Consider the following 54,562-nt stretch of genomic DNA (forward strand, 5'->3'; position numbering starts at 1 on the left):
CGTCGCATCGTGCTCGCCGCGCGCCCGCACGGCGAGCCCACCCCCGCGCATTTCCGCCTGGAGGAGGCGCGGGTGCCGACCCCGCGCGCAGGCGAGATCCTGTTGCGGACCCGCTGGCTCTCGCTCGATCCCTACATGCGCGGCCGCATGAGCGCGGCGAAATCCTATGCCCAGCCCGTCGTCATCGGGGAGCCGATGGTCGGCGGCACGGTGAGCGAGGTGGTGCAGTCGAACAACCCGGACTTCGCCGTGGGCGAGTTGGTCTCGGCCTATGCGGGCTGGCAGGATTACGCGATCTCGGACGGGCGCGGCCTGCACCGGCTGCCACCCGGCCTGCCACCGACGACGGCGCTCGGCATCCTCGGGATGCCGGGCATGACCGCCTATACGGGGCTGCTCACCATCGGCCGGCCGAAGGCGGGCGAGACGGTGGTGGTCGCGGCGGCGGCGGGCCCGGTCGGCTCCCTCGTCGGCCAGATCGCCCGGCTGAAGGGTGCCCGGGCGGTCGGCATCGCGGGCGGCCCGGACAAGTGCCGCTACCTGACCGAAACGCTCGGCTTCGACGCCGCGCTCGACCACCGCGCCGAGGACTTCGCCGACGCGCTCGCCGCCGCCTGCCCGAAGGGTATCGACGTCTATTTCGAGAATGTCGGCGGCGCGGTCTTCGAGGCGGTGCTGCCGCTCCTCAACGATTTCGCCCGGGTGCCGGTCTGTGGGCTGGTCTCAGGCTACAACGCGACCGAGTTGCCCCCGGGGCCGGACCGGCTCCCGACGCTGATGCGCACCGTCCTGACCAAGCGTCTGCACCTGCAGGGCTTCATCGTCTGGGACTTCGCCGACCAGCAGGAGGCGTTCGTCCGCGACGTCGGCGGCTGGCTCGCCGAGGGCAAGGTCCGCCATCGCGAGGACATCGTCGAGGGACTGGAAGCGGCCCCCGAGGCCTTCATCGGCATGCTGCGGGGCAAGAACTTCGGCAAGCTCGTCGTCCACGTGGCTTAAGCGAGCCTATCGCCTTTCCCCAGGACGGCACGGCCGAGCGGCTTGCTGCCGACATCGAACAAAGATAGAACATCAGGGAGACCCGTGCCGGCATGTGTTTACCGGGAACAAGCTGCGGACGCGCGTTGCCGCGTCCCCTCTCGGCAGTCATCTAGGACCGGCCCGGGCTCGTGAGACGAACGCCCAGTGAGATCGGAACGGTAGGAGAGAGCGATGGCGGGCAGCGTGAACAAGGTGATCCTGGTGGGCAATCTCGGGCGCGACCCCGAGACCCGCCGTCTCGGATCGGGCGACCCGGTGGTGAACCTGCGGCTCGCCACCTCAGAGACCTGGAAGGACAAGGCCTCCGGCGAGCGCAAGGAGCGCACCGAGTGGCATTCGGTGGTGATCTACAACGAGAACCTCGCGCGCGTGGCCGAGCAGTACCTGCGCAAGGGCTCGAAGGTCTATATCGAGGGCTCGCTCCAGACCCGGAAGTGGACCGACAATTCCGGCGTGGAGAAGTACACGACCGAGGTGGTACTCCAGCGCTTCCGCGGTGAGATGACGATCCTCGACGGGCGCGGCGGTGGCGGCGGCGACTTCGCCTCCGACGACGAGGGCAGCAGCGGCGGCCAAGTGAGTCGCGGCGGCGATTACGGCGGCGGCCGCGCCCAGGGCGGCGAGCGCCGGCCGGCACCGGCGAGCGGCGGCGCTGGCGCAGGTGGCGGCGGGCGCGGCAACTACGACCTCGACGACGATATCCCATTCTAGGCCGATCCCGCGGCCAACAGGTAGGCGCCGGCCTGGATCGCGAGATCCGGGCCGATCGCGTTTCCATTTTTCGCGACCGTGCGCCTAGCCGCCGCCAATCCCGGTCGTGACCTTGCCGGTGCCCCTGCAATCCGGGCAGGCCTCGGCGTCGATCCGGCCGGTACCCCCGCAGTGCCGGCAGAGGTTCTCCCCTGTCCCCGGTACGCCAGCCGGCGCCTCGTCGCCCGGTTTCGAAGATTCCGGGGCAGATCCTGGAGTGGTCATCGCGATCTCCTGATCTCCGGAAGAAGCCCGGATGCGCGACCCGTGTTCCCCGCAACGGGACAGGCACCCACCGCGCGCGGAACCGCGCCACGCCGCCACCCGTTCCCGCCGCGGCAGGCCGGAGAGGAACGGGGAACCGCATGATCAATCTGAATGCAGCGACGGCCGAGGAACTGGACGACGTTCCGGCACTTGCGGGCCACGGCTTCGAGATCGTGCGTTACCGGGAAGAGCGTGGCCGCTTCACCAGTCTGCGACAGCTCGACGAGGTGCCTGGTCTCGCCGGCAAAGCCGACGGCGCGCACGGAGCGCTCACCATCGAGGGCGCGGACGAGAGCGCCTGACCGGCGCTCAGACGGGGACGAGGCCCGACGGCACCTCTGAACCGGCTGTGAACCCTATCGGCTTTCGCATCGTTCTCGTCCCGTCTGGATGTATCGAACAGGGGTAGGGAATGCGTCGTGACATGGCCGGGATCGGCGCTCTGGGGATCCTCCTCGTCCTGGGCGTGTCGCTCCCCGCATCCGCAGCGGAGACCGGGCAGCCCGCGCGGGCGGACGCTTCGGCAACGCGCTTCCTCGAAGGCCCGGCTCCCGGGACGATCCGCGCATCCGACATCATCGGCTTGCCGGTGATCGGTATGGATCACGTCCGCGTCGGCAAGATCGAGGATGTCCTGGTCGACGGGAGTGGGCGCGTGCACGCGGCCGTCATCGGCGTCGGCGGGTTTCTGGGCCTGGGCGAGAAATCCGTGGCCGTTCCGTTCGACCAACTCGCCTGGAACTTCCGCGACGTCTCGCTGACGAGCGGCCCGACCTCCGTCGTGACCCCGGAAACGGCGCCCGACGCGCGTGCGGCCGCTAAGGCCGGTCCGGCAACGATGCCGGGCTCGGACACGAACCGGGACGTGCTGGCCGCGGTCCAGAATCAGCACAGCGGCCGCGTCACGGAGGCGACCGGCTCGGTCGAGCCGCGGAAGCAGAGCGATGAGCCCGCGACGGTCCTCGCCGGTGACAAGCCCTGGCACGCCGAGATCCGACTGACCAAAGCGCAATTGCAGGCGGCTCCGGCCTTCCGCTTCGACGCTCCCCGTCCCTGATACGTCGCCCAGCGGATGCTCGGCGACCAACCATCATCGAGGAAACCCCATGCGGTACGCCGCCGTCGCCGGTCTGCTCTGGGCCACGAGCCTGGGGGCCGCTCTGGCTCAGCAGACCAATCCGGCCCCGCCGATCCCTGAGACGGGCCCGGCCGGGTCGAGTTCCGGCGCGGCCACCGCTGCCGCAACGGACTTCAACTGGGTCTGGCTGAGCCTCGTCGTGGCCGTGATCGTCATGGCTATCTGGTACGTTGCGCGGCGGCGTCAGTCCGGGCCGCCGCGCTGACGGATCAGCGCGTCCCGGGCGCGTGAGCGTTCGGGAAGAACAGCTGCTCGCCGCCGATCTTGTAGCTGGCGATCGCGTTCTGACCCTCGGGCGAGACCAGCCAGTCAACGAAGGCCTGCCCCTCCTTGACCTTCACGCTCGCGTGGCGCTCCGGGTTCACCAGCATCACGCCGTAGGGATTGAACAGGCGCGGATCGCCCTGAACCAGGATCGTCAGGTCGCCCCGGTTCTTGAAGGCGAGCCATGTCCCGCGGTCGGCGAGGATGTAGGCGCCGAGGGCGGAGGCGGTGTTGAGCGCCGGTCCCATGCCCTGACCGACATCGCGGTACCAGTCGCCACGCGCGGATGCCAGATCGACGCCGGCCTCCTTCCAGCTGCGGAGTTCCGCGCTGTGCGTGCCCGAGCGGTCTCCCCGCGAGACGAAGGGCGCCTTCGCGGCGGCGAGCTTCGCGAAGGCCTCGCGTACGCCGACGCCCCGAATCCTGGCAGGATCCGAGACCGGGCCGACCAGCACGAAGTCGTTGTACATCACGTCGCGCCGCGCCTTGGCGAAGCCCTGGGCGACGAACGCGTCCTCGGCGGGACGATCGTGGACCAGCACCACGTCGGCATCGCCCCGGCGCGCAGCGTCGAGCGCCTGGCCCGTGCCCAGCGCCACGACCTTCACGTCGATGCCCGTCTTCTCGTGGAAGATCGGCAGGAGATACTTGAAGAGGCCCGATTGCTCCGTCGAGGTGGTCGACGCGACGACGATCGCGGACGGCTCGGCCGAGGCCGGTGCGGTGGCGGCGCTAAGCCCTAGGACGAGGGTGAGGCCGACAGTCAGGAGGCTTCGGCGAAGACGGTCCAAGGCAGTTCTCCGGCAAGGTAGGCACGCGCTTCGGGCGTGCGGGGGGAGGACAGGATCCGGCGGGGCGGCCCCTGCTCGACGACGCGCCCGGCCGCCAGAACCAGGACCGTTCCGGCGAGGCGCGCCACCTGCCCGAGATTGTGCGAGACGAGCACCACGGTGGTGCCCGCCCGCGCCATCGCGCCGAGCAACTCCTCCACGATCTCGGTCGCGGCAGGGTCGAGGCTCGCGGTCGGCTCGTCGAGGAGGAGGAGATCGGGCCGCATCGCCCAGGCCCGCGCTAGGGCTAGCCGCTGCTGTTCGCCGCCCGAGAAGCGCGTCGCGGCATCGCGCGACCGGTGCGCCAGCCCGACGCGGGCAAGCGCCTCCGCGACGCGCGCCGCACGCTCGCGGCGGGGCAGGGCCTTCAGCGCCAGCGCGACGTTCGCGGCCGCGCTCGCGCGGATCAGGGCCGGGCGCTGGAAGACGAAGGCGCGGCGGCGGCTCGCCACCCGCACCACACCGGAATCGGGGCGCAGAAGGCCATCGATCACCCGGAGGGTCACGCTCTTGCCGGCGCCGTTCGGCCCGATCAGGGCCGTCACGCCGCCGGCCGCGATCTCCAGGCGAAGGCGATCGAGGATCCGCCTTCCGTCGAGGGACAGACCGATGTCGTCGAGGCGAATCAGGGGAGCGGCGCTCATCCGTAGGCCCGCGCGGCGTGGCCGCGCAGGAGCGCGGCGGCGGCGTTCACCACCACGACGAGACTCATCAGCACGAGGCCGAGGGCGAGGGCGAGGCTGAGATCGCCCTTCTGAGTCTCCAGGGAAATCGCGGTCGTCATCGTGCGCGTATGCCCGTCGATGTTGCCGCCCACGACCAGAACGGCGCCGATCTCGGAGATGGCCCGGCCGAAGGCCGCCAGAGCCGCCGTCACCAGGGAGAAGCGGACGTCGTAGATCAGGATACCGGCCTGCCGCGGCGCCGAGAGGCCGAGCGAGCGCAGCTGCTCGCCGAGATGGACCTGCGCGTCGGCCACCACCTGGCGGGTCAGCGCGGCGACGAGCGGTGTGGCGAGCGTCGCCTGCGCGGCGATCATCGCGGAGGGGGTGAACAGGAGGCCGAGCGAGCCGAGCGGACCGGAGCGGGACAGGACGAGGTAGAGGACGAGGCCGACGATGACCGGCGGCAACCCCATGAAGGCGTTGAGCAGGCCGGTGAGCGCGCCGCGCCCGGGAAAGCGCGCGACGGCGAACAAGGCCCCGAGCGGGATGCCGAGGAGGAGCCCGATCGATACCGCGGTAAGGCTGACGCGCAGCGACAGCCACGCGATCGCCAGCACGTCGCGGTCGAGGGTCCACAGGCGGGACAGAGTCTCGTGCAGGATCGGCATGGGAGACCCGTCGGCCCGCTCACCAGAGTAGCGCGTGCGGATAATAGGCGAGGCTCTCACCGGGCGCGATCGCCGTCGCCTCGTCGGGCAGCTCCACGAGGCCGTCGCTTCCGGTCAGCGAGGTCAGCACGCCGGCCCCGTCGCGGGGGTACTTGCGGGCCTCAAGGCCGCCATCGGCGGCGCGGTCGAGGCAGACGCGCACGAACTCGCGCCGGCCCGCCTTCTTGCGGTAGGCGAAGGCGGCGCGGACCGGACAGGGCACGGGAACCTCGGGGCTCGCGCCGCCGAGCCGGGCGAGAAGCGGGCGTACCACGAAGAGCAGCGTCACGTAGACGGCGACCGGGTTGCCCGGCAGCCCCACGAAGGGCGTGCCGTGAACGAGGCCGACCGCCACCGGCCGTCCCGGCTTGATCGCGAGGCGCCAGAGCATCAGCTCCCCGAGCGATTCGACGGCGCCCTTCACGTGGTCCTCCTCGCCGACCGAGACACCGCCCGAGGTCAGGATGACGTCGTGGTGGCGTGCGGCCTCGGCGAGGCGGGCGGCGAGGCTCTCGGGCTCGTCGCGCAGGATGCCGAGATCCGACACCGCGACGCCGAGGCGGGCCAGCAGGGCCGCGAGCAGGACCCGGTTCGAATCGTGGATGGCCCCGGGCCGCAGCTCCGCACCCGGTTCGGCGAGCTCGTCGCCGGTCGAGAACAGGGCGACGCGCAGGCGTCGGCGTACCGCGAGATCGGCGTGGCCGGTGGCGGCGGCGAGCGCGAGATCGCTGGGGCGTAGGCGCCGGCCGGCCGGGATGGCGAGCGCACCGCGGGCCAGATCCTCGCCCGCTGGTCGGGCGTTCGCTCCGGGCTTCAGCCCCGGCGGCAGGACGACCCGGCCCTCCTTGATGCGTACGTCCTCCTGCATGAAGACCGTGTCGGCGCCCGGCGGCATTGGCGCCCCGGTGAAGATGCGCACGGCCCCCGCGATCGCGGCTGCACCTGCCGCCGCGCCCGCGGCTAGCCGGCCGCTCACCGGCAGCACGGTCTCGCCCGCGTTCGCCAGATCGGCGTGGCGCACGGCGTAGCCGTCCACCGCGGAGTTAGCGAAGGGCGGCAGGTCGTGGCGGGCGCGGACATCCTCGGCCGCGATCCGCCCGTCCGCCGCGTGCAGCGGCACGGTCTCGATTCCGGCCAGCACCGGCATGCGCTCCGCGATGAGCGCCGCGGCCTCCTCGACCCGCATCGGCCTGTTCCCGAAGGCGAAGCAGTCGTCGGTGACCTGTGCCATGGCTCAAGGGTGCTCCAGCCGGGTCAGGACCACGTCGAGAGGCTCGGCGCGGGCGAGGACGAGATCGGCGATACCCGCGACGTCGTCGAGATGCACCACCGGCCGGCCGGCATCCGGAAAGGGCCGATCGCTCGCGATGCCGACGATGCGGGGATCTCCACCGTGCAGGGGCTCCCGGCCGTTCGCCGCCCGGTACACCTCGAGCTTCGGGTGCGCCTCGCGCTTGAAGCCTTCGACGATGGCGAGCCCCTCGGGCGCCAGGCGGCGCAGCAGGTCGGCGAGCACGGCTTCCTCGCCCTCCGCCACCTCGCGGATCTGGGCCCAGCGGCGGGAGGACGAGACGATGACCTCGCTGGCGCCCGCCTGCCGGTGGATGTGGGAATCCTTGCCTGGATGATCGAGATCGAAGGCGTGGTGGGCATGCTTCAGAGTCGCGACCCGCACGCCGCGCCCGACCAGCAGCGGGATGAGCTTGGCGAGCAAAGTGGTCTTGCCGGCGCCGCTCCAGCCGGCGAGCCCGATGACTCGCAAGCCGCTCATGTCGGGCTCCTCGGCGCGTGCTCGGCCGGGACGAAGCCGAGATCGCGCAGTGTGGCGTCAGCCTCCGGCGTGTGGAGAAGATCGAGGAAGGCGGCGAGCGCCGGGCTCCGCTGCGCGGATTCACGGCAGGCGAGGTCGTAATGCTCCTCGGTCAGGGCCAGGAAGCCGAGGCCGTAGGCCTCCGCGACGCTCGCGATCGCGACGCCCCAATCGGCCCGGCCCTGGGCCACGGCGGCCGCGACGGCGTTGTGTGAGCGCGGCTGGTTCCAGAACCCGGCCGGCCGGGTCCCGTTCAGGAGACCGTCGACGAGAAGACGGGTCCCCGATCCTGCGTTGCGGTTGACCATCACGGCCTTCGGATCGGCGAGCGCGGCGGCCACCGCCTCCGCGGCCTCTCGGCCCTCGAAGCGCGGATCCCCGGCGCGGAAGACCACACCCTGCAGGCGGCGCCAGCCGGGGATCAGCGCCATGCCGGGGTCAAGGAAGGGGGCGTTGTAGCGGCCGCTCGCGGGGTCGAAGAGGTGCATAGCGGCAAGATCGCACTCGTGCCGGCGCAGAGCCGCGAGGCCGCCTGCCGAGCCGACCCACATGGTCCGCGCACGGTAGCCGCGCTCGGCCAGGAGCCCGACCACGCGATCGAGTCCGACGCAGTGGCTGCCGACGATGGTGAGGTCCGGCGGGCGCACGCCGGCGCCCAAGCGCAACACCGGAACGGTCTCGCCCGCCTCCATCCCGGCGCGGGCGGCCGGCACCGCGAAGAAGCCGTCCGCCTGCGAGAAGGCGGTGACCGAGCCCGACCCCTTCGGCAGGGGGAGGGCTGCCAACCCTTGCGGTCCGCGCACGAGCGAGGCCATCACGAACTCGGTGCGGCCGAGTTCCGAGGACAGGCGCTGCGGCAGGATCGCCTCGACGGTTTCCTCCTCGCGCGGCGGCAGTCCGGCGAGCGCCCGCACGAGCGGCACCACGAAATCGTGGAAGGTGAACATCGCCGATGTCGGAAAGCCCGGCAGGACGACGATCGGCTTGCCCTGCGCGGCGGCGAGGCAGAGGGGCTTGCCGGGCTTGAGGGCGACGCCGTGCACGAGGATGCCGGGGGCGCCCAGCCGCGACAGGATGCGGTGCGAGACGTCTCCCGCGCCCTTGGAGGTGCCGCCCGAGAGCACGACCAGATCGTGATCGCGCAGGGCGCCTCGCAGCACTTCCTCCAGCGCCGCCTCGTCGTCGCGCACGATGCCGAGCCGCGCGGGCTCGCCGCCGTTCTCCGCCACGGACGCCGCCACGATCGCCCCGTTCGAATCGTAGATCGCGCCGGGCCGCAGGCGCTCGCCCGGTGCCACCAGTTCATCGCCTGTCGAGAGGACCGCGACCTTCGGGCGCCGCACCACCGCCACGGTGGAGAGGCCGCAGGCGGCCAGCATGCCGACCTCACGGGCCGTGATCACCGTGCCCCGGCGCAGCACCGTCTCGCCCGCCGCCATGTCGGCGCCGGCATAGCCGACGAACTGGCCGGGCCGCACCGCGGCGGCGACGTCGATGGCGAGCGCCGCGCCGTCGAACTCGGTCTGCTCGACCATCACCACGGCGTCGGACCCGCGCGGAATCATACCGCCGGTGGCGATCGGCGTGGCCGTGCCGGGATCAACCGGCAGGGACGGCGCAACCCCGCAGGCGAGAATCTCCCGATTGAGGGCGAGGCGGCGCGGGCTTGCGGGGCCTGCCCCCTCGACGTCGACGGCCCGCAGCGCGAAACCGTCGACGAGGGCGCGGTCGAAGGGCGGCACGTCGATCGGAGAGGCGACGTCGCTGGCGAGCACCCGTCCCGGCGCCTCGGCCAGCGGCACGGACTCGGCCGGCAGAGCCGCGTGCGGCACGGCGGCCCGGAAGGCGTCGAGCGCCGCCTCCCGACTCATCACGGTGAGGAACTGCTCCTGGCGCGATGCGGCGGCGAGCCGCTCGGCGAAGGCGGCCGGATCGTCGGACTTCATAGCGGTCGGACCTCGACCTGATCGCCGGCGGGATGGCCCTCGCGTTCGGGCGCCACCAGCACGAACCCGTCCGCCTGGAGGAGCCGGCGCAGGGGCAGCTCGAAACCGCCGAGCGGCTCGACGCCCTCTGGATGACGGCGGACGAAGACGATCTCGGCCAGACCGATGACGGAGGCGATCTTGCGCAGGAGCGTGGCCGGCATGCCCGGCGCCTCGCGCGTCCCTCCAAGGCGCGCGAGGAGCGGGGTTCCGAGCGCCAGGAACGCCGCGAACGCCGCCTCGGGTCGCCCCGGCAGGACCAGCACAGGCCGGCCCGCTGCCTCGCCGAGGGCGGCGGTCTCGCCGGGCCGCAGGGCGATGCCCTGGACGTGGAGCCATCCCGCGCGGGCAAGTCCCGCGGCGCTCCGGTCGGTGCGGCCGTACCCGCTCCCGCCGAGGACGAGTACCGCGTCGGCCTCGCCCGCGCGGATGGCGCAGGCGATTGCCTCCTCGTCGTCCGGGACGGCAACGCGCTCTGCCTCGCCGCCCCTGTCCTCGATCAGGGCGGTCAGGAGCGGCGACAGGCCGTCCGGCGTCGCGGAGCCCGTCACGACGAGGCGCAGGCGGGGCACGCGGACCGCGACGGAGTCTAAGCCGGCCATCGCCAGGGCCAAGATTTGGAGGGGCCCGATCCGCTCACCCGCCACGAGCAGGCGCTCGCCCGCCGCCAAATCGTCGCCAGGCCCACGGGTGCCTTCCCGGGGGGCGACATCCACCACGGCGCCGTACTCCTCCAGACCTTCCGGCGGCAGGATTGCATCGGCGCCGGGCGGCAGCGCATCGCCCGCCTCGATCCAGGCAGATCCGTGTGACAGCGGCACCGGCGCGTAGGGCGAGGCACCGCCGATCGCGACCGCATCCACCGTATAACCGTCACGCGCAGCCACGAGGCAGGCGGGCAGCGGGCGCAGGGCACCGACTGCACCGGCGGAGATTCTGCCGCGCGCGGCCCCGAGCGGGAGAAGCCGCTCCGCGACAGGCTTGGCGGCGGCGCCGAGCAGGCCGAGCGCGTCCCCGAGCGGCATCAGCGCCGCGGAGGCGGGCCGGCTCATCCGCGCCCGCACCCGAGGCGGGATGCGGTCGGCGGCGGGCTCGGCGGCAAGGGTGTTCCGGCGCGCGTCATCGCTGGAGCGATGCGTCATCCTCGGGCGCGGATCAAGGTCTTGCGTAGCGCGCGTCGGAGAACCGCAGGTCGCGTGATGGCGACATCTCGACCGCGGCTCGGCTATGGTCCGCCCGCTGGACCGAGGATCAGCCCCCATGACGTGTCTCCACCGGCTTCCCGGCCAGCTGCTGGCCGGGTTGCTTGCCGCCCTGCCCATCGTTCTGCTCCTAGCTCTGCCCATCCCGGCCTCGGCCCAGATGCGGGGGCACGGGGGACCGGTCCGCGCCCTCGCCCTGAGCCCGGACGGGCGACTGGCCATCTCCGGCAGTTTCGACCAGTCGGCGATCCTGTGGGGCCTCGACACCGGCGCGGCGCTGGGCGTGCTGCGCTTCCACGAGGGCGCCGTGAACGCCGTCGCGGCGCTGCCCGACGGGCGCTTCGCCAGCGCCTCGGAGGACGGGCGCATCGCCCTCTGGCGGCTCGGGCGCGCGGAGCCGGAACAGGTGCTCGACGGGCATTCCGGGCCGGTGGCGGGCCTCTCGGTGTCGGCGGACGGTACCGCGCTCGCGTCCGCCTCCTGGGACGGGACGGCGCGGGTCTGGCCGCTCGGCGGGGGAGACCCCCGTGTGCTGGAGGGGCATCGGGGCAACGTCAACGCGATCGCCTTCTTGGCCGACGGGCGGCCGGTGACGGCGGGCGCCGACGCGACCGTGCGGGTCTGGCCGCGCGACGGGACCTCCCTCACCATCGCCACGCTGCCCACGGCGCTCAGCGCGCTCGCGGTGACGGCGGACGGGGAGATCGCGGCGGCCGGCGCGGACGCGACCCTGCGCTTCCTGCGGACGGACGGGACGGTCCGTGCCACCGTCGAACTCGGGCCGCAGCCCGTGATCGCACTGGCGCCGTCGCCCGACGGAACGCGCGTCGCGGCGGCGACCGCCGGCGGGACCGTGGCGGTGGTCGAGCGCGAGACGGCCCGCGTGCTGCTGCGGCTCGTCGGGCCGGGCCTGCCGGTCTGGTCGGTCGCTTGGCGGCCGGACGGGCGCGAGCTCGTCACGGGCGGCGGCGACCGGCTCGTGCGGCGCTGGGACGCGCGGAGCGGCGAGCCGATCGGGGCGCTCGCCATGCCGCGCCCGGGCGATCCGCTGGCGGCCTATCACGGCGACCGGGGTGCGGAGGTGTTCGGGGCCTGCGTCGCCTGCCACACCCTGACGCCGGGCGAGGGCACCCGCGCGGGCCCGACGCTCTCCGGCCTGTTCGGCCGCCGCATCGCCAGCTTGCCGGACTACCGCTACTCCGAGCCGCTGAAGCGCCTGGACATCGTCTGGACGCCCGAGACCGTGGCGCGCCTCTTCGAGGTCGGCCCGGCCCGCTACACGCCGGGCACGAAGATGCCCGAGCAGACCATCGGCAGCGCCGCCGACCGGGAGGCGCTGGTCCGCTTCCTGGAGAAGGCGACGCGCCTGCCCTAGCTGTCGGCGCGCTCGCGGAAGTAGTCCTCGCTCGTGCGCGGCTTGGCGCGCTCGGGCGCCGCGTGCGGGTCGAAGCCCTGGTTGAGCGCCGCCTCGACGCGGCAATCGTCGCACATCGTCAGCGAGCGGACGCGCTCCGCCCCGGCCGGGCCGGTGAACATCCAGTGCTTCTCGGCCAGGCGCTCGATCACCCGCTCGATCGTCGCGCGCGTGCCGAAGGGCTTGGCGCAGACCGTGCAGCAGAAGGGCTCCTCCTCCTTCACGACGCGCCGGGGTGCCGACCAGGCCTCGAAATCCACCTGCGGGATCAGCGAGATCACGTCCTCCGGGCAGGTCGCGGCGCAGAGGCCGCACTGCACGCACAGGCTCTCCTCGAAACCGAGGAGCGGCTTGTCGGCGCTGTCGGTGAGTGCGTGGGTCGGGCAGGCACTCACGCAGGAGAGGCAGAGCGTGCAGTCCTGCGTGCGGAAATCGAGGCCGCCGAAGGGCGCGCCCGCCGCGAGCGGGACCCGGGCGACGGGAGCGGGGGCCGCGACATGCATCTCCCGGAAGGCCTGCCGCAGCACCGCGCGCTTGGCCCCCTCGGGCACGAGGCCGGCCGGGTTCGCGGTCGGGGTCCCGAGCGGCGCCGCACGGAGCGCCTCGCCCAGCGCGTCCGGATCGTCGGTCTCGAGCGTCGCGACGAGCGCCGCGCCGGTCTCCGGGCCGTAGCCCAGGGCCCGCGCCAGGGTGTCGGCGAGGTCGAGGGTGCGGTGGAGGGGCGCCAGATCATGCTTGGGGCGGGCCCGGGTCAGCACGCGGACGCCCGCCGCCCCGTAGGCGAACAGGGCCGCGATCGCCTCCGGACCGATCTGAGTGACCTCGTTGACCTGCATCGGCAGAACGTGGGCCGGCAGCCCGTCGCCGTAGCGGCCGAGCGCATCGATCAGCGGCTCGCCGTGATCGCCGTCGTGGAAGAGGACGAGCGCGCGTGCCCCGCCCGCGTCCCGATAGGCCTTCATCAGGCTGCGCAGGCGCCGCATCAGCGCGTCGGCCGGGGGCAGGGCGTAGGCGGCGGCGCCCGTGGGGCAGACCGCCGCACAGCTGCCGCAGCCCGCGCAGACATGCGGATCGATGGCCACCGTATCGCCCGCCGAGGTGATCGCGCCGGTCGGGCAGACCTCCAGGCAGCGCGTGCAGCCGGTGATGCGCGAGCGCGAATGGGCGCAGAGCGCGGCGTGGAAGTCGACGAAGCGCGGCTTGTCGAACTCGCCGACGAGGTGCGAGGCCTGCATCACCAGCCGCTCGACCGCGGCGGGGTCGCGCGGGTCGGCGCGCAGATAGCCGGCACGGACGTCGTGGGCCGGGAAGAGCGGCGTGCCCCCCGAGAGGTCGAGCACGAGGTCGCAGGTCGAGACGGCGCCGTTTCGCGCCTGTCCGAAGACGAGGTGCGTGCGCGAGGAGGGCGCGGGCACGGCGTAGTCGTCGATGCGCAGCTCGAACGCGCCGAGATGCCCCTTCGCGCCCCGGATCGTCCCCTGCAACACCGGGAAGGTGTTGCGAAGGAGCGGCGCGACCTCGCCCGGCCGGCTCAGCAGCACGGTGACGTCGAGATGCTCGGCGAGCCGCTGCCCGGCCTCGACCGCGACCGCGTCGCGCCCGTAGATCAGCGCAACGCCGCGGCTCTCCAGCGGCACGGTCCCAGCGGCCGGCACCGGCTCGGACGCGGCGGCGAGGAGCGCCGCCATCTTCGGTCCCGCGGCGGCGGCCTCCGACGACCAGCCGGCGCTCTCCCGGATCTTGGCGTAGGCGACGCGGTCCTCGGCCGCCATCTCCTCCGCCACCTCGTCGAAGAGCGGCGCCTGGAGCGTGCAGGAGACCGTTACCGGCCCGCCCGCTTCCAGGGCTTCGCGGAAGCGGTCGAGGTCGCGGCCGCAGAGCTGGTCGGCAGTGGCGACGCGACCGCCGCAGCCCCGGCCGATGGCGGCTGCGTCGAGGGGCATCGTCCGCTCGCAGGAGCAGGCGAGGATGAGACGGTCGGACACGGATGAACCTGGGACGAGACGTGACACACGGGCCCCTTCGCGCGAAAGGGGATGCCCCTTATACGCGAAGCATTCTAAACGACGAGCCGACATGCGGGCGCAGGCCCCCTCTCGTCCTCGCCGGTCCGGCCGGACCCACGCCATGCAGCAGACGATGCCACCGACGACGCCAGGAAGCGCATCCTCCACCGCGCCGCCCGATCCCATGCCGCGCGCCGGCCTGATCCTGCCCCCGGGCTTCAGCGGCCTGACCGTCGCGGGCGATGCCCACGCGGCGGCGTGCCGGCTTGCGGGCGCGGGCGAGGCGGAGGCCGCGACCCTGGTGCTCGGAAGCCGTGCGGACCTCCTCGACCTCGCGGTGGTGCTGGCCCCGGACGAGCCCCTGCGCACGGCGCGGCGCGCCTTCTTCGCCGGCATGGCAGCCCTCGCCGACGCCGTCGGGATCTTCGGACCGCCGGAGATTCCGGTGCGGATCGTCTGGCCCGGCACCCTGACGTTCAACGGCGCACGCCTCGGCGGCGGACGCCTGGGCTGGCCCGAGGGCTGCGCCGAGGAAGCGGTGCCGGACTGGCTCGTCTTCTCCGCCACGTTGATCGTCTCGAAGGCCGCCGCGGGCGATCCAGGACTGACGCCCGAATCGACCGCCCTGGACGAGGAGGGCTTCCCGCCCGACCTGCAGGGTCCCGTCGCGGAGAGCTTCGCGCGCCACCTCACCAAAGCGTTCGAGGTCTGGCGCGAGGACGGTTTCGACCGTCTCGCGGCTCGCTACCTCGGCCGCCTGGAGGACGAGCGCCGGAGCCTCGCGCTCGACGGCGACGGGGCCCGGCTGGTGCGCGCTGACGGCAGCGCGGAGCGCGTCCCCCTGATCGCGGCCCTCCTGGCACCGGCTTGGCGCGATGCGGGGACCGGAGGGGTCCGCCTGTGAGCCTGAAGCTTCCGAGGACACTGCGGCTCGATCCCTCCGACACCTTCGTGTTCGAGAACGCCGCCGAGCCGGGTGAATGGGCGGTGACGGGCTCGTTCCTGTTCTTCGACACCGACCTCGCGGCGCTCGGTCCGAAAGCGCGCGTGGCCTTCCGCTCCGGCTTCGTCGGGATCACGTCGCTGGGCTTCTCGACGCTGATCGTGGTGAGCGAGGCGAGCGAGGCGGAGCGCGACGCGGCGGTGGAGGCGTTGGCCGCTCATATCCTGACACGCTTCGGCGCGCCGGATGGGGAGACGGCCCGCGCCGCGGCGCGCGAGGAGATCGACGTGGCGGCCTCGCTGTGCAACCTGCCGGTCGGCAGCGTGGTGGCGATGCACCGTGCCGCGGAGGGCGGCGAGATCCGCGAGGAGTTCCGCACCCTGCACCAGCGCCCCGGCTCGGACCGGCTGCACGGGCGCGCCTTCCACTTCGTCGAGACCGATGCCGAAGAGCCCGAGGAGCGGGCCGATCTCGTCGGCCTCCTGCGCGGCAAACCGGCGGAGCGCCGAGGATCATGACCGAGTTCTGGGTCTCGAGCGGCCATCATCTCACGCAGCGGACCGCGGGGGGCGGCCTCGCGGTCACGGACGAGCTGATCCTCGCTTACCTGGCGCGGCCCGAGCTCGTGCCGCCGGACGAGGCCTGCGCGGCCGAGCGCACGCTCTACGCAGGCCTGAAGGCCGAGCCGCGCCGCCCGGTCGCGGCGCACGAGATCGCGGCGATCGCCGATGCGGACGCGCGCGAGAACTGGGAGGTGATCCTCGCCTTCCGGGATCGTCTGCTCAAGGCCCGCTCGGTCGAGGCCGCCTACCTGTCGCTGGCGCGCGGCAACCTGCAGGGCGTGCCCTCGCTGTTCCTGAACCAACTCGTGCACCTGATCCTGCGCAACGCCCTCGACGGCTGCGACGACCCCTTCGTGCTGCGGGCGGGCGAGCTGTTCTTCCGGCCTCAGCGGGTCAGCTTCCACGAGGGGCGTGTGCTGCTGGCCGACGCCGAGGTGATCGCCGCCCGGGAAGGATCCGCGCCGCTCTCGCCGCTCGTGGCGATGCTGGGCAAGGAGGCCGCCAACGAACTCGACGTCCTCGGCGAGGCCAATGCCTGGACCTACTGGAGCCGGTCGGACGCCTTCACGATGGCGCTCGACCTCGCCGGGTCGCAGGGCCGCGCGGGGCTCGCGCGGGTGATCGAGATCTTCGTGCGCCACCTGCTGAACGCCGAGGTGCGGGTCACGCCGCTCGACCGGTTGGAGGATCCCGACTGGCGCTGGTTCGTCGGGCTCGACGCCGAGGGCACCCGCATCGGCAACGCGCTCTGGCGCGGCGAGGCGCTCGATGCCGCGGCGCGGGCGCGGATGCTCGCCGCCTTCAGCCTCGTCTTCGAGGACCCTGCACAGGTCGAGCCCTCGGTGGGCACGCGACCAGTCTATCTTCTCCTCGCCTCGCCCCAGGACAAGACGCTGCAGCTGAAGCCGCACAACCTCGTGGTCGGCTTGCCTCTGGCCGGCGGCCGCGAGGCCGGCTGACGACCGGATCAGGCACCGCCGGCCCGCCCCCTTGGAGCGACGTGGAGGTGTCCGGGCCAGCGGGGGCAAGCGATCGCGTCCCGGTGATCCTACATCACCCACTCATAGCGGTTGAGGTCTGCGCAATGCCCGAGGATCGGTTCGAGGTCGGCATCATCGTGGCGCGGCGGCGCCTGAAGGGTCCGTGGGCCGACCATGCCTGGCTACCGGTCGAGGCCCTGCCGGCGGCGCCGGCCGCGGCTCCGGGCACGAAGCTCTCCGAAACCGAGGACGAGGCGACCTTCTACGCGGGCTCCTACGAGGTCACGCTGCACCCGGCCGAGACCGCGCATTACCGCGACAATCTCGTCTCCGGTCGGCCCTCCTTATGGGTGGCGCTGCGCGACACGGGCGAGGACGCCTACGCTGTCGCCAGCGTGACCGCCGATCCCTACGAGGGCGAGTCGATGGCCGAGGGCATCGGTGAGATCGTCGAGGCGGTCCCGATGCCGCCCGAGGTGCAGGCGAAGCTGCTCGCCTTCTTCGAGGCCTTCCACATCGAGCGCAAGTTCGAGAAGCGCAAGCGCGACCGCGCCGACCCCGAAGCGCTCGCCCACCGCGCGCCGACCCAGCGCGGGAGATCCGAATGAGCGACGGCTTCCTCTCCCGCTGGACCCGCCGCAAGCGCGCGGTTCGGGCAGCCGAGCGCGCCACCGATCGCGGCCTCGAACCGTCCGCGAACGCAGCGGTGGGCGAGGACACGGCCGCTGCCGCGGGCGCTGCCGAGCGCGACGACTCGGAGGGGATCGTGAACGCGGCGTCGGCTCCGCCCGAGGCCGCCGCTAAGCGTGTCGCGGGCGATCCGGCGGAGCCCGCCGATCCGGTGCCGGAGCTTCCCGACCTGAACGCGCTCACGCGGGAGAGCGATCTCACCCCGTTCCTCCGGGCAGGCGTCCCTGCGGCACTGCGCAACGCCGCGCTGCGGCGGATGTGGTCGATCGATCCGGCCATCCGCGACTTCGTCAGCGAGGCGCGGGAATACGCCTACGACTGGAACAGTCCCGGCGGCGTGCCGGGGCTCGGTCCCCTCCTGCCGAGCGACGACGTGCAGGCGATGCTGCGCAAGATCGTGGGCGGACTGCCGGCGGAGGCCGCAGAGCCCGCGGCCGACGAGAGCCCGTCACCGCCGGAGGCCGTGGACCCGGATGCGGCCATCGTTCCCGATGCGGAGCCGCCGACGGAGGAGCCCGGGCGCCCCACGCTGGTGGTGCAGGCGTCGGTGCAGGCGTCGCCCCTTCCGGACGCTCCTCCGTCCCCCGCATCAGCGGAGATTGAGCCCATTACCCCGGCCCCGCAGCGCGCCTCGGATTCCGCCGCGGCACCCGGACCGCGGCTGCGACGACACGGCGGTGCGAAGCCGGCTTGAGAAGGCCAAATTTCAGTTGCGGGCGATACAAATGCTTTTTAAGACCACTCTAAAGTACCGCTCCTGAGGCGGGGTCGGGGAGGCCGATGAGTTCGGTGGCGTCTGCGTTGGAAGGTCCGTTGGCTGGAGCGTCCGGTGGTGGCGCGCCCGTCGATGAGATCGACGTGGTGCGTGCCGAGCACTACGACCTGCTCGCGCTGCTGCTGGGCCGCGCGCCGGCGCAGGCCCTGCTCGACGGGCTCGCGGCGCTCGGTCCGGGGGAGGGGGCACTCGGCGCCGCGACCGCGGAGCTGCGTCGCGCGGCGGCGGCCACGGATGCCGGAGCTGTCGAGCGCGAGTTCTTCGAACTCTTCATCGGGGTCGGGCGGGGCGAGCTTCTGCCTTACGCCTCCTACTACCTCACCGGTTTTCTCAACGAGCGTCCCCTCGCGCGGGTGCGCGAGGATCTCGCCGCGCTCGGGCTGACCCGGGTCGAGGGGATGAGCGAGCCGGAGGACCACCTCGCATTCCTGCTGGAGATCATGGCGGGGCTCGCGGCCGGACGGTTCGGGGCGGAGAATGGTGCCGCGAGGCGCTTCTTCGACCGGCACGTCGCGCCCTGGGCACCCCGCCTCTTCGCAGACCTCGAACGGGCGAAGTCTGCCCGCTTCTACCGCGCGGTCGGCGGGCTCGGCCGCGTCTTCCTTGAGGTGGAGGCGGAAGCCTTCCGGATGGATGCGTGACGGCGGCTCGGGGCGCTCGCCCCGGGCTTGATACGAATGGGATCGCGGCGCGTTGTCCTCGCGGGCACGCGCCACTCTAGGAGATGGATCGATGCGACAGGATCCGAAGACACTCGGTCGTCGCCAGTTCTTCCGGGCGCTGGGCGGCAGCACCGTGGCGGCGGCGGCCGCGGTCGCCTCCCCGATGAGCGCGACGGAGGCGCAGGCCTACGATCCCGGCAATGCCGAGACCAAGGCCCGCTACCGGGAGAGCGACCACGTGAAGGCGTTCTACCGGACCAACGGCTACGAGACGCTCCTGAAGAACCCCGATCCCGCTCCGGGCACGAAGTGAGTCTGCCATGCTGACGAAGCGTAAGAGCGGCGAGGCGAGCCGCAGCAAGCACCAGGCGGTCGCCGCGGGCCTGGCCTCGGGCGTGCTCGACCGGCGCGCCTTCCTGCGCCGGTCCGGCCTGACGGCCGGGGCGCTGGCCGCCGCCGGCACGATTCAGCTCGGCGCCGTGCGCCGGGCGGAGGCCGCCGGCTCGTCCGCGGTCGGCCCCGACACGGTGATCAAGAAGAACGTCTGCACCCACTGCTCGGTGGGCTGCACGGTCACGGCCGAAGTCGTGAACGGCGTCTGGGTCGGCCAGGAGCCGTCCTGGGCGAGCCCGATCAACCGCGGCACGCACTGCGCCAAGGGCGCGGCGATCCGCGAGCTGGTCTCGTCGGACCGCCGCCTCAAGTACCCGATGAAGCTCGAGGGCGGTCAGTGGAAGCGGGTCTCCTGGGAGCAGGCGATCGACGAGATCGGCGATAAGCTCCAGGCGATCCGTGAGAAGAACGGCGCCGATTCCGTCTACTGGCTGGGTTCGGCGAAGTTCACCAACGAAGCCGCCTACCTGATGCGCAAGTTCGGTGCTCTCTGGGGCACGAACTCGGTCGACCATCAGGCCCGCATCTGCCACTCGACGACGGTCGCGGGCGTGGCCAACACCTGGGGCTACGGCGCCCAGACGAACTCCTACAACGACATCCGCAACGCCAAGACGATGATCATCCTCGGCGGCAACCCCGCCGAGGCGCACCCGATCTCCATGCAGCACGTGCTGTCCGGCAAGGAGATCAACCGCGCCAATATGATCGTCATCGATCCGCGCTTCACCCGCACGGCGGCGCACGCCACCGAGTACGTGCGCATCCGCTCCGGCACCGACATCCCGGTGGTCTGGGGCATCCTCTGGCACATCTTCCAGAACGGCTGGGAGGACAAGGACTTCATCGCCAAGCGCGTCTACGCGATGGACGACGTCCGCAAGGAGGTCGCCAAGTGGACGCCCGACGAGGTCGAGCGCGTCTCGGGCGTGCCGGGCGAGCAGCTGCGGCGCGTGGCGGAGAAGTTCGCTAAGGAGAAGCCCGCCACGCTGATCTGGTGCATGGGCGCGACCCAGCACACGGTCGGCACGGCGAACGTGCGCGCGCTCTGCATCCTGTGCCTGGCCACCGGCAACGTCGGCAAGCCCGGCACCGGCGCCAACATCTTCCGCGGCCACACCAACGTGCAGGGCGCGACCGATCTCGGCCTCGATGTGACGACGCTGCCACTCTACTACGGCCTCGTCGAGGGCGGCTGGCGGCACTGGGCCCGCGTCTGGGACGTGCCCTACGAGTGGCTGCAGTCGCGCTTCGACGAGGTTCCGGCGACGGGCGGCCGCAAGGGCCGGACGCGCAAGGAGAACATGGAGGCGCCCGGCATCACGTCCACGCGCTGGTTCGACGCCGTCAACCTGCCGCCAGAGCAGATCGACCAGCGCAGCCCGCTCAAGGCCTTCATGATCTTCGGCCACGGCGGCAACACGGTCACCCGCCTGCCCGAGGCGATCGAGGGCATGAACAAGCTCGAGCTGATGGTGGTGGCCGACCCCCATCCCACCACCTTCGCAGCGCTCGATGCCCGGCAGGACAACACCTACCTGCTGCCGATCTGCACCTCGCTGGAGATGGACGGCTCGCGCACGGCCTCGAACCGCTCGATCCAGTGGGGCGAGCAGATCGTTCAGCCGGCCTTCGAGTCGAAGAACGACTACGAGGTGCTCTACCGCCTCGCGGAAAAGCTCGGCTTCGCCGACAAGCTCTGCAAGAACATCAAGGTCGTCGACGGCGTCCCGGATGCCGAGGACATCCTGCGGGAGATCAACCGCGGCGGCTGGTCGACCGGCTATTGCGGGCAGTCGCCGGAGCGCCTGAAGGCGCACATGCGCAACCAGCACAAGTTCGACCTCGTGACGCTGCGCGCGCCCAAGGACGATCCGGAGGTCGGCGGCGACTATTACGGCCTGCCCTGGCCGTGCTGGGGCAAGCCGGAGCTGCGCCACCCCGGTTCGGCGATCCTCTACAACACCGAGATGCACGTGAAGGAGGGCGGCGGAACCTTCCGCGCCCGCTTCGGCACCGAGCGCAACGGCGCGACCCTGCTCGCCGAGGATTCCTTCTCGAAGGGCTCCGATCTCACGGACGGCTACCCGGAGTTCACCTTCGGGGTGTTCAAGAAGCTCGGCTGGGACAAGGACCTGACCGCGGACGAGCTCGCCACGATCCTGAAGATCGGCGGCGAGAAGCCCGACACGGTCAGCTGGGCGACCGACCTCTCCGGCGGTATCCAGCGCGTCTGCCTGGAGCACGGCGTCACGCCCTTCGGCAACGGCAAGGCCCGGGCGAATGCCTGGAATCTGCCCGACCCGGTGCCGGTCCACCGCGAGCCGATCTACTCGCCGCGGCCCGACCTCGTCGCCAAGTACCCGACCCGGCCGGACGAGCGGCAGCTGCGCGTGCCGAATATCGGTTTCTCGGTGCAGAAGGCGGCGGTCGATCGGAACGTCGTCAAGGACTTCCCGATCATCCTCACCTCGGGTCGCCTCGTCGAGTACGAGGGCGGCGGCGAGGAGACCCGCTCGAATCCGTGGCTGGCCGAACTGCAGCAGGACATGTTCGTCGAGATCAACACCGGCGACGCGTCCGAGCGCGGCATCAAGGACGGCCAGTGGGTCTGGGTCACGGGCCCCGAGAACGTCGCCAAGACCAAGGTGAAGGCGCTGGTCACCGACCGCGTCGGCAAGGGCGTGGCCTTCATGCCCTTCCACTTCTCCGGTTGGTACCAGGGTAAGGATATGCGCGACTATTACCCGAAGGGCACCGACCCGGTCGTGCTCGGCGAGAGCGTCAACACCGTCACCACCTACGGCTTCGATCCTGTCACGGGCATGCAGGAGACGAAGTGCACCCTGTGCCAGATTCAGGCGGCCTGAGAGGAGCGACCCGACCATGGCCCGCATGAAATTCCTCTGCGACGCGGATCGCTGCATCGAGTGCAACGCCTGCGTCACGGCCTGCAAGAACGAGCACGAGGTGCCCTGGGGCATCAACCGGCGCCGCGTCGTCACGCTGAACGACGGCAAGCCCGGCGAGCGCTCTGTCTCGATGGCCTGCATGCACTGCACCGACGCGCCCTGCGCGGCGGTGTGCCCGGTGAACTGCTTCTACACCACGGCCGACGCGGTGGTGCTGCACTCGAAGGACATCTGCATCGGGTGCGGCTACTGCTTCTACGCCTGCCCGTTCGGTGCGCCCCAGTATCCGCGCGTCGGCAATTTCGGCTCGCGCGGCAAGATGGACAAGTGCACCTACTGCTCCGGCGGCCCTGAGCCCGATTTCTCGACCGCCGAGTACGAGAAGTACGGCTCGAACCGCCTGGCCGAGGGCAAGCTGCCGCTCTGCGCCGAGATGTGCTCGACCAAGGCGCTGCTCGCGGGCGACGGCGAAATGATCGCCGAGATCTACAAGCAGCGGGTGATCAAGCGCGGCTACGGCTCCGGCGCCTGGGGCTGGAAGACGGCCTACCGCGAGACCATCGCGATCTGACGCGGAACCCGGCGCCGCGGCGTGAGCCGCGGCGCCCATCCCTCGACCTGAAAGGAACGCCGATGCGGCGGGCATTGACGCTTCTCAGCACCCTCCTGCTGGCGACGACGCTGTGGGCGGCGCCGGGTGTCGCCGGGTTGGCGCACGCGCAGAACCCCATCCAGGCCGACGGCCAGAACCCGATGGGTGCGCGGCCGACTGCGGATTCGGTCAACGAGGAGTTCCTGTTCAAGCAGGCCCCGAAGATCTCGGGCCGGATCAGCATTCCGGACGGCAAGGCCGCCAACCTGATCCAGCCGCAGGGCCGCGAGTACCAGATGTTCCGCGAGGGCTGGCTGCCCTGGATCGGGGCGCTGGCCATCCTCGGCATGCTCGGCGCGCTGGCCGTCTTCTTCCTCTGGCGCGGCCGGATCATCACCGAGCACAGCCAGGAATCGGGTCGCAAGATCCTGCGCTTCAACGCCTTCGAGCGCTTCACGCACTGGATGACGGCGGTGTGCTTCATCATCCTGTCGCTGTCGGGTCTGAACTACATCTTCGGCAAGCGCCTGCTGATGCCGCTGATCGGGCCCGACGCCTTCGGCGCCCTCGCCCAGTGGGCCAAGTACAGCCACGTCTACCTCGCCTGGCCGTTCATGTTCGGCGTGGTGATGATGTTCGTCGTCTGGATCCGCGACAACATCCCGAACCGCATCGACTGGGAGTGGATCAAGGCCGGCGGTGGCATCATCGGCCACAAGCACCCGCATGCCGGCCGCTTCAACGCGGGCCAGAAGGGCGTGTTCTGGATGGTCGCGAGCTTCGGCGCGGCGATGGGCGTCACCGGCCTGATGATGCTCTTCCCCTTCGCGCTCGTCGACATCAACGGGATGCAGATCATGCAGGTGATCCACTCCCTGATCGGGATCGTGTTCATCGCCGGCATCCTCGCCCACATCTACATCGGCACGCTCGGTATGAAGGGCGCCTACGACGCGATGGGCAGCGGCAAGGTCGATCTCGCCTGGGCGCGCGCGCACCACGACCTCTGGGTGGAGAAGGAGCAGGCGCGCACCGCGAGCGGTCCGCAGCTCGGCGGCCGCCCAGCACCGGCCGAGTGAGCGCGGCGGCACCGCAGCACGTGGTCTCAAGCCCCGATCGGGAACTGCATCGATGAAAGCCTTTATCGCCGCCGTGGTCGCCGCCCTCCTGCTCGGGGTGGGAGCCATGCTGGCCCTGACGAGCAACCAGAAGTTCGCCTACCAGGCCTTCGCGACCTCGGGCGCCCGGGTGTCCGAACCCGGAACGAACCTTGTCGGGCCGCGCTGGAACGGCGACCCAACCCCCGGCGAGTTCGAGGGCGAGCCCCACGGCAAGGCCGAGGGCGCGGCGTCCCACCCGAAGCGCTCCTGAGATCTGCCAGCGGCCTGCCGGCGGTACCCCGGTGCCGGAAACGATGTGTTTTGAGGGAGCCTGTCCGATGAAGCGGCCCGTGAGCGACCTGATGATGGCGGCGAGCCTCGCGAGCATCCTCCTGGCGGCCGGCGCCGCCCGTGCGCAGGAGGCCGCGGGCGCGCCTGCGGCGACTGGCCGGCCGGCCGACTTGTGCCAGGAACTGCTCGCCTTCGTGAAGCAGCCCGAACCCGCCAAGCAGGCGGCCGCCACCCCGCCGCAGCAGGCGACGGCGGTGTCAAATCCGTCGGGGCAGAGCCAGGGCACGCCCTCGTCGGTCGGCGGCGTTCAGCAGAACTCAGGTCTGAGCGGTCCGACGAAGAACGAGGCAGCAGCGCCGACCGATCGCAAGGCCGCTCTTGCCCAGGCCAACGCGGCCGCGAAGAGCCCGCCGGCCCCCGGTGCCGCGGCACCGACACCGCAACCGCAGCCGGCGACGATCGCCCGCATCGAAGCGGCCGCCGCGGCCGGCGACCAGCCGGCCTGCCGCGCGGCGGCGCGGGAGATGCGGGTGGCCGGCGTCGTAATGCCGCCGCCGCTCCTCGCCCTGTCGGCGCTCGACCCGAAGTTCTTCACCCGCTAGCGCTCCCGCCACGCCTCGGTGATCTGGTCGGCCAGCGGCTTGGTCAGGTAGCTCAGCACCGAGCGCTCGCCGATCTGCAGGAAGGCCTCCACCGGCATGCCGGGGACCAGCCGCGCCCCACCGAGTCGGTCCTTCTGCGCCTCAGCGACGCCGATGCGCACCGTGTAGTAGCTCACGCCTGTCTTGGCATCCTGGCTGACATCGGCCGAGATTCGGGTGACCTGCCCTTCGATCTCCGGTGTGGTCCGCTGGTTGAAGGCAGAGAAGCGCAGCATCGCGCGCTGGTCGAGATGCACGCTGTCGATGTCCTGCGGCTGGACCCGGACCTCGACGGCGAGCTGGTCCGCGGAGGGCACAACCAGCATCGCGGGCTCCTGAGACACGACGAGGCCGCCGACCGTGTGCACCGTGAGCTGGTGCACCGTCTCGTGCTGAGGCGCGCAGATCGACGCGCTTGAGCTGATCCTCGGCCGCCACCCGCTTCTCCACGAGTTCGGACCATTTCGCGTGGATCTCCGAGAGATCCTTGCCGACCTCAGTGTGCATGTCGCCGTCGATCTGCAGGATCTGAAGCTGGGTCTCGGTGATCTTGCCCCGCGCCGAGGCCGTCGAGGCGACGAGCTGGCCCGGCGCGATCACCGCACCGGCAATCTGCGTCAGTGAGGCCCAGCCGCCGACGCCCAGCACCAGCGCCGCCGACAGGCGGAGGGCGAGCGCGAGATGGCGCCGGATCGAGCTTCGGGCGGGTGAAGGCAGGGCCAGGTTGCGCGCACCGGCCGGATTGAGGGCGAGCGGAACGGCGCCCGCCGGGTTCAGGCTCGCGGCCATCAGGCGATCTTCTGCAGTACGGAGGCCGGCGCCACGAACGGTGCAGGCGCCGTGGCCGGGACGGGCTCCCCTGCAGTCTTGCGCGATGGTGCGGGGGCAGGGCGCAGCACGCGCCGGAACACCTCGTCTTTCGGCCCGAAGGCCTGGGCACGACCCTCGGCCATCATCAGGACGAGGTCGACCGCCGCCAGCGCGCTCGGCCGGTGGGCAACCACCACGCAGATGCCGTCGCGGCGGCGGACGCCGAGGATCGCCTGAGTCAGCGCGGCCTCGCCCCCGTTGTCGAGGTTGGCGTTGGGCTCGTCGAGCACCACGAGGAAGGGGTCCCGGTAGAGCGCGCGGGCGAGCCCGACCCGCTGGCGCTGCCCGGCGGAGAGGCCGGCGCCCCCCTCGCCGATGCGGGTGTCATAGCCCTCGGAGAGGCGCAGGATCAGCTCGTGCGCGCCCGCGGCTCTCGCCGCGGCGACCACCGCCTCGGGATCGGGCTCCGGCTCGAACCGGCCGATATTGTCCGCGATGGTGCCGGCGAACAGCTCGACCTCCTGCGGCAGGTAGCCGAGATGACGGCCGAGATCAGCGCTCGACCACTGGTCCAGGGCCGCCCCGTCGAGGCGCACCTTGCCGCGTCCGGGCAGCCACACGCCGACAAGGGCGCGGACCAGGCTCGACTTGCCGGAGGCCGAGGGGCCGATCACGCCGAGCCCCTGGCCCGCTCGCATCACGAAGGAGAGATCCTGCACCACGAGCCGGACGGTGCCGGGGGGAGCCACGCTGATGCCCTCGACCGCGAGCTCGCGAGCGGGGGCGGGCAGGGCGTGCGGCTGGCCCGGCGCTGGGATGCGGGCGACCGGCTCCGACAGGCGCGCCCAGGCCTGGCGGGCCTGCACGAAGCCCTTCCAGTTGGCGATGGCGAGCTCCGCCGGGGCCAGCGCCCACGAGACCAGGATGGAGGAGGCGATGATCACACCCGCGCTGGCCTGATCGCGGATGACGAGCCATGCCCCGAGCGCCAGCACGCCCGATTGCAGGGCGCGGCGCCGTCGCGTCGATCTGCAGCGCGACCGCCGCCGAGGCGCGACCGACATTGCCGCTGAGATCCGTCGCCCGCGCCGTCAGGCTGTAGGTGCCATCAGCGAGCGGTAGGATGGGCGTGAAGCTGTAGGCACCGTTCGCGCCCGCCGCCGCGGTGCCGAGCGCCGTGGTGCCGTTGGAGATCGTTACGGTCGAGCCGATCTCGGCGGTGCCGGTCAGCGTCGGCGTATTATCCGCGGTGGCGGCGGTTCCCGCACTCAGCGTCGGCGCGAGCGGAGCCGTCACGTCGGTGGTGACCACGTCGTCGATCGCGAAGCGGACGCCGATATTCACGTCGAGAACGTCGCGCGCGAAGACCCGAACCTCGGTGAGGTTCTGCCATTGGGTGTCGAAGGAAATCGCTTGGTCACCGATGCTGAGGAGGTTGCCGACCTCCTGCGAGATGACCGGGACCCCGTTCCGGTATCCGACGAAGAAGGTGTTGCCGAGAACGGAGACGTCCCGGTCGATCACGAGGCTGTTGAGATTGAAGGCGGTGCCCGAGGCCTGCGCGATCGACAGATAGCCGCCGGTCGCGTTCAAATCGAGCACGGCGTCGCCGAGCAGTTCGCGCTGCACGTTCAGCGTGCCTGTGGTTGCGCCTGCATTCGTGCGGAGTGCGTAGACATAGCCGCCGATGGTCAGCGGGTTTTCCGAAACGCCGACTGCGTCGTCGAATGTCTGCCTCGCTATCAGCAATCCCCCAAGAGCTCCGGCACGCCCCGCAACAGTGCGCCGAAGATGGTGATCGATCCAGCGCCAAGCATCCGATATTCTAAATCGCCTGCTAAACGTTGATCCATGCGCAGCAACTGGCGCAAGACATCGGACCTCGACAGCAACGCTGACGGAAAGATCTTTTTCACGAGGAAGATGGAACCTGTATGGGCCGTTTGTCACAGACACCGAAGATCAGCGGTGCGATGGCCAGCGCTGCGCATCCGGCTCGGATTCGGAGCGCGGCGCAACCGCACGGGCGGCTGTGCGGCGCGCGATCCGAGCAAGGCCCAGATCACGTAGCACTCAATCAGATGTTTCGAATGCGGTCGGAGCGCTGTGCACGCGCGGAGGGGATGATGCGCGCGTGCCTTCCGCGCTGCCATCCAGCGTTCTGGGTGACGCGTAGCGGCGTGGGAGCTGTCCGCCCTGGTCGTGTGAATGCTCTGCCGAGCCGGGAAAGGACGAGGTCTCTCCCCATCGTGGGGCGCGAAGGGGCCTGACCCGGAGGCCTCGCCCAGGTAGTCCTTCGTTGCCGGGACGGCCGAGCGCCGCTCTCGCGCACAGGCCTCAGTTCAGGCCGTGCGCGCTCGCCACCCCGGCCCGGCGCGCGATCACGCGCCCGACCTCCAGCAGGAACATGTCGACGAGGAGCCTGAGCGAGGCGCTTCCGTCCTCATCGACCGCGTCGCGTGCACCGAGCGCGTGGCGCGCCGCGCGCTCGAGGGCGGAGGGCGTCGACGCTTCCGATCCATCCGGTTCCGGAGGCGGCATCTTCCGGTGGGTGATGTCGATGAGGACGCCGTGGCCGTGCGCCGGCACGCCCTGCAGCGCCGGATAGACCCGGCCGTGGTTGAGCAGCCAGCGGACGCCCTCGGGTGTCCAGACGCGGTATTCGAGGACGACTAGACCGCATTCGCGGTTCATCCGCTCCATCGCCGAGAGGAGTGCCGGGCGATCCGCCAGCAGGACGCGGCGGGCGAGCACCTCCGCGCGGAGTTCGGTATCGGCAAGGTCCGGGGCACCCGTGAGAAACACGGCGGCGCCCGAATCGAGGATGTGGCGATCGTCGCACCGCCACATCCATGTCCCGACGACCGCGGCGCTCTCGGCCTGCATGCCGTACGCGCCGACCGGTCCTGCGGCGCCCTCCCGGGTCCGACCTCGCATCCGCGCTCTCCCGATGATCCGCGACAGCGCCGTGCAGGTGTGCTGTCGATCAACTCGCTGTTACAATCCGAAATAGACCTCACGCAGAAAGGACGTTCTGCGTACTAGATCCGCCTTGCCCGAGGCGGTGGTCCACGCGATGCCTCGCCAGAGCAAGTCCGGCCACGGTCTGTCCGTCCGTTCGGCCACGATCCATCGCAGCGAGGGTTGCACGTGTTCGAAACCGATGATCCGCGACCGTCGGAACCGTCCAGGACCTCGAAGTTCAGTAACGAGCGTTCGTCCGTCCACTCCCTGCCCGCGGCTGCGCAGCGCACCCTGGACGACGTGGCGGAGGCGCTCGGCCTCGCGACCGAACTTCTCGGCCGCATCGATCCGGGCGCGCCGGACCGGGACATCGCGGCCGTCAGCCTCGCCGAGGCGTCGGCTCTGCTGCAGGCCTTTATCCGCATCGAGGATCCGGCGACGCGCCAGCGCTGCCTCGCCTTCGTGCAGGCCGCCGCCGCGCAGGTGCAGGGCCGCGGCTAGCCTGACACCGGCCAGCGGCGCCCAGCGCCGTCGCCGGCCTCATCGGGCAGGGTGCCAGCGATACCGCGCCTGCGCGGCGCGGCCGGCGGGGCGCCGGGCGCGCCGTCGGCGCGTGCGGTGGAGATAGACGAGCATTGCGGTCCCGGCCGTCAGCGCGCTCGCCCCGAAGGGGGCGGCCGCGACGGCGAGGACGGCGCCGCAGGCCGGCCAGAGGACGGCGGCGGTCAGAATACCGCCGAACCAAGCGGCGGACGCGTAGAGCAACACCATCGAAGCCTCTCACGCAGTTATCTTGAGTTGCGTGGAGACAACGTGGTGGGTCATACAAAGAGAACCGCGATTTCTGGAAAGCTGTTTCCCGTGCTTTTCCGTGAGCGATCGCGGTGCAGGGCCGCACACCGGTCGCGCTCCGGACGTCTGCGGCCGGAGCGGTCAAGTACACTCAGGCGGACATACAGCTTCCGCGCTATATGAAAACTGACAGTTTCGATACGCGATCTTGGCATATTGAACACAGGACAATGCTGGACTTCGTTTACCACAAGTCTGCGCCCTCCGGTAATCAACCTGTCGAGATGCTTGAATGATCCCCCAAAAACTCTACCTCTGGTTGCGGTCGATGAGAGGGCGGATCGCGCCCGCACGACCGGGGCCAGGGAGTGCTTGGGGCGACGATGCCACATCCTCAGGTTTTGCGCGACATTGCCCTCTTCGTCGAGGTCGCCAAGCGGCAGAGTTTCAGCCAGGCGGCCGCCGCGCTCGACATGCCGGTCTCCTCACTGTCCCGCCGCATCACGCAATTCGAGACCGCGATCGGCCTGCGCCTCCTCGACAGGACAACGCGCAAGATAGCCCTGACAGCCTATGGTGAGGCCTATCTCGCCCAGGCGACGCGGGTCGTCGAGGAAGCGCAGCGCAGTTTCGACGAGCTGGTCGCACAGGCCAAGGGGCCGACCGGCTTCATCAAGCTCGCGGTGCCGATGGATTACTGGGCGGTGCGGCACCTCTCGGAGATCGTTTCCGCCTTCACCCAGCAGCACGAGCACGTCCACGTGCATCTCGATCTGCGCGCGAGCGAGGTCGATCTCGTGCGGGAGAACTACGACCTCGCCATCTCTACCGAGACGCCGCGGGAGGCCTCCCTCATCGTGCGCAAGGTTGCCGTCATCGAGAACGGCCTGTTCGGCGCGCCGTCCTATTTTCAGGCCCACGGACGCCCAGAACATCCGGGCGACCTCGCCCGTTACGAGATCCTGATGCCCACCGCGGCCGAGAGCACGACGTGGCAGTTCCGGCGCGGCACCGAGACCGTACCGGTCACCGTGAGCGGTCGCGTCTCCTGCAACAGCCTCAGCGTCGCACGGCGCCTCGCGATCACCGGGCGCGGCATCGCCGCGGTGAGCGTGGTCAATGTCGAGCGCGACCTCGACCGGGGCCGCCTCGAACCCGTCCTGCCCGGCTGGAGCATCCCGCCGACCAGCGTCTACATCGTGACGACGTCGCGCCTGATCCCGGCCAAGGTCCGCCGCTTCATCGACTTCCTGACGCAGAGCCTGAGCGCACTCTTCGCCGAGGTACCGAGCCTCGCTGACAGGATCGCGCCTCCGGGCACCGCCGGGATCCGCGAGGCGACCATGGGCGCGCAGGGCTGGCCGCCTGCCGGGCGGCCTCGGCGCGCGGTCGGCGCCGCATCGTGCCGGACCGCATCCCGGAGCGACTGACGACATCGAGCCCACAGCGTCGACCGGACGCCGCCCCGGTGGGTCGCAAAGCGGAACCTTGCCTGTCCACTCGGCCGGTGCGTAGTCTCTCGGCGCCGGAACAGACTGCCCGGCCTCGACAGGCCACGCGCATCAGCCCCCGTGCAGACCCCATGCAGACCCTGTCCTTCAGTACATCCGGGCTGTCCGACGACCAGGCGTTCTCGGAATGGCGCGACCTGCTCGCCCCGATGGTCCGCGTCGAGCGCGCGCGGGGCGGCCTCGCACCGCGGGGCAATCTCACCTGTACCCTGCTCGGCGAGATCCTGTTCAGCCGCATGACGTTCAACGCCCAGCTCATGATCCGCGACCGCATCTGTGCGGACGGGACGCCCGATCACGTCACGACGATGCTCTACCCGGTCGGCGGCCTTGAGGGCGATCTCGCGGGCGAGGCGGTCTCCCGCCAGCCGACCCGGATCATGGCCGTCGACATGGCCAAGCAGATGTTCATGCGGAGCCATCCGTCGAGCGCGTACGGCCTGACGATCCCGAAGACGCTGCTCGCGGGCATCGATCTGCGCGCCCTGCCGGTCCGGTTCGATCCGGAGCGCAATCGCCTGCTCGTCGCCCGGCTCAATGCCCTGTCTCGGAGCACGCAGCGTTCGGAGACCGTCGAGGCTCCCGTGCTCGAAGAGGAGCTCGTCGCCTTCGTTCGGCGCCTCCTCGACCGGTCGCGATGCCGCGACGTCCTTCAGGGCGCGGAGCTCGACGCGAGCGTTGTCGAGCTGGCCGAGCGGATGATCGAGCGATACCTGCCCGTTCTCGAGATCTCGCCGGCCTTCATCGCGGAACGGCTGGGCATCTCGCGCTCCACGCTCTACCGCGCGTTCGAACGGACCGGCGGCGTCATGCAACGGGTGTGGGAGTTGCGGCTCGACGGGATCCGGGCGGCGCTCGACGACCCCTTCGAGATCCGCTCGCTTGAGGCGCTGGCCCTCGCCCACGGATTCAAGTCGGTGGCACACATGAGCCGGAGCTTCCGGTTGCGGTTCGGCGAATCGCCGGGCGCGTGGCGCCGCGAGCGGATGCAGCAGGAGAAGGCCGCCTCGCGAGCCGACAGGGGTCTGGCGCACAGCTGGTACGATCGCCTCGGCCATGCGGCCTGACCTCGGGCCATCGCGAACCGTCTCACCGCAATCCCGTACCATCGCGCCGGACGCTATGCGTTCGCACTGAGATGCGCGCCGTCGCGTTCGAGGTGCAGGTAGTTGGGATTGAACAGGGCCGCCTTCCGCAGAGCCGCGAGGTCCGGAACCGTGAGCTGCCGTCCCTTGAGGATGATCAGACCGGCTGCGCGCATCTCCTTGAGGGTGCGGTTCACGTGCACGCTCGTCAGCCCCGTCGCGTCCGCGAGCTCGAGCTGCGTGATCGGGAACGCACAGGTGTTGCCGTCCGTCAGGCCGATGGCGCGCAGCCGGATGAACAGCTCGCAGAACAGGTGTGCCAACCGTTCAAGGGCCGTGCGGCGACCGAGATTGACGGTCCATTCGCGCTGGATGGCGGCATTCACCAGAGTCTCCCACCACAGGGCGCGCGTGATCCGGGGGTGGCGGTCCATCAGGCCGAGCAGCACCTCCCGCGGGACCTGGACGAGCCGTACGGGCGTGATCGCAGCGATCGCGTGATCCATTTCCCGCAGGATGAAGACGTGCAGGTCGCACAGGTCCCCCGGCACGAAGAAGGACATGATCTGTCGACGGCCATCTTCGAGCTGCTTGTAACGGCTGGCCCAGCCGTCCAGGAACAGGTTGACGTGCTCCGGACTGTCGCCCTCCCGGATGATGTCAGCACCGGGCTCGAGCAGGCGGACCGTCCGGGACAATCCCTGCAGGACGGCCTTGTCGTCGTCCGAGAGGCGCGTGAAGTGTTCGAGCTTTCTGATCAGGTGGTGCAGCATGCTCTCCCCTGCGCGCACCTGCACCGGAGCGCGCCCGCACGATCGCGGTGGCAACATAGGCGGGACTTCACACAGGTGAGCGCCGGCCGCTGCGCGTGGGGCTCAGCGATGCCCGATCCACGGCAGCGCGAGGACGAGGTACCGCCTCCCGTCCGCCTCCGTCCGAGCCTCGCGCAGGACGGGCGGACCGAAGCCCGGCACCCCCGAGAGGGCGGCGATCACGGCTCCCTCGTCCGACGCCGTCACGTTCATCTCGGCGCCCGCCGCGTTGAGGCGGAGCGCCGAGGCCGAGGCGGTATCCGGCAGGGCGGCCGCGAGCGCGTCCCAGGTCCGCGCGATGGACGGGGCGCGCCCGGCAAGCAGCGCCGCACGGCTCGCCTGGATTGGGGCCGGCACCACCGGGCCCGCCGCCCGCCGGGCAGTGACGAAGGCCTCCTCGAGAGTGGCGAGCGTCGATACCTGATGCTGCCGGAAGCCCCAGAAAGCTGTGAGCAGCAGCAGGCCGGCACCGATCAGCAGGCCGAGGTTCCGGCCCGCAGAACCGGGAAGTGCGCGGTAGCCACCAGTCAGCAGATCGACCGGCATCGTGCGCGCCTCATCCGACCCGACCGTGACGGGACCGGGGGCGAGACCGCACCGGCGGAGGCCCTCCAGCAGGGGGTCCAGCCGCGTCCGCTTCAGCACGATGTGGCGCACGCGCAGGGTACGCGCCTCGGCGTCCTCACCCTCCACGAACCAGTCGCCATAGACGGAGTCCGGCCGGAACGGCGTGGTCGCCTCAAGTTCCTGCTCCAGAACCGCACGCATCCGGGGCAGGGCGGCGCTCGGCAGGACGAGGGTGCGGGCAAAGCAGCAATCCGGATCGACCACGACCTTGGCCGCGAAACCGGACTGGCCGCCGCGGATCGCGAGAAGCTGCTCCGCGAAGTCGTCGGCCTGCGCGTCCAGCCGGTAGGAGCGGGGCCGCCCGGCGCGGTGATCGGTCAGGATCAGGCCGCTCGCGCCCGCCCCGCCGATTCGGATCGTGAAGGGGAGGAGCGCGCGGTCGACCCGCACCTCGCGCAAGCCGAGACGATGCGCGGAGGCGTCGATGGCCTCCCGCAGGAAAGCGGCGCCCGCGCTCGGGAGCCTGGCGACGCGGGCCGATATCGCGGTCTGGGTGGCACCCACGGGACAAGCCTCTCCCTCACGGCGCGGCTCGGGAGAACTCTGTTAAGGCCACGGCGTTTGTGTGGGCTTAACGGCGTGCGGGCCACGCTGGCGTCGAAGCCGCGCTTCCGGCAGAAGCCCCATATGGTACCCTGCGCCAATTCCGACGCCGGTCCGATGGCAGACCGCGGCGCCCGGCATACCCCCCGATCCCGGGGGGCGGCTTGCCCATGACGCCCCGCGAAAGCAGCATCGCGGCCGACGTCCCGCTGCGGCACGCCCTCGACGAGGCGGAGACCCGTCTGCTGCGGGCCCAGGAGGCAGGCGGCATCGGCCTGTTCTCGGTGGGGATCGCGGACGGCATCCTCCGGCCGACCCCGCATTTCTGCCGCCTCTACGGCATGCCCGAGGCGGCGAGCTTCCCGGCGACGGCCTTCGAGCGGCTCGTCATCCCCGCGGACGAACACCTGATCTCGACGGCAGACAGCCGCCGCAGCGGCGAGGCCCCGCGCGACGTCGAGTACCGCATCCGCCGGCCCGACACCGGCGAGATCCGCTGGATCGCCCGCAAGGGCGAGATCGAGCGCGACACGGACGGGCGCCCGCTCCGCTTCAACGGGGTCGCCCGCGACGTCACCGAGCAGCGCGCGGCCCGCGATGCCCTGCTGGAGCGCGAGGAGCGCTACCGGGCCCTGTTCGAGGCGATCGACGACGGCTTCTGCATCATCGAGTTCATCGACGGGCCGCATGGCCCCTTCGGCGACTACGTCCATGTGGAGGCCAATCCCGGCTACGAGCGCCATACCGGTATCTCCGGCATCGTCGGCCGCCGGCTCCGCGACATGGTGGGCGAGGAGGCCGACGGCTGGGCCGAGCTCTACGGCGGCGTGCTGCGAACCGGCGTGCCGATCCGGTTCGAACGCTTCTTCGTGGCGGCCGACCGCCACATCGAGGTCTCCGCCTCGCGCATCGAGCCCGCGAACCGGCGTCAGGTCTCGGTGCTGTTCCGGGACGTCACCGCACGCAAGCGCGCCGAGGCGGCGCTCCGGGACAGCGAGGAGCAGTTCCGCGTCCTCGCCCAGACCGTGCCGAACCAGGTGTGGGCGGCGCGTCCGGACGGGCACCTGCACTGGTTCAACGAGCGGGTCTACGCCTATGCGGGGCTGGACCTACACGCGGTCGCGGGCACGGACCCGTGGGGGCGAATCGTACATCCGGACGACCTCCCGGCCGCTTCTGCCGCCTGGACGCGCGCGCTTGCCGCCGGGACGGCCTACGATACCGAGTTCCGCCTCCGCCGCGCCGACGGCGCGTGGCGCTGGTTCCAGGTCGAGGCCGCGCCCGTGCGGGATGCGGGCGGTGCAATCACGGGCTGGGTCGGCACCAATACCGACATCGACGAGCGCAGGCGTCGCGCCGTCGAGCTCGAGCGGCAGGTCGCCGAGCGGACCGCCGACCGCAACGCGCTCTGGCAGCTCTCGCGCGACCTGATGCTGCGCTGCACCTTCGAGGGCACGATCACGGCCGTGAACCCGGCCTGGACCGAGATGCTCGGCTGGCGCGAGAACGAACTCCTCGGCAAAAGCCTGTTCGACCTAGTCCATCCGGACGATCTCGCCAGCACCCTGGCGGGTGCGCAAGAACTCCGGGAGGGCACCTCGCACGCGCGCTTCGACAACCGCTTCCGCGCGCGCGACGGCAGCTACCGCTGGATCATGTGGTCGACCCGGCCGAGCGATGGGATGATCAACGCGGTTGGGCGCGACTTCACCGCCGAGCGCGCGCAGGCCGAGACGCTGGCCCGGACGGAGGAGGCCCTGCGGCAGTCGCAGAAGATGGAGGCGGTGGGCCAGCTCACGGGCGGCCTCGCGCACGACTTCAACAACATGCTGGCGGGCATCGTCGGCTCTCTCGAACTGATGCAGACCCGCCTGCTCCAGGGCCGCGTCGGCGATCTGGAGCGCTACATCGGAGCCGCGCAGGGCGCGGCCAAGCGCGCGGCGGCGCTCACCCACCGCCTGCTCGCCTTCTCGCGCCGGCAGACCCTCGCGCCCCGGCCGACCAACCTGAACCGGCTGGTCGAGAGCATGGTCGAACTCGTGCGGCGCACGGTCGGGCCCTCGGTCACCGTGGAGACGGTCGGCGCGGGCGGTCTCTGGGCGACCCTGATCGACCCGGGCCAGCTCGAGAACGCGTTGCTGAACCTCTGCATCAACGCCCGCGACGCCATGCCGGAGGGCGGGCGCATCGTGGTCGAGACGGCCAACCGCTGGCTCGACGACCGCGCCGCCCGCGAGCGCGACCTGGATCCGGGCCAGTACGTCGCGCTCTGCGTGTCGGACAACGGCACCGGCATGACGCCCGACGTCGCCGCCAGGGCTTTCGATCCGTTCTTCACGACCAAGCCGATGGGGGAGGGCACGGGGCTCGGCCTCTCGATGATCTACGGTTTCGTGCGCCAGTCCGGCGGTCAGGTGCGGATCTACTCGGAGGTCGGGGCCGGCACGATGGTCTGCCTCTACCTGCCCCGCTATCTCGGCGCGGCGGAGGACGCCGAGCCGCTCCCGGATCTCGCCGAGGCGGGACGTGCGCGGGCCGGCGAAACCGTGCTGGTGGTGGATGACGAGCCGACCGTGCGCATGCTCGTCACCGAGGTTCTGGAGGATCTCGGCTACGCGGCCATCGAGGCGGCCGACGCCGCGGCCGGCCTGAAGGTGCTGCGCTCGGACGTGCGCATCGATCTCCTGATCAGCGATGTCGGCCTGCCGGGCGGCATGAACGGGCGGCAGATGGTGGATGCGGCGCGGGTCGGCCGGCCGGACCTGAAGGTCCTGTTCATCACGGGCTACGCCGAGAACGCCGCGCTGAACCACGGCCATCTCGCACCCGGCATGCAGGTGCTGACCAAACCCTTCGCGCTGGACACCCTGGCAAATCGGATCCGCGGCCTGATCGAGGGAGAGGACCCTGGACGCCCGATCGATCCCGGCTAACGCCGCGCGCGCAGGTGCTCCAGTACGGCCGGCGTCGCGTAGCCGTCGGCGGTGAGCCCCTCGCGGATCTGGTAGCGGCGCAGGGCTTCGCGCAGCTTCGGACCGGCGCGCCCGTCGGCCTCCGCGTCATAGAAGCCTTCCGCCCTCAACCCGGTCTGCAGAGCCCTCAGCCCGGCTTGGTCCAGCCGCGCCGCAGCACTCGGCCAGGGGGCGGTGAGAGCCGGGGCGCCCGCGAGCCGGTCGGCGAGGCGGCCGACCGCGAGCGCGTAGGCATCCGAGGTGTTGTAGGCCCGGACCACCTCGAAATTGTCGGTGATCAGGAAGGCCGGGCCGCCCACACCGCCCGGCAGGAACAGGCTGGCCCGGCCCGCGGCCGGCAGGGCCGAGCCGTCGATGCGCCGGACGCCGGCGCGCGCGAAATCCGAGAGGTCGCCCGCGTAGCGCTTCAGATCGAAGCCCGGCGGCAGGGCGACGGCATAGCCCCAGGACAGGTCGGGGTTCCAGCCGAGAGCCTTCAGGTAGGCGGCGATCGAGGCGAGCGCGTCCGCCTCGCTCGTCCAGATATCGCGGTGCCCATCGCCGTCGAAATCGACCGCGTGGCGCAGGTAGGTCGAGGGGAGGAACTGCACCTGTCCCATGGCGCCGGCCCAGCTCCCCTTCATGCCGGACGGGGCGATGTCGCCGCGCTCCAAGATGGCGAGCGCGTCGAGGAGCTCGTTGCGGAAAAGGTCTCCCCGATGCCGGGCCTGCGCGAGCGTGGCGAGCGCGCGGATCGTCGGCACGCTGCCGCCACTCGCGCCGAAGTCGGACTCGACGCCCCAGAACGACAGCACGATCCAGCGCGGCACGCCGTAGCGGGCCTCGATCGCGTCGAGCGTCGCGGTGAGCGCCCGCGCGCGGGCCTGCCCGCGGGCGATGCGCCCGGCCGAGACGGCGCCGACGAGGTAGTCCCAGACCGGGCGGCCGAACTCGCCCTGGCGACGCGTGCGCGCCAGGACGGCCGGGTCAGGCCCCGTTACCCCCGCGAAGGCGGCCGCGAACGTCGCGCGCGAGACGCCGCGCGCCTCCGCTTCCGGCCGCAGCGCCGCCACGAAGGCCCCGAAAGAGGCCGGATCGGCGTGGCCCGGCTTGGTGTCCTGCGCGGCGGCCGGCACCGCCGAGACGGCGAGCCCGAGCGCCAGCGCGGCGAGGATCCGCGGCCGCACGCCTCAGATCCGGTTGCGCTTGGCGAGGTGATCCTCCCAGGCGAGGGCTTGGCGCACGATGCCTTCGAGGTCGTCGTGGCGCGGCACCCAGCCCAGTTCCGCTCGGATCCGCTCGGAGCCCGCCACGATCCGGGCCGGGTCGCCCGCCCGGCGAGGGCTGAGCCGGACGGTGAAATCCCGGCCCGAGATGCGCCTGACCACGTCCACCACCTCCAGCACCGAGTAGCCGCGGCCGTAGCCGCAATTGAGCGTCAGGCTCGCGCCGCCGTTGCGCAGGTGGTCGAGGGCGACGCGGTGCGCCTCCGCAAGGTCCGAGACCTGGATGTAGTCGCGCAGGCAGGATCCGTCCGGCGTCGGGTAATCGGTCCCGAACACCTCCATGTGGCTGCGCTGACCGAGTGCGGCCTGGGTTGCGACCTTGATCAGATGGGTGGCATTCGGCGTCGACTGGCCTGAACGGCCCCGCGGGTCGGCGCCCGCGACGTTGAAGTAGCGCAGGATGACGTAGCTGAAGCCGTGCGCGCGGGCCGCGTCCTCGATCATCCACTCGCTCATCAGCTTCGAGCGGCCGTAGGGATTGATCGGCTTGGTCTCCAGCGTCTCCGGCACGGGCACGGTCGCCGGCTCGCCGTAGACGGCGGCCGTCGAGGAGAAGATCACGTGCCGGATCCCGCTCTTGACGGCGGTCTCGATCAGGGCGCGGGTCTTCACGGTGTTGGCGAGATAGTAGCCCAGCGGATCGGCCACCGAGTCCGGCACCACGATCCTGGCGGCGAAGTGGGCGAGCGCGTCGCAGCCATAGGTCCGGATCGTCTCGGCGACGCGGTCGGGGTCCGCCACGTCCCCGACGACCAGCCGGACCTCGGGCGGGAGGAGCCAGTCGTACCCAGTGGAGAGGTCGTCGAGCACGACCACGTCCTGCCCGGCATCGACGAGGGCCAGCACCATGTGACTGCCGATGTAGCCGGCACCGCCCGTGACCAGAACCGTCATCGCCCCGTTCTCCCGCCGCGGTGTTCCGGGTCCTCAACCCTTTCGGGGTGAAGCTTCGCCGTCCGCGCGTCAATAAGGCTTGATGGCGTAAAAGTCGTGCTATCTCTTCGGACGTCCGCCCCGCGGACCCATGATTGCGCTGTCCCGTCTACGATCAGGTTCCGACGATGAAACCAATCCGCAAGGCCGTCCTTCCCGTCGCCGGACTCGGCACGCGCTTCCTGCCGGCCACCAAGGCGGTGCCGAAGGAGATGCTCACGGTCGTGGATCGCCCCGTGGTGCAGCACGTGGTCGACGAGGCGCGGGAAGCCGGCATCGAGCACTTCATCTTCGTCACCGGCCGCGGCAAGGCGGTGATCGAGGACCATTTCGACATCGCCTACGAGCTCGACCGCACGCTGCAGGAGCGGAACAAGCTGGCCGCCTACGAGGAGCTGAAGAAGGACCTGCCCAAGGCCGGCCAGACCAGCTTCACCCGTCAGCAGGCGCCGCTCGGTCTCGGCCACGCAGTGTGGTGCGCGCGTGAGATCGTCGGCGACGAACCCTTCGCGGTGCTGCTGCCGGACATGCTGAGCCGGGGCTGCATGGGCCAGATGCTCGCGGCCTACGAGCGTCACGGCGGCAACGTCATCGCGGTGGAGGAGGTGAAGCCCGAGGAAACCCACCAGTACGGCATCGTCAGTGTGGGCGAGACCTTCGGGCAGACGTTCGAGATCACCGGCATGGTCGAGAAGCCGAAGCAGGGCACCGCGCCGTCGAACTTCATCATATCGGGCCGCTACATCCTGCAGCCGGAGATCTTCGCGATCCTGGAGAAGGGCGAGACGGGCGCGGGCGGCGAGATCCAGCTCACCGACGCGATGATCAAGCTGATGGGCGAGCAGGACTTCTACGGCATGCGCTACGAGGGCCGGACCTACGATACCGGTTCGAAGATCGGCTTCCTGACCGCCAACCTCGCCTACGGGCTTGAGCGTCCGGATCTCGCCGGCCCGCTGAAGGCCGAGATCGAGCGCCTGCTCGGCAAGGCCTGAGCGCCGGCCCGCACGCGGCGAGGGGCAGGACTGTGGGACGCGATCGATGGACGCGCTCACGTCTTTGCAACGCACGCGGCCGAGCTATGCGCGGGAGGCGCGTCGTGAGCGCCGAATTGGTCTTGCGTTTTGTGCGTCGCACTTTACTTTGTGCATTGCGAGATCGCGATGGCGTCGCGGTCCCGCAGCCCTTCTTGGGCGTTTCCTCCCTAGACTTCGGGCCGCTCCTTCGGGAGTGGCCTTTTTTCTTTGTCGCGGGCCTGTCCGGGACCGCCCCCCGCTGCTATTCAGCCGCGATGCGCTGCGGCGAGAGATCGCCGATATCTCCGGCCACCTCCGCGACGATGTCCTGCAGGGCCTCGGCCAGCGCCCCGAAGCCCGGCGTCACGGCGAGACTCGCCTCGTTCATGTAGAGGCCGCGGTTGATCTCGATCTGCAACGCATGCCGGGCGAGGTTCGGCTCGCCGTAATGCTCGGTGATGAAGCCGCCCGCGTAGGGCTTGTTGCGCACGACGACGAAGCCGCGCGACCGGAACGCCGCCTCGACCCGCTCGGTCAGCAGCGGCGCGCAAGCGGTGCCGAAGCGGTCGCCCAGCACGATATCGGCCTTCGGATCGGCCTCGCGCCCGAGACTCGACGAGGGCATCGAGTGGCAATCGATCAGGATGCACTGCCCGAAGGTGCGGGCCGTGCGCTGGATCAGTGCGCGCAACGCCCGATGGTAGGGCTTGTAGAGCCGCTCGATGCGCTCGACCGCCTCCTCGACGTCGAGGCGCCCGCCGTAGATCTCCTGCCCGTCCGCCACGACGCGCGGCACTGTGCCGAGACCTCCCGCGACCCGCATCGAGCGCGTGTTGGCGAAGGGCGGCAGGCGGCCCGAGAACATGCGCGGGTCGAGCTCGTAGGGCTCGCGGTTCACGTCGAGATAGGCGCGGGGGAAATTCGCCCTGAGGAGCGGTGCGCCCATGGGCACGACGCAGCCGAAGAGCCGGTCGACATAGGCGTCCTCGGAGCGCCGCAGGGCGAGCGGCTGCAGCCGGGAGGCGGCCAGGAAGGCCGGGGGATAGATCGCGCCGGAATGCCCCGTGTTGAAGACGAAGGGCAGGCTGTGCTGCGCCGGCTCGTCGACCGCGAAGGGGGGCACGAAGCCCAGGACGTCGGCGGGGTCCGGGGAGGGCAGCATCATCGTGGCGGGTGAGCCCCAGCAGATCGGCCAGTCGGCATCGGCACAGTGTGGGGCGCCACCGCCGCCCTGTCCACCGTAGTGCGAGACAGGCGCCGGGGCGTCGGCTGTGGCGCCCGCGCGGCGGTGCGCCACGTCACACGGGCGCATCCGAGAATCCTAACGCCTTGTTTACCACCGGCTCCCTTTATGAAATGAACACGTGCGACTCGAAGGGTTCGGAACCGTCCGATGAAGATCCTGCTGGCGGAAGACGACAACGACATGCGGCGCTTCCTGGCCAAGGCGTTGCAGAACGCCGGCTACGACGTGCTGTCCTACGACAACGGTCTCTCGGCATACAACCGCCTGCGCGAGGAGCCGTTCGAGCTGCTCCTCACCGACATCGTGATGCCGGAAATGGACGGAATCGAGCTGGCGCGCCGCGCCACCGAGCTCGACCCCGACATCAAGGTGATGTTCATCACCGGCTTCGCGGCCGTGGCCCTGAACCCGGACTCGAAGGCCCCGAAGGACGCCAAGGTCCTGTCGAAGCCCTTCCACCTGCGCGACCTCGTCAACGAGGTAGAGAAGCTGCTGGCCGCCTGAGCGGCCCAGCCCCCGCTCCGCGGCGGGGCCGTGGCCGCCGCACCATAGGCAGGCCGCCGCGCGCCGCCTTATATGGGCGTGTTCAAACGCAGGACGCCCCCATGCAGCCGGTCACGATCTACACCACGGCTTGGTGCCCCTACTGCTCGGCGGCCAAGAGCCTGCTGAAGGAGAAGGGCGTCGCCTTCCAGGAAATCGACGTCGAGAAGAGTTCGGGCGCCCGTGCCACGATGGTGCAGCGGGCCGGTGGTCGTACCAGCGTGCCGCAGATCTTCGTCGGCGAGACGCATGTCGGCGGCTGCGACGACCTCTACGCGCTCGAGCGCGGCGGCAAGCTGGACCCGCTCCTGAAGGACGCGGCCGATGCCTGAGGCCCGGACTTTCGTCGCCGCCTGCGTGCAGATGCGTTCGGGCCGCGAGATGCTGGCGAACCGCGACGCGGCCGTCGCCGGCGTGCGCGAGGCGGTCGCCGCCGGCGCGCAGTACGTCCAGACACCCGAGATGACCTCTCTGGTCGAGCGCAGCCGCGAGCGTCTGTTCGCGGTCGTGACCGAGCAGGACGCCGACCCGACGCTCGCCGCGCTCCGCGAGACCGCGCGCGAGACCGGGTCCGTGGTGCAGATCGGCTCGCTGGCGATCCGCAACGGGGACAAGGTCGCCAACCGGGCCTTCCTGATCGGCCCCGACGGCGAGATCCTGGCTGCCTACGACAAGCTTCACCTCTACGACGTCGACCTGCCGAACGGCGAGCGCTGGCGGGAATCCGCGACCTACACGGGCGGCGCCTGCGCGGTGGTGGCGGAGATGCCCTGGGCCGCGATCGGGCTCGGCATCTGCTACGATATCCGCTTCCCCGCCCTGTTCCGGGCGCTGGCCGAGGCCGGCGCCGACGTGCTGACCGCACCCGCCTGCTTCACCCAGCAGACCGGCGAGGCGCACTGGCACGTGCTGCATCGGGCGCGGGCCATCGAGACCGGCTCCTTCATGATCTCGGCCGCGCAGGGCGGGCGCCACGAGGACGGGCGCGACACCTACGGCCACTCGATCATCGTCGATCCCTGGGGCCGCGTGCTGGCGGATGCCGGCGGAGCGGAGCCCGGGATCATCCTGGCCGAGATCGATCTCGCCCGCGTCGCCGACGCGCGGGCGCGGATCCCGACCCTGCAACACGCCAAGCCCTTCCGGGTGGAGCGGGTGGGCGCCGGGGATACCATCGGCTAGTCGCGGCGCGCCCTCCTCGCCGCGGCACCTCGAACGAAAGGGGAGGCGATCCGGGAAACGGCGGCACGGCCAGCGTTGCGGCCTGGACCCATTGCAGCCGCCCTCAAGAACCGCCACGTCTGATCACCGATCCCGTCACGCCAAACCGTCATGATCCGCTACGCCCTCGTCTGCGAGGCCGGCCACGAGTTCGAGAGCTGGTTCCCGTCCTCCGAATCCTACGACGATCAGGTCGTCCGCGGCCTCGTCGCCTGCCCGATCTGCGACACGCCGAAGGTGGGCAAGGCCCTGATGGCGCCGCGGCTCGCGCGCACCGACCGTGCCCCCGCAGCCGTCGCGCCACCCGCGCAGGATGCCACCGTCCCGATGATCTCCGAGCCGGAGCGGCAGATGCGCGCGATGCTGCGGGCCTTCCGGGCGCACGTGATCGCGAACTCGGAAGCCGTGGGCCCGCGCTTCGCCGAGGAGGCGCGCAAGATCCACTACGGCGAGAGCGAGGAGCGCTCGATCCACGGGCAGGCGAGCCCCGAGGAGGCGCGCGCCTTGATCGAGGAGGGGATCAGCGTCGCGGCGCTGCCGCCCGTGCCCGACGACCGGAACTGAGCGCAGCTTTTCCCGCGACCGAGGCGAGCACGAAGGCGATCACGGCGTTCCAGCCCGCGAGCGAGATCCCGACGATGCGCAGAGCCGCGGTCGAGCAGTCTGTCACCCGCGTGATCGCCAGGGCGTCGCGGAAGCTGCCGAGATCCGCAGGGTTGGCCGAGCCCCCACCGCAATCGGTCGGCCCGGGCCAGAAGCCCCACTCGGCACCCGCATGGTAGACGCCGAGACCCGCGCCGTAGAGCAGGCCGGCCGCGGCGAGGCCGAGGGCTAGGCGCGCGAGCCGCTCGGGCAAGAACAGGCCGGCCAGCGCCAGCGGGATCGCCGCGTAGTAGGGCAGGCGCTCGGTCAGGCAGAGCTTGCACGGGCTGTAGCCGTAGACGTGCTCCAGCACGAGCGCAGCGCCGACGGTCAGCACGGAGCCGATCAGGACGGCCAGCGCCGCCCGCTTCAGACGCAACAGAGCGATCTCGTCGATCACAGGACCACCTTGAACAGGACGAAGCCGAGGACGATCACGGCGACCGAGATCGCCGCGACCGCGTTGAGGTGCCGGTCGAGCACGCCGCGGATCTGCACGCCGTAGCGGCCGAGAAGCGCCGCCAGCAGGAAGAAGCGCGCGCCACGGGTGAGGATCGACAGGACCGTGAACCAGAACAGGCTGTAATGGGCAAAGCCTGAAGTGATGGTCACGAGCTTGTAGGGGATCGGGGTCAGGCCTTTCAGGAGGATCACCCAGTGCCCGTAGGCGGCGTAGGATTCCTGAAAGGTCGCGGCCGAGTTCTGAAGGCCGTAGATCTTGATCAGCCATTGCCCGAGGGAGTCGAACAGCAGCGCGCCGATGGCGTAGCCGACGAGACCGCCGAGCACGGATGCCACGGTGGTGATCGTAGCGTAGAACCACACGCGGTCCGGGCGGCTCACCGCCATCGGCACGAGCATCACGTCGGGCGGGACAGGGAAGAATGAACTCTCGGCGAAAGCGACGGCGCCGAGCGCCCAGGGCGCTGACGGCTTTCCGCTGAGCGCGAGTATCCACTCGTAGAGGCGGCGGATCATGCAGGTCCGGGATCGTACGGTCGGGAGAGCGCGGCTCTTTGAGCACAGCCGCGCGGCCGATGCCAGCGGGCATCGGCAGTATTCCCGGCCGGCCCCATAACGACGATGGGAACCGGCCGGAGAGGGATGCGTCAGGCCGCGTCTGGCATCCGTTCGAGCAGCTTGTCGAGGGTGAGAGGATAGTCCCGCACCCGGATGCCGGTGGCGTTGTAGATCGCGTTCGCGACCGCCGCGCCGACGCCGCAGATGCCGAGTTCGCCCACGCCCTTCGCCTTCATCGGCGACGACATCGGGTCGACCTCATCGAGGAAGATCACCTCCTGGTGCGGGATATCGGCGTGGACCGGGACCTCGTAGCCGGCGAGATCGTGGTTGACGAAGAAGCCGCGGCGCGTGTCGACCGAGAGCTTCTCCATCAGCGCCGCGCCGGTCCCCATCACCATCCCGCCGATGACTTGGCTGCGGGCGGATTTCGGGTTGAGGATGCGACCGGCCGCGCAGACGCACAGCATCCGCCGCACGCGGACCTCCGCGGTGTCGACATCGACCGCGACCTCGACGAAATGGGCGCCGAAGGTCGATTGCTGCTGCTGCTCGGTGAGCTTGCCGAACTCGATCATGTCCTCGGCCGCGATCGCGCCGTCCCGTACCGCCTCGGTGAGCGGCACGGCGCGGTTGCCCGAGCGGACCTGCCCGTCCTCGAACACCGCGTCGGTCGCGTTGAAACCGAGGCGTTGCGCAACACTCTCGCGCAATTTCACGCAGGCGGCGTAGACGCCCGCGGTCGCAGAATTCGCGCCGAACTGCCCACCGGACCCGGAGGAGACCGGAAAGTCCGAGTCGCCCAGCCGCACCGTCACCTGTTCCAGCGGCACGCCCATCATCTCGGCCGCCGTCTGCGCGATGATGGTGTAGCTGCCGGTGCCGATATCGGTCATGTCGGTCTCGACGATGACCGTGCCCGTTCCGTCCAGACGAACCCGGGCGCCGGACTTCATCACGAGGTTGTTGCGGAAGGCCGCGGCCATCCCCATTCCGACGAGCCAGCGCCCCTCCCGGACGGCGCCGGGCCGCGCATCGCGGCGGGACCAGCCGAACCGCTCGGCGCCGAGCCGCAGACAACCGACGAGGTCGCGGTGGGAGAAGGGCCGCTCCGGGTCGTTCGGATCGACCTGGGTGTCGTTGCGGACGCGGAACTCCACCGGGTCGAGACCGAGCTTCTCCGCCATCTCGTCCATGGCGACCTCGAGCACCATCAGGCCCGGCGCCTCGCCGGGCGCCCGCATGGCGTTGCCCTCGGGCAGGTCCAACTCCGCGAGCTTCATCGCGGTGAGCCGGTTCGCGCCCGCGTAGAGGAGCTTGGTCTGGCTCACCGCCGTCTCGGGGCTGCCCTCTGGCAAGTTGCCGGACGTGCTCTCGTGGGCGATCGCCGTGATCGTTCCGTCCGCGGTGGCGCCGATGCGCACGCGCTGGATCGTGGCCGGCCGATGGGTGGTGTTGTTGGCGATGAGGGGGCGCGTCAGCGCGACCTTGACCGGGCGTCCGGCCGCCTTGGCGCCCAGCGCCGCGAGGATCGCGTCGGCGCGCACGAAGAGCTTGCCGCCGAAGCCGCCGCCCACGTAGGGCGCGTCCAGACGGACCTTCTCTTTCGGCAGGCCCAGCATCTTGGCGATGCTGCCGTGGCCCCAGCCGATCATCTGGTTGGAGGTCCAGAGCGTGAGCCGGTCGCCTTCCCAGGCCGCCAGCGTCGCGTGCGGCTCCATCATGGCGTGGCTCTCGTCGGCCGTCGTGTAGCGCGCGTCGAGGGTGACGGGCGCCTGCGCGAAGGCCGCCTCGAAGTCGCCGATACGCTCCTCGCCGTTCCCGCCGCTGCCCTCGCCGCTGTCGGCGGGCACGGGCTGGGCCGACTTGGCCGCGGCGGCGAGATCGAAGCGACCCTCTTCCGGTGCGTAGTCGACCCTCACCAGAAAGGCGGCCGCACGGGCCTGCTCGAAGGTGTCCGCCACCACCACGGCGATGGCCTGATGGTAGTGCTGGATCACATCGCCGCCGAAAATGTAGGCGACGTTCATCACGCCGCGCTTGATGCGGGGCGTGTCGAGCGTCGTCACGACCGCCAGCACGCCGGGCGCCTTCAGCGCCTCCGCCGTGTCGATGGCCGTGACGCGGCCCTTGGGGATGCTCGAGCCCAGCACGTAGCCGTAGGCTTGGTTCGCCACGACGTCGTGGCGCTCGTAGGCGTAGGGCGCGGTGCCGGTGGTCTTGTACTTGCCGTCGATGCGGTCGGTCGCTTGGCCCACAACCTTGAGCCGGTCGATCGGGTTCGGGCCCGCGGGGGTATCGAACTTCATGGCTCAGGCCCTCGCCTGGTTGAGCACAGCGCCGAGGATCCGCTCGGCGAGCTTCAGCTTGAACGCGTTGTCGTGTGTGGGCCGCGCATCGGCAAAGACCCGGTCGGTGACGGCCTTGGCGCCTCTCTGCAGGTCGGCCTCGGCCGCCTCGACGCGCCATGGCTTGTGGGCAACGCCACCGAAAGCGACGCGTCCCGTGCCGTCCGCGCCGATCACGGCCGCCGCCGAGACCAGGGCATAGGCGTAGGAGGCCCGGTCGCGGACCTTCCGGTAGATATGCGTGCCAGGAACCGGTTTCGGCAGCGTGACCGCCGTGATGAGCTCGCCGGGCTTCAAGGTCGTGTCGACCTCGGGCCTGTCCTCGGGCAGGCGATGGAAGTCGGCGATCGCGATCTTTCGCTCTGCGCCCGTCGCGTCGACCGTCTCGACGGTCGCATCGAGGACGCGCATGGCCACCGCCATGTCGCCCGGATACGTGGCGATGCAGGCGTCGCTGGACCCGATCACGGCGAGCTGCCGGCTCACCCCGTCAAGCGCCGAACAGCCTGAGCCCGGACGCCTTTTGTTGCAGGCCTGCGCGGTGTCGTAGAAGTACGGGCAGCGGGTGCGCTGGAGCAGGTTGCCCGCAGTCGTCGCCCGGTTGCGCAGCTGGCCCGAGGCGCCCGCGACGATGGCGCGGGAGAGGACCCCGTAATCCTTGCGGACCCGGGCATCGGCGGCGAGGTCGGTGTTGCGCACCAGGGCGCCGATGCGCAGCCCACCCTCTGGCGTCGGCTCGATCGTGTCGAGGCCGAGGCCGTTCACGTCGACGAGGTGGGTCGGCGTCTCGATCTGCAGCTTCATCAGGTCGAGCAGGTTCGTGCCGCCCGCGATGAACTTCGCCTCGGGGTTCCGTGCCACGGACGCCGCCGCCTCGGCGGCCGTCGTCGGACGCTCGTAGCTGAAGGCCTTCATGCGCGCCCCCGGTTCGTCTCGATCCCCGCGACCTCGGTCACCGCCTCGACGATGTTGGAATAGGCCCCGCAGCGGCAGAGATTGCCGCTCATGCGCTCACGGATCTCGGCCTCCGTGATCTCCGGCGCCGCGTCGAGATCGGCGGTGACGTGGCTCGGGATGCCGGCCCGGATCTCGTCGAGCACCGCGACACCCGAGCAGATCTGCCCCGGCGTGCAGTAGCCGCACTGGTAGCCGTCGTGGCGAATGAAGGCGGCCTGCATCGGGTGCAGGCTGTCGGGCTGCCCCAACCCCTCGATCGTGGTGATCTCCGAGCCCTGATGCATCACCGCGAGCGTCAGGCAGGCGTTGAGGCGGCGCCCGTCGACGATCACCGTGCAGGCACCGCACTGGCCGTGGTCGCAGCCCTTCTTGGAGCCGGTCAGACGGAGGTGCTCACGCAGGGCGTCCAGCAGGCTGGTGCGGGTATCGAGTTCGAGGTCCCGCCTCTCGCCGTTCACCGCGAAGGCCACTCTGGCGAGCACGGGCGTATCATCGTCCGGCCTGTCTATGCCGGCGGGCGAGGCCGCAGCGGCGGATGCGTCCACCATCAAGTCTCTCCGGTTCAGAGCGTCTTCCGGCCCGCCACCTTGAAGCGCCGAACCGTAGGAGCGGCGGCCGGCTGACGCGCGGACAGTTCAGATCGGCTCCAAACTAGGGTGCTCGCGCGCGACGATCAGGGGGTCGAGCGGAACGGCATGACATCCGCGGACCTCCCGATCGGTGCGCCCCGGGGACTTGCCGCGGCTCTACCGTGGCGCGGTCGCCGGCGCGCCGCGCAGCAGGCGCAGCGGGTCGAAGCCAGGAGCCGATCCGCGCGGCTCGACCGCGACCGTCGCCGTTCGGCCGGAGACGAGGCGCACGCCTTCGGGCGCCGGATCAAGGGCGATCCGGACCGGTACGCGCTGGGCGAGGCGAACCCAGGCGAAGGTCGGGTTGACGTTGGCGAGCAGGCTGGAGCCTGCCGTGCGCTCCCGATCCTCGATGCCGCCCGCGAAACTCTCGACCCGGCCGGTCAGCGTCGTGCTCTCGCCCATCAGCCGGACGCTCGCCCGGTCGCCGACATGGATGCGCGGCAGCTTCGTCTCCTCGAAGTAGCCCTCGACCCGCAGGGTATCGCCGTCGATCAGCGCCATCACGCCGCGGCCAGTTGTGACATAGGCGCCGGGCCGAAGCTCCATATTGGTGATCCGCCCGTTCACCGAGGCCTGCACGGTGGAGCGAGCGAGGTTCAGCTTGGCGAGGTCCCGGTCCGCCGACGCCTGGTCATAGGCCGCCTTCGCCTCCAGGTTCGCCGCCCGTGCCGCCTCGACCTTCTGCTGGGAGACCGCGGCGTCGCTGAGCTTCGAGTAGCGGGCGTAGTCGGCCGCGGCCTGCTCGGCGCTGGCCCGCTTTCCCTCCACCAACGCCTCCGCCTGCCGCAGGGCCAGAGCAAAGCGATCGGGGTCGATCCGAAACAGGACGTCGCCCCGCCGCACCACTTGGTTGTCCTCGACTAGGACCTCGGTGACGAGGCCGGAGACGTCGGGCGCCACCGGCACCACGTCCGCGCGCACCCGGCCATCCCGGGTCCAGGGCGCCTCCATGTAGTAGTCCCACAGCGCGAGACCGACGACGATGGCGGTGGCCACCATCGCGAGGGTGACGAGAAATCGAAACGAGAGCGCGAGGAACCGGGGCATGGAGAGGACCGGACGAGAAGGCGGCGCGGGGCAGGGCGAACGCTGCGCGCGCTCACGAGGTGAGAGGCACCGCGACCGCGACGACGGCACCGAGAAGCAGCACGTAGAGGGCGAGGTCGAAGAGCGGCCTGTGCCAGACCAGCCGGTAGAGGCCGAGCCCGGCCAGCGCCCGCCTGATCGGCAGGCCGATGACGAAGGCGATCAGCATCCACGCGGCGAGGCTCGGGACATAGACGCCGTAGAGGTCGAACTCACCCGTCATGCCGCGAGCTCCGAATGCGACGCCGCGCTGGCGGACGTACGGTAGGGGCCCGCATCCGGGAACAGGCCGCGACGGATGCCGACAAGGCCCATCAGCGCGGCGCGGCCCGCGGCCCGGCCGGCATCATGGCAGACCGCGTCGAGCGCAGCGTCGATCCCGGCGAGGAGTTCGGCCGGCGGTTCCTCCGCCCCGCCCTCGAAATGGCGCGCCAGGTCGGCCAGCAGCCGCTCGACCGCGGCGCGCCCCGGCTCCGAGAGCCGTCGCCGGTCCCGCCGCAGCTCGACCACGTTGATGCCGACGCGGACCTCGGCCAGGAGGTCGGCAGTCCACTCGGCGTCGTCAGGCGGCAGGGCGGCGAGTCGCGGCGCGATCAGGCCCACGCGGTCGAGCATGAGCGCGGCGAGTTCGAGGCCGTTCTGGGCGCCGTGGCGCCGCGCGGCCCGGGCGAGGCTGCGGCGATTGACGGCCCGCAAGCGCCGGGCCGACCAACCGGCCCCGACCGACCGCACGAGACGCGTGACAAGCGCCGCGGTCCACATACCGAGGATCACGGCGACCGCCGAGTTCGTGAAGGCGGCGAAATCGGCGCTGTAGGTGGTCTGAAGCGCGATCATCGTCGAGCCGTTGAGCGCCGCGCCCATCGCCAGCGGCGCTGTGCGCGGCTGCGCCATGAAGACCCCGCAGATCAGCAGGCCGGGCGCCAGCGCCAGGACCAGCATTTCGAAACTTGTGGCGAGCGGAAGGATCGCGAACAAGTAGATGCCCGCGCCCAGCGCCGCGACGATAGCCGAGTTGGCGAAACCAAGGATCGAGGGCGCGGGATCGTCCTGAACGGCGAACAGGCTGCAGGCGACCGCCGCCATCATCGGTGCACCGGCCCCGTCGGGCCAGCCTGTGGTGATCCAGATCGCGCAGGTGAGCAGGATCGACAGGAACACGCCGATCGCGGACAGAAGGGCCATGCCGTGGTCGCGATGACGGATCGTCCGGGCGGCGGCCGTGTACCGGAACGCGAGATGCTCGTGCACGGGCGTGCCGTCCGCCATGTGCCGTTGCAGCAGCCGGGTGTCCTGTCGCAGGTCGATGAAATCGATCAAGCGGCTGAGCAGGCTCGCCATCACCAGGTCGTTCCATGTCGGCCGCGCGCCGAGAGCCGGCGCAAGCGTCCCGGCCGCGGCGCGCAGCCGCGCGGCCTCGGCCGGATCGGTGATGCCGGCCTCGATCCAGGCGGCCATCTCATCGAGGAGGCCCCGCAGGCGCGGCGGCAGGGCTTGGGCTCGCTCCAGGGTCTCGATGCGGTCGGCGATCGCCGAGACGATCGGCAGGAACATCAGCATGTGCTGGCGCAGGATCGCCATGGCCTCGGCCGAGCGTTCAGCGCCCGTCATGTCGTAGCGCAGCGGCGTGGCGAGCGCGTCGAAGGCGATCGCGTCAGAGGCCAGCCGCAGCCGTTTGGCCTGCGTGTCCTCCGCCGGACCGGCCCGACCCAGGACGTCGCCGACCCAGGCGCGCGCGTCGCTGAGCCACAGGTCCAGACGCCGCGCGATCGCCGGCACGACAGATTGCGGCAGGACGACCGAGGAGACCAGGCTGGCGCAGAGGATGCCGAGCGTGATCTCCTGGGCCCTGGCCACGGCCGTGTCGAAGATCGCCCCTGGCTCTCCGACGGACGGGAAGCCGATCAGGGCAGCGGTGTAGCCGCCGAGCATCATCAGGTAGCTGCGGGGCGTCCTGTCGAGCAGCGAGACGTAGAGACAGAGAGCGACCCAGAGCGCGATGGCGAGCACGAGCAGCTCCGGCGCGTCGACGAGGTTCGGCACCAGGATGACGGTCACCACGGCGCCGAGCACCGTCCCGCCGACCCGGTACACGGCCTTCGAGCGGGTGGCACCGGCCAACACCTGGCTCGTGATGTAGACCGTGCCCAGCGCCCAATAGGGCTTGGGCAGGTCGATCCAGAGCGCCAGGAACAGGGCCAGCATGGCCGCTCCGAAGGTCTTGATCGAGAAGGCCCAGTCGCGCCAGCCGGGGAGGGTCATTCCGCTCCCCCGTCCGATATCCGATCCGCCGTCCCGTTCTCCTGACCATCCCCCTGGCCACGGAGCGGCGCCTGGACGGCCGCGAACACGCGCAGACCCGCCTCAAGATCGGCCGCGCTCACCCCCGCGAACACCGTCTCGCGCAGGCGGTCGAGATCGGCCTCGATCCTGGCGACGACGGTCTCGCCGGCCGGCGTCAGGCTCAACACCTTCGCGCGCCTGTCGGTCGCGTCCTCCCGGCGCCGGACCAGATCCGCTGCACAGAGCTGATCGAGGAGGCGTACCAGCGACGGACCTTCGATGCCCAGCGCCTCGGCCAGGGCGTTCTGCCGGGGCGCGCCCCCCATCCGGGCGATCAGCACCAGGGGCAACGCCTTCGCCTCCGAGATCCCGTGGGCGTCCGCGGCCATGTCGGCGAGCCGGCGCCAGTGCCGTCCTGCCAACAGGAGCGTCTGGGTATAAGCCCGCCGGATCTGGCGCAGATCCCTCCTTGCCACCGTACGCCTGCCATCTGTCCGAGAGGGAAACGCGCGGCACCGCCACGGCGAAACAGATAGGAGGCTATCTATTTTTCAGAGGACCGACAAGCGGGGGCAGGGGCGCCCTGCCGTGCTTCATGCCGCGCATATGGCCGAGCGCCGCTGGCGCTTCCGCCACGGCTGCGATATGGGAGCGAGGCCCGACCCTGGATCTTCGATTCAGGGTCGCGGCCGCGCGCGGGCGTGGCGAAACGGTAGACGCAGCGGACTCAAAATCCGCCGTAGCAATACGTGTCGGTTCGAATCCGACCGCCCGCACCACCAGTCAGGCCTAGCCCGAGAATCCGACCGGCTGCGCATGGCGCGGTCCGGGGGCCGTGTGCGGCGCGGGCGCGCTCGGCACCCGCGTCGCGGGGGCGGGTCGGCCGAACCCGCCGGGGCTCGTCGGCGATGGACGCTCCCCTCGCCGAGGGTAATCCTCAGACGAAGTGCATCGGCAGGGCGAGGGTCTGCGCGTAGGCGGCCAGGGCGACGGCGGCGGTGAGGCCGGCGACGGCGACGGCGGTCAGGCGGGTCTTCAGGCTGGTCATGGCAGTCTCGCAGGTTCTCGTGGCTCTGTCGCGCGGTTAACGAGTACTTACCGCCAAGGTTTCGCCACATTCGTGCGCTCGCGCACCTGCCGCGCCGGGCCGTTCCGTCCGCCACGATCCGCCCTACCATCCTGGCATGCCAAAGAGCGTATCCCGTGCGGAGAGCGGGTTGCCTTCTCCCGGACCGGCTGCCATCCCTCGATCCCGCGCGAGGAGCGATGAGCCCAGGCTCAGCGCCCGGCAGCGAACAACAAGCCGAACAACGAACGCCGGGGAGTGAAAACGTGCCGAGAAACATCCTGATCCTGGGAGCCTCCTACGGCTCCCTGCTCGCGACCAAGCTGCTGATGGCCGGTCACAACGTGACCCTAGTCTGCCGACGCAAGACTGCGGACCTCATCAACAACGAGGGGACCGAGGTCCGGATCAAGCTGCGCGACGAGCCGAACCACCGGGCGATCCACTCGCGCGACCTGCCGGGAACCCTCGACGCGACGCCGCCCGAGGACGTCGACGTGTCCCGCTACGATCTCGTCGGCCTCGCCATGCAGGAGCCGCAGTACAACAACCACACGATCCGCGTACTGATGATCAAGATCGCGGAGGCGAAGCTGCCCTGCCTCTCGATCATGAACATGCCGCCGCTGCCCTATCTCAAGCGGATTCCCGGACTGGCGGGCATGGACCTTGAGGAGGCCTACACCAATGCCGGCGTCTGGGACCGGTTCGAACCGGGGCTCGTCTCCCTGTGCTCGCCCGACCCGCAGGCCTTCCGGCCGCCGGAGGAGGGGGCCAACGTCCTGCACGTCGGCCTGCCCACCAACTTCAAGGCAGCGACCTTCGCGGATGAGGCCCACAACCGGCTCCTGCGCGAGCTTGAGGCGGATATCGACGCGGTGCGCCTCGACGGCCAGGATGTCCCGGTCAAGCTGAAGGTGTTCGACTCGCTCTTCGTGCCGCTCGCCAAGTGGTCGATGCTGCTGACCGGCAACTACCGTTGCATTACGCCCGACGAACCCCGCTCGATCCGGGATGCGGTGCACGGCGATCTGGCCCAATCCCGCGCGATCTACGAACATGTCGACGCGCTGGCCCGGCGGCTCGGTGCCGATCCCGCCGATCAGGTTCCGTTCGAGAAGTACGCGAAGGCGGCCGAGAGCCTGCTGAAACCGTCCTCGGCGGCGCGCGCGGTGGCGAACGGAGCACCCTTCATCGAGCGGGTCGATCTCTTGGTGAAGCTGATCGCGCACCAGCTCGGCGAGCCCGATGCCGAGATCGACCGGACGGTCGCAACCGTGGACCGGAAGCTCGGCGAGCGGATCATCGAGGGTTGATCGCCCGGCGCGTGAGGTGCGGCGCCCGCATCTCACGCGCCCCTCCGGTGGGTCGGTGAGAGGAAGGGCGATCCGAGAGGGTGGCTCGGATCGCCCGTTGCGCGCTGCCCCGGTGTTGAGACGGTGACCGGCAGCTCGAGGATCGAGCTAGGTCGTTATGGTTAACGAAGTCTTTCCGTCGGCCGACACACCGCCGTTGCCGTGATCGGTTCGCCCGGTCAGTCCCAGTCTATGTCCAGCGACCGCTCGAA

General features: G+C 70.8%; 53 protein-coding genes, 1 tRNA gene and 3 pseudogenes. 30 read left to right on the top strand and 27 right to left on the bottom strand.

Translation table 11 applies throughout. From position 1 onward, the window contains the following. The 5 genes from curA to MFF54_RS14855 form a co-directional block, all read left to right on the top strand. A partial coding sequence (curA, locus tag MFF54_RS14830; RefSeq protein ID WP_238303636.1) for an NADPH-dependent curcumin/dihydrocurcumin reductase occupies positions 1 to 999 on the top strand: 999 nt, incomplete at its 5' end. 213 nt (positions 1,000 to 1,212) lie between these two features. Next, positions 1,213 to 1,752 carry a single-stranded DNA-binding protein gene (ssb, locus tag MFF54_RS14835; RefSeq protein ID WP_238303637.1) on the top strand — a complete coding sequence of 180 codons (540 nt, stop codon included), beginning with the start codon at positions 1,213 to 1,215 and terminating at the stop codon, positions 1,750 to 1,752. 404 nt (positions 1,753 to 2,156) lie between these two features. Further along, positions 2,157 to 2,360: a ComEA family DNA-binding protein gene (locus MFF54_RS14845; RefSeq protein ID WP_238303639.1), complete on the top strand. Its 204-nt coding sequence runs from the start codon at positions 2,157 to 2,159 to the stop codon at positions 2,358 to 2,360. A 122-nt stretch (positions 2,361 to 2,482) separates the two neighbouring features. Continuing rightward, positions 2,483 to 3,115, top strand: a complete 633-nt coding sequence (locus tag MFF54_RS14850) for a PRC-barrel domain-containing protein (RefSeq protein ID WP_370880267.1) — start codon at positions 2,483 to 2,485, stop codon at positions 3,113 to 3,115. Positions 3,116 to 3,164: 49 nt separating this feature from the next. Further along, positions 3,165 to 3,401 carry a hypothetical protein gene (locus MFF54_RS14855; RefSeq protein ID WP_238303641.1) on the top strand — a complete coding sequence of 79 codons (237 nt, stop codon included), beginning with the start codon at positions 3,165 to 3,167 and terminating at the stop codon, positions 3,399 to 3,401. Between the two features lie 4 nt (positions 3,402 to 3,405). Here the strand turns inward: MFF54_RS14855 and MFF54_RS14860 are convergent, their stop codons facing one another. The 7 genes from MFF54_RS14860 to MFF54_RS14890 are packed head-to-tail and all read right to left on the bottom strand — an operon-like array spanning position 3,406 to position 10,509. Then, the gene (locus MFF54_RS14860; RefSeq protein ID WP_238303642.1) at positions 3,406 to 4,251 is read right to left on the bottom strand and encodes an ABC transporter substrate-binding protein; all 846 of its coding nucleotides are present in this window, start codon (positions 4,249 to 4,251) and stop codon (positions 3,406 to 3,408) included. Next, positions 4,224 to 4,934 carry an ATP-binding cassette domain-containing protein gene (locus MFF54_RS14865; protein ID WP_238303643.1) on the bottom strand — a complete coding sequence of 237 codons (711 nt, stop codon included), beginning with the start codon at positions 4,932 to 4,934 and terminating at the stop codon, positions 4,224 to 4,226. Before MFF54_RS14865 ends, MFF54_RS14860 begins: the two co-directional genes overlap by 28 nt. Next, on the bottom strand, positions 4,931 to 5,623 hold the full coding sequence (locus tag MFF54_RS14870) for an ABC transporter permease (protein ID WP_238303644.1): 693 nt from the start codon (positions 5,621 to 5,623) through the stop codon (positions 4,931 to 4,933). Before MFF54_RS14870 ends, MFF54_RS14865 begins: the two co-directional genes overlap by 4 nt. Positions 5,624 to 5,642: 19 nt before the next feature. After that, a complete protein-coding gene (locus MFF54_RS14875) occupies positions 5,643 to 6,893 on the bottom strand; it encodes a molybdopterin molybdotransferase MoeA (protein WP_238303645.1) in 1,251 nt (416 codons plus the stop codon). A 3-nt stretch (positions 6,894 to 6,896) separates the two neighbouring features. After that, a complete protein-coding gene (gene mobB, locus MFF54_RS14880) occupies positions 6,897 to 7,433 on the bottom strand; it encodes a molybdopterin-guanine dinucleotide biosynthesis protein B (protein WP_238303646.1) in 537 nt (178 codons plus the stop codon). Continuing rightward, positions 7,430 to 9,418, bottom strand: a complete 1,989-nt coding sequence (locus MFF54_RS14885; RefSeq protein WP_238303647.1) for a molybdopterin biosynthesis protein — start codon at positions 9,416 to 9,418, stop codon at positions 7,430 to 7,432. Before MFF54_RS14885 ends, mobB begins: the two co-directional genes overlap by 4 nt. Then, entirely contained in the window at positions 9,415 to 10,509 is a 1,095-nt protein-coding gene (locus MFF54_RS14890) for a molybdopterin-binding protein (RefSeq protein ID WP_238303684.1), read from the bottom strand. Before MFF54_RS14890 ends, MFF54_RS14885 begins: the two co-directional genes overlap by 4 nt. Positions 10,510 to 10,717: 208 nt before the next feature. Here MFF54_RS14890 and MFF54_RS14895 point away from each other — a divergent pair, with 208 nt between their 5' ends. Beyond that, a complete protein-coding gene (locus MFF54_RS14895; RefSeq protein ID WP_238303648.1) occupies positions 10,718 to 12,034 on the top strand; it encodes a c-type cytochrome in 1,317 nt (438 codons plus the stop codon). On the opposite strand, the gene MFF54_RS14900 is transcribed toward MFF54_RS14895, so the two are convergent. Further along, positions 12,031 to 14,016: a 4Fe-4S binding protein gene (locus MFF54_RS14900; RefSeq protein WP_238303649.1), complete on the bottom strand. Its 1,986-nt coding sequence runs from the start codon at positions 14,014 to 14,016 to the stop codon at positions 12,031 to 12,033. The two genes, MFF54_RS14895 and MFF54_RS14900, sit on opposite strands and share 4 nt — an antisense overlap. A 247-nt stretch (positions 14,017 to 14,263) precedes the next feature. On the opposite strand from MFF54_RS14900, the gene MFF54_RS14905 reads away from it, so the two are divergent. From MFF54_RS14905 to MFF54_RS14960, 12 genes are all read left to right on the top strand, one after another. Continuing rightward, positions 14,264 to 14,983, top strand: coding sequence for a biotin/lipoate--protein ligase family protein (locus tag MFF54_RS14905; protein ID WP_238303685.1), 720 nt, complete (start codon positions 14,264 to 14,266; stop codon positions 14,981 to 14,983). Beyond that, the gene (locus MFF54_RS14910) at positions 14,980 to 15,540 is read left to right on the top strand and encodes a DUF6505 family protein (protein ID WP_238303650.1); all 561 of its coding nucleotides are present in this window, start codon (positions 14,980 to 14,982) and stop codon (positions 15,538 to 15,540) included. The genes MFF54_RS14905 and MFF54_RS14910 overlap by 4 nt, the downstream gene beginning before the upstream one ends. After that, complete coding sequence (locus MFF54_RS14915) at positions 15,537 to 16,544, top strand: DUF6352 family protein (protein WP_238303651.1); 1,008 nt, start codon at positions 15,537 to 15,539, stop codon at positions 16,542 to 16,544. Before MFF54_RS14910 ends, MFF54_RS14915 begins: the two co-directional genes overlap by 4 nt. Before the next feature lie 125 nt (positions 16,545 to 16,669). Continuing rightward, positions 16,670 to 17,173 (top strand): DUF3305 domain-containing protein, encoded by a 504-nt coding sequence (locus MFF54_RS14920; RefSeq protein WP_238303652.1) that lies wholly within the window; start codon positions 16,670 to 16,672, stop codon positions 17,171 to 17,173. Further along, complete coding sequence (locus MFF54_RS14925; RefSeq protein WP_238303653.1) at positions 17,170 to 17,949, top strand: DUF3306 domain-containing protein; 780 nt, start codon at positions 17,170 to 17,172, stop codon at positions 17,947 to 17,949. Before MFF54_RS14920 ends, MFF54_RS14925 begins: the two co-directional genes overlap by 4 nt. An 86-nt stretch (positions 17,950 to 18,035) precedes the next feature. Continuing rightward, positions 18,036 to 18,671 carry a TorD/DmsD family molecular chaperone gene (locus tag MFF54_RS14930; RefSeq protein ID WP_238303654.1) on the top strand — a complete coding sequence of 212 codons (636 nt, stop codon included), beginning with the start codon at positions 18,036 to 18,038 and terminating at the stop codon, positions 18,669 to 18,671. Positions 18,672 to 18,762: 91 nt separating this feature from the next. Further along, complete coding sequence (locus tag MFF54_RS14935) at positions 18,763 to 19,005, top strand: formate dehydrogenase (RefSeq protein ID WP_109953636.1); 243 nt, start codon at positions 18,763 to 18,765, stop codon at positions 19,003 to 19,005. A gap of 7 nt (positions 19,006 to 19,012) precedes the next feature. After that, on the top strand, positions 19,013 to 21,955 hold the full coding sequence (locus MFF54_RS14940; protein WP_238303655.1) for a formate dehydrogenase subunit alpha: 2,943 nt from the start codon (positions 19,013 to 19,015) through the stop codon (positions 21,953 to 21,955). Positions 21,956 to 21,971: 16 nt separating this feature from the next. Further along, complete coding sequence (fdh3B, locus tag MFF54_RS14945; RefSeq protein ID WP_109953634.1) at positions 21,972 to 22,568, top strand: formate dehydrogenase FDH3 subunit beta; 597 nt, start codon at positions 21,972 to 21,974, stop codon at positions 22,566 to 22,568. 62 nt (positions 22,569 to 22,630) lie between these two features. Beyond that, on the top strand, positions 22,631 to 23,668 hold the full coding sequence (locus MFF54_RS14950; protein ID WP_238303656.1) for a formate dehydrogenase subunit gamma: 1,038 nt from the start codon (positions 22,631 to 22,633) through the stop codon (positions 23,666 to 23,668). Positions 23,669 to 23,720: 52 nt separating this feature from the next. Then, a complete protein-coding gene (locus tag MFF54_RS14955; RefSeq protein ID WP_238303657.1) occupies positions 23,721 to 23,960 on the top strand; it encodes a hypothetical protein in 240 nt (79 codons plus the stop codon). Positions 23,961 to 24,027: 67 nt separating this feature from the next. Next, a complete protein-coding gene (locus MFF54_RS14960; protein WP_238303658.1) occupies positions 24,028 to 24,582 on the top strand; it encodes a hypothetical protein in 555 nt (184 codons plus the stop codon). On the opposite strand, the pseudogene MFF54_RS14965 reads toward MFF54_RS14960, so the two are convergent. The 3 pseudogenes from MFF54_RS14965 to MFF54_RS27810 form a co-directional block, all read right to left on the bottom strand. After that, positions 24,579 to 25,209: pseudogene (locus tag MFF54_RS14965) on the bottom strand (beta-barrel domain-containing protein); the annotation flags it as partial. The gene MFF54_RS14960 and the pseudogene MFF54_RS14965 sit on opposite strands and share 4 nt — an antisense overlap. Positions 25,210 to 25,409: 200 nt before the next feature. Beyond that, positions 25,410 to 26,447: pseudogene (locus MFF54_RS14970) on the bottom strand (type I secretion system permease/ATPase); the annotation flags it as partial. 67 nt (positions 26,448 to 26,514) lie between these two features. Next, positions 26,515 to 26,955 (bottom strand): annotated as a pseudogene (locus MFF54_RS27810) (Ig-like domain-containing protein); the annotation flags it as partial. On the opposite strand from MFF54_RS27810, the gene MFF54_RS14975 reads away from it, so the two are divergent. Then, the gene (locus MFF54_RS14975; RefSeq protein ID WP_238303659.1) at positions 26,845 to 27,279 is read left to right on the top strand and encodes a hypothetical protein; all 435 of its coding nucleotides are present in this window, start codon (positions 26,845 to 26,847) and stop codon (positions 27,277 to 27,279) included. The pseudogene MFF54_RS27810 and the gene MFF54_RS14975 sit on opposite strands and share 111 nt — an antisense overlap. A gap of 489 nt (positions 27,280 to 27,768) precedes the next feature. Here MFF54_RS14975 and MFF54_RS14980 read toward each other — a convergent pair whose 3' ends face one another. Next, positions 27,769 to 28,368: a hypothetical protein gene (locus tag MFF54_RS14980; protein ID WP_238303660.1), complete on the bottom strand. Its 600-nt coding sequence runs from the start codon at positions 28,366 to 28,368 to the stop codon at positions 27,769 to 27,771. A gap of 213 nt (positions 28,369 to 28,581) precedes the next feature. On the opposite strand from MFF54_RS14980, the gene MFF54_RS14985 reads away from it, so the two are divergent. Beyond that, positions 28,582 to 28,896 carry a hypothetical protein gene (locus tag MFF54_RS14985; RefSeq protein WP_238303661.1) on the top strand — a complete coding sequence of 105 codons (315 nt, stop codon included), beginning with the start codon at positions 28,582 to 28,584 and terminating at the stop codon, positions 28,894 to 28,896. 39 nt (positions 28,897 to 28,935) lie between these two features. Here MFF54_RS14985 and MFF54_RS14990 read toward each other — a convergent pair whose 3' ends face one another. Next, positions 28,936 to 29,166, bottom strand: coding sequence for a hypothetical protein (locus MFF54_RS14990; RefSeq protein ID WP_238303662.1), 231 nt, complete (start codon positions 29,164 to 29,166; stop codon positions 28,936 to 28,938). A gap of 404 nt (positions 29,167 to 29,570) precedes the next feature. Here MFF54_RS14990 and MFF54_RS14995 point away from each other — a divergent pair, with 404 nt between their 5' ends. Then, the gene (locus MFF54_RS14995; protein WP_238303663.1) at positions 29,571 to 30,617 is read left to right on the top strand and encodes a LysR family transcriptional regulator; all 1,047 of its coding nucleotides are present in this window, start codon (positions 29,571 to 29,573) and stop codon (positions 30,615 to 30,617) included. Positions 30,618 to 30,769: 152 nt separating this feature from the next. Beyond that, complete coding sequence (locus MFF54_RS15000) at positions 30,770 to 31,765, top strand: helix-turn-helix domain-containing protein (RefSeq protein WP_238303664.1); 996 nt, start codon at positions 30,770 to 30,772, stop codon at positions 31,763 to 31,765. Positions 31,766 to 31,818: 53 nt separating this feature from the next. Here MFF54_RS15000 and MFF54_RS15005 read toward each other — a convergent pair whose 3' ends face one another. Both MFF54_RS15005 and MFF54_RS15010 read right to left on the bottom strand, forming a co-directional pair. Further along, positions 31,819 to 32,556 (bottom strand): Crp/Fnr family transcriptional regulator, encoded by a 738-nt coding sequence (locus MFF54_RS15005; protein WP_238303665.1) that lies wholly within the window; start codon positions 32,554 to 32,556, stop codon positions 31,819 to 31,821. A 102-nt stretch (positions 32,557 to 32,658) separates the two neighbouring features. Beyond that, positions 32,659 to 33,726: a hypothetical protein gene (locus MFF54_RS15010; RefSeq protein ID WP_238303666.1), complete on the bottom strand. Its 1,068-nt coding sequence runs from the start codon at positions 33,724 to 33,726 to the stop codon at positions 32,659 to 32,661. A 209-nt stretch (positions 33,727 to 33,935) separates the two neighbouring features. Between MFF54_RS15010 and MFF54_RS15015 the strand changes: the two genes are divergently transcribed. Next, positions 33,936 to 36,698 carry a PAS domain-containing hybrid sensor histidine kinase/response regulator gene (locus MFF54_RS15015; RefSeq protein WP_238303667.1) on the top strand — a complete coding sequence of 921 codons (2,763 nt, stop codon included), beginning with the start codon at positions 33,936 to 33,938 and terminating at the stop codon, positions 36,696 to 36,698. Here MFF54_RS15015 and MFF54_RS15020 read toward each other — a convergent pair. Beyond that, entirely contained in the window at positions 36,695 to 37,903 is a 1,209-nt protein-coding gene (locus MFF54_RS15020; protein WP_238303668.1) for a lytic murein transglycosylase, read from the bottom strand. The genes MFF54_RS15015 and MFF54_RS15020 overlap by 4 nt on opposite strands. A gap of 3 nt (positions 37,904 to 37,906) precedes the next feature. Beyond that, positions 37,907 to 38,896: a UDP-glucose 4-epimerase GalE gene (gene galE / locus MFF54_RS15025; RefSeq protein WP_238303669.1), complete on the bottom strand. Its 990-nt coding sequence runs from the start codon at positions 38,894 to 38,896 to the stop codon at positions 37,907 to 37,909. Positions 38,897 to 39,063: 167 nt separating this feature from the next. On the opposite strand from galE, the gene galU reads away from it, so the two are divergent. Continuing rightward, complete coding sequence (gene galU / locus MFF54_RS15030; RefSeq protein ID WP_238303670.1) at positions 39,064 to 39,930, top strand: UTP--glucose-1-phosphate uridylyltransferase GalU; 867 nt, start codon at positions 39,064 to 39,066, stop codon at positions 39,928 to 39,930. A 283-nt stretch (positions 39,931 to 40,213) separates the two neighbouring features. Here galU and MFF54_RS15035 read toward each other — a convergent pair whose 3' ends face one another. Beyond that, on the bottom strand, positions 40,214 to 41,113 hold the full coding sequence (locus tag MFF54_RS15035) for an N-formylglutamate amidohydrolase (protein ID WP_238303686.1): 900 nt from the start codon (positions 41,111 to 41,113) through the stop codon (positions 40,214 to 40,216). A gap of 231 nt (positions 41,114 to 41,344) precedes the next feature. On the opposite strand from MFF54_RS15035, the gene cpdR reads away from it, so the two are divergent. The 4 genes from cpdR (at position 41,345) to MFF54_RS15055 (ending at position 43,525) form a co-directional block, all read left to right on the top strand. Then, positions 41,345 to 41,701 carry a cell cycle two-component system response regulator CpdR gene (gene cpdR, locus MFF54_RS15040; protein ID WP_238303671.1) on the top strand — a complete coding sequence of 119 codons (357 nt, stop codon included), beginning with the start codon at positions 41,345 to 41,347 and terminating at the stop codon, positions 41,699 to 41,701. 101 nt (positions 41,702 to 41,802) lie between these two features. Beyond that, positions 41,803 to 42,072, top strand: a complete 270-nt coding sequence (gene grxC, locus MFF54_RS15045) for a glutaredoxin 3 (protein WP_238303672.1) — start codon at positions 41,803 to 41,805, stop codon at positions 42,070 to 42,072. After that, positions 42,065 to 42,922, top strand: coding sequence for a carbon-nitrogen hydrolase family protein (locus MFF54_RS15050; protein WP_238303673.1), 858 nt, complete (start codon positions 42,065 to 42,067; stop codon positions 42,920 to 42,922). The genes grxC and MFF54_RS15050 overlap by 8 nt, the downstream gene beginning before the upstream one ends. Before the next feature lie 150 nt (positions 42,923 to 43,072). After that, positions 43,073 to 43,525 carry a DUF1178 family protein gene (locus MFF54_RS15055; protein ID WP_238303674.1) on the top strand — a complete coding sequence of 151 codons (453 nt, stop codon included), beginning with the start codon at positions 43,073 to 43,075 and terminating at the stop codon, positions 43,523 to 43,525. Here the strand turns inward: MFF54_RS15055 and MFF54_RS15060 are convergent. The 9 genes from MFF54_RS15060 to MFF54_RS15100 form a co-directional block, all read right to left on the bottom strand. Continuing rightward, positions 43,482 to 44,003, bottom strand: coding sequence for a disulfide bond formation protein B (locus MFF54_RS15060; protein ID WP_370880265.1), 522 nt, complete (start codon positions 44,001 to 44,003; stop codon positions 43,482 to 43,484). The genes MFF54_RS15055 and MFF54_RS15060 overlap by 44 nt on opposite strands. After that, positions 44,000 to 44,581, bottom strand: a complete 582-nt coding sequence (locus MFF54_RS15065; RefSeq protein ID WP_238303675.1) for a YqaA family protein — start codon at positions 44,579 to 44,581, stop codon at positions 44,000 to 44,002. Before MFF54_RS15065 ends, MFF54_RS15060 begins: the two co-directional genes overlap by 4 nt. A gap of 131 nt (positions 44,582 to 44,712) precedes the next feature. Continuing rightward, complete coding sequence (gene paoC, locus MFF54_RS15070; protein ID WP_238303676.1) at positions 44,713 to 46,932, bottom strand: aldehyde oxidoreductase molybdenum-binding subunit PaoC; 2,220 nt, start codon at positions 46,930 to 46,932, stop codon at positions 44,713 to 44,715. A 3-nt stretch (positions 46,933 to 46,935) separates the two neighbouring features. Next, a complete protein-coding gene (locus tag MFF54_RS15075) occupies positions 46,936 to 47,886 on the bottom strand; it encodes an FAD binding domain-containing protein (protein WP_238303677.1) in 951 nt (316 codons plus the stop codon). Further along, positions 47,883 to 48,476, bottom strand: a complete 594-nt coding sequence (gene paoA, locus MFF54_RS15080; RefSeq protein WP_238303678.1) for an aldehyde dehydrogenase iron-sulfur subunit PaoA — start codon at positions 48,474 to 48,476, stop codon at positions 47,883 to 47,885. The genes MFF54_RS15075 and paoA overlap by 4 nt, the downstream gene beginning before the upstream one ends. Before the next feature lie 198 nt (positions 48,477 to 48,674). Continuing rightward, entirely contained in the window at positions 48,675 to 49,607 is a 933-nt protein-coding gene (locus tag MFF54_RS15085; protein ID WP_238303679.1) for an efflux RND transporter periplasmic adaptor subunit, read from the bottom strand. Positions 49,608 to 49,659: 52 nt separating this feature from the next. Then, the gene (locus tag MFF54_RS15090) at positions 49,660 to 49,869 is read right to left on the bottom strand and encodes a DUF1656 domain-containing protein (protein ID WP_238303680.1); all 210 of its coding nucleotides are present in this window, start codon (positions 49,867 to 49,869) and stop codon (positions 49,660 to 49,662) included. Continuing rightward, positions 49,866 to 51,908 carry an FUSC family protein gene (locus tag MFF54_RS15095; RefSeq protein WP_238303681.1) on the bottom strand — a complete coding sequence of 681 codons (2,043 nt, stop codon included), beginning with the start codon at positions 51,906 to 51,908 and terminating at the stop codon, positions 49,866 to 49,868. The genes MFF54_RS15090 and MFF54_RS15095 overlap by 4 nt, the downstream gene beginning before the upstream one ends. Further along, positions 51,905 to 52,405, bottom strand: coding sequence for a MarR family winged helix-turn-helix transcriptional regulator (locus MFF54_RS15100; protein ID WP_238303682.1), 501 nt, complete (start codon positions 52,403 to 52,405; stop codon positions 51,905 to 51,907). The genes MFF54_RS15095 and MFF54_RS15100 overlap by 4 nt, the downstream gene beginning before the upstream one ends. 219 nt (positions 52,406 to 52,624) lie before the next feature. Between MFF54_RS15100 and MFF54_RS15105 the strand changes: the two genes are divergently transcribed. Next, positions 52,625 to 52,708, top strand: a tRNA-Leu gene (locus tag MFF54_RS15105). Positions 52,709 to 53,261: 553 nt separating this feature from the next. Continuing rightward, positions 53,262 to 54,311, top strand: coding sequence for a ketopantoate reductase family protein (locus MFF54_RS15110; protein ID WP_238303683.1), 1,050 nt, complete (start codon positions 53,262 to 53,264; stop codon positions 54,309 to 54,311). Positions 54,312 to 54,562 lie beyond the last annotated feature (251 nt).

This window comes from Methylobacterium gregans, from assembly GCF_022179245.1.
GTDB classification, from domain to species: Bacteria; Pseudomonadota; Alphaproteobacteria; order Rhizobiales; family Beijerinckiaceae; genus Methylobacterium; species Methylobacterium gregans.

What these genes read in the sequence shown, in the direction of transcription:
- ssb (WP_238303637.1), top strand. Translation starts at nt 1,213, where the DNA reads ATGGCGGGCAGCGTGAACAAGGTGATCCTGGTGGGCAATCTCGGGCGC.
- MFF54_RS14845 (WP_238303639.1), top strand. Translation starts at nt 2,157, where the DNA reads ATGATCAATCTGAATGCAGCGACGGCCGAGGAACTGGACGACGTTCCG.
- MFF54_RS14850 (WP_370880267.1), top strand. Translation starts at nt 2,483, where the DNA reads ATGGCCGGGATCGGCGCTCTGGGGATCCTCCTCGTCCTGGGCGTGTCG.
- MFF54_RS14855 (WP_238303641.1), top strand. Translation starts at nt 3,165, where the DNA reads ATGCGGTACGCCGCCGTCGCCGGTCTGCTCTGGGCCACGAGCCTGGGG.
- MFF54_RS14865 (WP_238303643.1), bottom strand. Translation starts at nt 4,934, where the DNA reads ATGAGCGCCGCTCCCCTGATTCGCCTCGACGACATCGGTCTGTCCCTC.
- MFF54_RS14870 (WP_238303644.1), bottom strand. Translation starts at nt 5,623, where the DNA reads ATGCCGATCCTGCACGAGACTCTGTCCCGCCTGTGGACCCTCGACCGC.
- MFF54_RS14875 (WP_238303645.1), bottom strand. Translation starts at nt 6,893, where the DNA reads ATGGCACAGGTCACCGACGACTGCTTCGCCTTCGGGAACAGGCCGATG.
- mobB (WP_238303646.1), bottom strand. Translation starts at nt 7,433, where the DNA reads ATGAGCGGCTTGCGAGTCATCGGGCTCGCCGGCTGGAGCGGCGCCGGC.
- MFF54_RS14885 (WP_238303647.1), bottom strand. Translation starts at nt 9,418, where the DNA reads ATGAAGTCCGACGATCCGGCCGCCTTCGCCGAGCGGCTCGCCGCCGCA.
- MFF54_RS14890 (WP_238303684.1), bottom strand. Translation starts at nt 10,509, where the DNA reads ATGAGCCGGCCCGCCTCCGCGGCGCTGATGCCGCTCGGGGACGCGCTC.
- MFF54_RS14895 (WP_238303648.1), top strand. Translation starts at nt 10,718, where the DNA reads ATGACGTGTCTCCACCGGCTTCCCGGCCAGCTGCTGGCCGGGTTGCTT.
- MFF54_RS14900 (WP_238303649.1), bottom strand. Translation starts at nt 14,016, where the DNA reads ATGCCCCTCGACGCAGCCGCCATCGGCCGGGGCTGCGGCGGTCGCGTC.
- MFF54_RS14905 (WP_238303685.1), top strand. Translation starts at nt 14,264, where the DNA reads ATGCCGCGCGCCGGCCTGATCCTGCCCCCGGGCTTCAGCGGCCTGACC.
- MFF54_RS14915 (WP_238303651.1), top strand. Translation starts at nt 15,537, where the DNA reads ATGACCGAGTTCTGGGTCTCGAGCGGCCATCATCTCACGCAGCGGACC.
- MFF54_RS14920 (WP_238303652.1), top strand. Translation starts at nt 16,670, where the DNA reads ATGCCCGAGGATCGGTTCGAGGTCGGCATCATCGTGGCGCGGCGGCGC.
- MFF54_RS14925 (WP_238303653.1), top strand. Translation starts at nt 17,170, where the DNA reads ATGAGCGACGGCTTCCTCTCCCGCTGGACCCGCCGCAAGCGCGCGGTT.
- MFF54_RS14930 (WP_238303654.1), top strand. Translation starts at nt 18,036, where the DNA reads ATGAGTTCGGTGGCGTCTGCGTTGGAAGGTCCGTTGGCTGGAGCGTCC.
- MFF54_RS14935 (WP_109953636.1), top strand. Translation starts at nt 18,763, where the DNA reads ATGCGACAGGATCCGAAGACACTCGGTCGTCGCCAGTTCTTCCGGGCG.
- MFF54_RS14940 (WP_238303655.1), top strand. Translation starts at nt 19,013, where the DNA reads ATGCTGACGAAGCGTAAGAGCGGCGAGGCGAGCCGCAGCAAGCACCAG.
- fdh3B (WP_109953634.1), top strand. Translation starts at nt 21,972, where the DNA reads ATGGCCCGCATGAAATTCCTCTGCGACGCGGATCGCTGCATCGAGTGC.
- MFF54_RS14950 (WP_238303656.1), top strand. Translation starts at nt 22,631, where the DNA reads ATGCGGCGGGCATTGACGCTTCTCAGCACCCTCCTGCTGGCGACGACG.
- MFF54_RS14955 (WP_238303657.1), top strand. Translation starts at nt 23,721, where the DNA reads ATGAAAGCCTTTATCGCCGCCGTGGTCGCCGCCCTCCTGCTCGGGGTG.
- MFF54_RS14960 (WP_238303658.1), top strand. Translation starts at nt 24,028, where the DNA reads ATGAAGCGGCCCGTGAGCGACCTGATGATGGCGGCGAGCCTCGCGAGC.
- MFF54_RS14980 (WP_238303660.1), bottom strand. Translation starts at nt 28,368, where the DNA reads ATGCGAGGTCGGACCCGGGAGGGCGCCGCAGGACCGGTCGGCGCGTAC.
- MFF54_RS14990 (WP_238303662.1), bottom strand. Translation starts at nt 29,166, where the DNA reads ATGGTGTTGCTCTACGCGTCCGCCGCTTGGTTCGGCGGTATTCTGACC.
- MFF54_RS14995 (WP_238303663.1), top strand. Translation starts at nt 29,571, where the DNA reads ATGCCACATCCTCAGGTTTTGCGCGACATTGCCCTCTTCGTCGAGGTC.
- MFF54_RS15000 (WP_238303664.1), top strand. Translation starts at nt 30,770, where the DNA reads ATGCAGACCCTGTCCTTCAGTACATCCGGGCTGTCCGACGACCAGGCG.
- MFF54_RS15005 (WP_238303665.1), bottom strand. Translation starts at nt 32,556, where the DNA reads ATGCTGCACCACCTGATCAGAAAGCTCGAACACTTCACGCGCCTCTCG.
- MFF54_RS15015 (WP_238303667.1), top strand. Translation starts at nt 33,936, where the DNA reads ATGACGCCCCGCGAAAGCAGCATCGCGGCCGACGTCCCGCTGCGGCAC.
- galE (WP_238303669.1), bottom strand. Translation starts at nt 38,896, where the DNA reads ATGACGGTTCTGGTCACGGGCGGTGCCGGCTACATCGGCAGTCACATG.
- galU (WP_238303670.1), top strand. Translation starts at nt 39,064, where the DNA reads ATGAAACCAATCCGCAAGGCCGTCCTTCCCGTCGCCGGACTCGGCACG.
- MFF54_RS15035 (WP_238303686.1), bottom strand. Translation starts at nt 41,113, where the DNA reads ATGCTGCCCTCCCCGGACCCCGCCGACGTCCTGGGCTTCGTGCCCCCC.
- cpdR (WP_238303671.1), top strand. Translation starts at nt 41,345, where the DNA reads ATGAAGATCCTGCTGGCGGAAGACGACAACGACATGCGGCGCTTCCTG.
- grxC (WP_238303672.1), top strand. Translation starts at nt 41,803, where the DNA reads ATGCAGCCGGTCACGATCTACACCACGGCTTGGTGCCCCTACTGCTCG.
- MFF54_RS15050 (WP_238303673.1), top strand. Translation starts at nt 42,065, where the DNA reads ATGCCTGAGGCCCGGACTTTCGTCGCCGCCTGCGTGCAGATGCGTTCG.
- MFF54_RS15055 (WP_238303674.1), top strand. Translation starts at nt 43,073, where the DNA reads ATGATCCGCTACGCCCTCGTCTGCGAGGCCGGCCACGAGTTCGAGAGC.
- MFF54_RS15065 (WP_238303675.1), bottom strand. Translation starts at nt 44,581, where the DNA reads ATGATCCGCCGCCTCTACGAGTGGATACTCGCGCTCAGCGGAAAGCCG.
- paoC (WP_238303676.1), bottom strand. Translation starts at nt 46,932, where the DNA reads ATGAAGTTCGATACCCCCGCGGGCCCGAACCCGATCGACCGGCTCAAG.
- MFF54_RS15075 (WP_238303677.1), bottom strand. Translation starts at nt 47,886, where the DNA reads ATGAAGGCCTTCAGCTACGAGCGTCCGACGACGGCCGCCGAGGCGGCG.
- paoA (WP_238303678.1), bottom strand. Translation starts at nt 48,476, where the DNA reads ATGGTGGACGCATCCGCCGCTGCGGCCTCGCCCGCCGGCATAGACAGG.
- MFF54_RS15085 (WP_238303679.1), bottom strand. Translation starts at nt 49,607, where the DNA reads ATGCCCCGGTTCCTCGCGCTCTCGTTTCGATTTCTCGTCACCCTCGCG.
- MFF54_RS15090 (WP_238303680.1), bottom strand. Translation starts at nt 49,869, where the DNA reads ATGACGGGTGAGTTCGACCTCTACGGCGTCTATGTCCCGAGCCTCGCC.
- MFF54_RS15095 (WP_238303681.1), bottom strand. Translation starts at nt 51,908, where the DNA reads ATGACCCTCCCCGGCTGGCGCGACTGGGCCTTCTCGATCAAGACCTTC.